The organism is Arenibacterium sp. CAU 1754, assembly GCF_054482635.1.
Window position 1 is genome coordinate 57672 of sequence record NZ_JBTLRG010000002.1, and the last position, 56570, is coordinate 114241.

The 56570-nt window shown below is 60.9% G+C and carries 56 protein-coding genes and 1 tRNA gene (2 of these 57 cut by a window edge); 37 read left to right on the forward strand and 20 right to left on the reverse strand.

The features are described 5' to 3' along the window. The 14 genes from ACXYMO_RS06905 to ACXYMO_RS06970 form a co-directional block, all read left to right on the forward strand. A protein-coding gene (locus ACXYMO_RS06905; RefSeq protein WP_458877958.1) for a fumarylacetoacetate hydrolase family protein crosses the window boundary here: on the forward strand, positions 1–506 show its 3' portion. The gene continues 193 nt to the left of window position 1, outside the view; 506 of the gene's 699 nt are visible here — the last part of the coding sequence; its start codon lies off the left edge, out of view; it ends in the stop codon at positions 504–506. Between the two features lie 5 nt (positions 507–511). Further along, positions 512–1729: a 3-hydroxybenzoate 6-monooxygenase gene (locus ACXYMO_RS06910; RefSeq protein WP_458877959.1), complete on the forward strand. Its 1218-nt coding sequence runs from the start codon at positions 512–514 to the stop codon at positions 1727–1729. Between the two features lie 133 nt (positions 1730–1862). Next, on the forward strand, positions 1863–2909 hold the full coding sequence (locus ACXYMO_RS06915) for a TRAP transporter substrate-binding protein (RefSeq protein WP_458877960.1): 1047 nt from the start codon (positions 1863–1865) through the stop codon (positions 2907–2909). A 76-nt stretch (positions 2910–2985) separates the two neighbouring features. Then, positions 2986–3570 (forward strand): TRAP transporter small permease, encoded by a 585-nt coding sequence (locus ACXYMO_RS06920; RefSeq protein WP_458877961.1) that lies wholly within the window; start codon positions 2986–2988, stop codon positions 3568–3570. Continuing rightward, positions 3567–4883, forward strand: coding sequence for a TRAP transporter large permease (locus ACXYMO_RS06925; RefSeq protein ID WP_458877962.1), 1317 nt, complete (start codon positions 3567–3569; stop codon positions 4881–4883). The genes ACXYMO_RS06920 and ACXYMO_RS06925 overlap by 4 nt, the downstream gene beginning before the upstream one ends. A 329-nt stretch (positions 4884–5212) precedes the next feature. Next, a complete protein-coding gene (locus tag ACXYMO_RS06930) occupies positions 5213–6751 on the forward strand; it encodes a benzoate-CoA ligase family protein (protein WP_458877963.1) in 1539 nt (512 codons plus the stop codon). After that, entirely contained in the window at positions 6751–7578 is an 828-nt protein-coding gene (locus tag ACXYMO_RS06935; RefSeq protein ID WP_458877964.1) for an alpha/beta fold hydrolase, read from the forward strand. Before ACXYMO_RS06930 ends, ACXYMO_RS06935 begins: the two co-directional genes overlap by 1 nt. Next, positions 7565–8029, forward strand: a complete 465-nt coding sequence (locus tag ACXYMO_RS06940; protein WP_458877965.1) for a DUF309 domain-containing protein — start codon at positions 7565–7567, stop codon at positions 8027–8029. The genes ACXYMO_RS06935 and ACXYMO_RS06940 overlap by 14 nt, the downstream gene beginning before the upstream one ends. Positions 8030–8189: 160 nt before the next feature. Next, the gene (gene boxC, locus ACXYMO_RS06945) at positions 8190–9851 is read left to right on the forward strand and encodes a 2,3-epoxybenzoyl-CoA dihydrolase (RefSeq protein ID WP_458877966.1); all 1662 of its coding nucleotides are present in this window, start codon (positions 8190–8192) and stop codon (positions 9849–9851) included. Positions 9852–9875: 24 nt separating this feature from the next. Then, the gene (boxB, locus tag ACXYMO_RS06950) at positions 9876–11327 is read left to right on the forward strand and encodes a benzoyl-CoA 2,3-epoxidase subunit BoxB (RefSeq protein ID WP_458877967.1); all 1452 of its coding nucleotides are present in this window, start codon (positions 9876–9878) and stop codon (positions 11325–11327) included. A gap of 368 nt (positions 11328–11695) precedes the next feature. After that, positions 11696–12892 (forward strand): benzoyl-CoA 2,3-epoxidase subunit BoxA, encoded by a 1197-nt coding sequence (boxA, locus tag ACXYMO_RS06955; RefSeq protein WP_458877968.1) that lies wholly within the window; start codon positions 11696–11698, stop codon positions 12890–12892. Then, positions 12893–13318: an acyl-CoA thioesterase gene (locus ACXYMO_RS06960; RefSeq protein WP_458877969.1), complete on the forward strand. Its 426-nt coding sequence runs from the start codon at positions 12893–12895 to the stop codon at positions 13316–13318. A gap of 89 nt (positions 13319–13407) precedes the next feature. Then, entirely contained in the window at positions 13408–14325 is a 918-nt protein-coding gene (locus ACXYMO_RS06965; protein WP_458877970.1) for a helix-turn-helix transcriptional regulator, read from the forward strand. Positions 14326–14405: 80 nt separating this feature from the next. Next, a complete protein-coding gene (locus tag ACXYMO_RS06970) occupies positions 14406–15377 on the forward strand; it encodes a 3-hydroxyacyl-CoA dehydrogenase family protein (protein ID WP_458877971.1) in 972 nt (323 codons plus the stop codon). Here the strand turns inward: ACXYMO_RS06970 and ACXYMO_RS06975 are convergent. Together ACXYMO_RS06975 and ACXYMO_RS06980 are read right to left on the reverse strand one after the other, a co-directional pair. Next, positions 15374–16588, reverse strand: a complete 1215-nt coding sequence (locus ACXYMO_RS06975; protein WP_458877972.1) for a winged helix-turn-helix domain-containing protein — start codon at positions 16586–16588, stop codon at positions 15374–15376. The two genes, ACXYMO_RS06970 and ACXYMO_RS06975, sit on opposite strands and share 4 nt — an antisense overlap. 4 nt (positions 16589–16592) lie before the next feature. After that, positions 16593–17618, reverse strand: a complete 1026-nt coding sequence (locus ACXYMO_RS06980) for a LacI family DNA-binding transcriptional regulator (RefSeq protein ID WP_458877973.1) — start codon at positions 17616–17618, stop codon at positions 16593–16595. A gap of 116 nt (positions 17619–17734) precedes the next feature. On the opposite strand from ACXYMO_RS06980, the gene ACXYMO_RS06985 reads away from it, so the two are divergent. Next, positions 17735–17811: transfer RNA gene (locus ACXYMO_RS06985), tRNA-Arg, on the forward strand. A gap of 11 nt (positions 17812–17822) precedes the next feature. Here the strand turns inward: ACXYMO_RS06985 and ACXYMO_RS06990 are convergent. After that, complete coding sequence (locus ACXYMO_RS06990; protein WP_458877974.1) at positions 17823–18479, reverse strand: GntR family transcriptional regulator; 657 nt, start codon at positions 18477–18479, stop codon at positions 17823–17825. Positions 18480–18612: 133 nt separating this feature from the next. Between ACXYMO_RS06990 and dctP the strand changes: the two genes are divergently transcribed. The 5 genes from dctP to ACXYMO_RS07015 all read left to right on the forward strand — a co-directional run bounded on the left by dctP (position 18613) and on the right by ACXYMO_RS07015 (position 24314). Further along, a complete protein-coding gene (dctP, locus tag ACXYMO_RS06995; RefSeq protein WP_458879055.1) occupies positions 18613–19599 on the forward strand; it encodes a TRAP transporter substrate-binding protein DctP in 987 nt (328 codons plus the stop codon). A gap of 70 nt (positions 19600–19669) precedes the next feature. Further along, positions 19670–20218 carry a TRAP transporter small permease gene (locus ACXYMO_RS07000; protein WP_458877975.1) on the forward strand — a complete coding sequence of 183 codons (549 nt, stop codon included), beginning with the start codon at positions 19670–19672 and terminating at the stop codon, positions 20216–20218. Beyond that, positions 20218–21534 (forward strand): TRAP transporter large permease, encoded by a 1317-nt coding sequence (locus ACXYMO_RS07005; protein ID WP_458877976.1) that lies wholly within the window; start codon positions 20218–20220, stop codon positions 21532–21534. Before ACXYMO_RS07000 ends, ACXYMO_RS07005 begins: the two co-directional genes overlap by 1 nt. Further along, positions 21531–22784 carry a malonyl-CoA decarboxylase gene (locus ACXYMO_RS07010; RefSeq protein WP_458877977.1) on the forward strand — a complete coding sequence of 418 codons (1254 nt, stop codon included), beginning with the start codon at positions 21531–21533 and terminating at the stop codon, positions 22782–22784. The genes ACXYMO_RS07005 and ACXYMO_RS07010 overlap by 4 nt, the downstream gene beginning before the upstream one ends. 6 nt (positions 22785–22790) lie before the next feature. Continuing rightward, entirely contained in the window at positions 22791–24314 is a 1524-nt protein-coding gene (locus ACXYMO_RS07015) for a malonate--CoA ligase (protein WP_458877978.1), read from the forward strand. A gap of 11 nt (positions 24315–24325) precedes the next feature. Here ACXYMO_RS07015 and ACXYMO_RS07020 read toward each other — a convergent pair whose 3' ends face one another. Next, a complete protein-coding gene (locus tag ACXYMO_RS07020; protein ID WP_458877979.1) occupies positions 24326–25030 on the reverse strand; it encodes a winged helix-turn-helix domain-containing protein in 705 nt (234 codons plus the stop codon). Further along, positions 25002–25292 (reverse strand): hypothetical protein, encoded by a 291-nt coding sequence (locus ACXYMO_RS07025; protein ID WP_458877980.1) that lies wholly within the window; start codon positions 25290–25292, stop codon positions 25002–25004. The genes ACXYMO_RS07020 and ACXYMO_RS07025 overlap by 29 nt, the downstream gene beginning before the upstream one ends. Before the next feature lie 174 nt (positions 25293–25466). Between ACXYMO_RS07025 and ACXYMO_RS07030 the strand changes: the two genes are divergently transcribed. From ACXYMO_RS07030 to ACXYMO_RS07050, 5 genes are all read left to right on the forward strand, one after another. Next, entirely contained in the window at positions 25467–25973 is a 507-nt protein-coding gene (locus ACXYMO_RS07030) for a hypothetical protein (protein ID WP_458877981.1), read from the forward strand. A 134-nt stretch (positions 25974–26107) separates the two neighbouring features. Further along, positions 26108–26476 (forward strand): hypothetical protein, encoded by a 369-nt coding sequence (locus tag ACXYMO_RS07035; RefSeq protein WP_458877982.1) that lies wholly within the window; start codon positions 26108–26110, stop codon positions 26474–26476. Between the two features lie 48 nt (positions 26477–26524). Further along, positions 26525–27157: a ribonuclease HII gene (locus tag ACXYMO_RS07040; protein WP_458877983.1), complete on the forward strand. Its 633-nt coding sequence runs from the start codon at positions 26525–26527 to the stop codon at positions 27155–27157. Between the two features lie 89 nt (positions 27158–27246). Further along, positions 27247–28356, forward strand: a complete 1110-nt coding sequence (locus tag ACXYMO_RS07045) for a DNA methyltransferase (protein ID WP_458877984.1) — start codon at positions 27247–27249, stop codon at positions 28354–28356. A gap of 155 nt (positions 28357–28511) precedes the next feature. Then, positions 28512–29903, forward strand: a complete 1392-nt coding sequence (locus ACXYMO_RS07050; RefSeq protein WP_458877985.1) for an adenylate/guanylate cyclase domain-containing protein — start codon at positions 28512–28514, stop codon at positions 29901–29903. Between the two features lie 3 nt (positions 29904–29906). Here the strand turns inward: ACXYMO_RS07050 and ACXYMO_RS07055 are convergent, their stop codons facing one another. Then, a complete protein-coding gene (locus ACXYMO_RS07055; RefSeq protein ID WP_458877986.1) occupies positions 29907–31040 on the reverse strand; it encodes an alkane 1-monooxygenase in 1134 nt (377 codons plus the stop codon). Between the two features lie 73 nt (positions 31041–31113). After that, positions 31114–32178, reverse strand: coding sequence for an A/G-specific adenine glycosylase (locus ACXYMO_RS07060; protein WP_458877987.1), 1065 nt, complete (start codon positions 32176–32178; stop codon positions 31114–31116). Positions 32179–32261: 83 nt separating this feature from the next. Between ACXYMO_RS07060 and ACXYMO_RS07065 the strand changes: the two genes are divergently transcribed. The 3 genes from ACXYMO_RS07065 to ACXYMO_RS07075 all read left to right on the forward strand — a co-directional run bounded on the left by ACXYMO_RS07065 (position 32262) and on the right by ACXYMO_RS07075 (position 34580). Continuing rightward, complete coding sequence (locus ACXYMO_RS07065) at positions 32262–32768, forward strand: DUF721 domain-containing protein (protein ID WP_458877988.1); 507 nt, start codon at positions 32262–32264, stop codon at positions 32766–32768. A 73-nt stretch (positions 32769–32841) separates the two neighbouring features. Beyond that, positions 32842–33462 (forward strand): DsbA family protein, encoded by a 621-nt coding sequence (locus ACXYMO_RS07070; protein WP_458879056.1) that lies wholly within the window; start codon positions 32842–32844, stop codon positions 33460–33462. After that, positions 33462–34580 (forward strand): CaiB/BaiF CoA transferase family protein, encoded by a 1119-nt coding sequence (locus ACXYMO_RS07075; protein WP_458877989.1) that lies wholly within the window; start codon positions 33462–33464, stop codon positions 34578–34580. Before ACXYMO_RS07070 ends, ACXYMO_RS07075 begins: the two co-directional genes overlap by 1 nt. Here the strand turns inward: ACXYMO_RS07075 and lpxK are convergent. From lpxK to ACXYMO_RS07105, 6 genes are all read right to left on the reverse strand, one after another. Continuing rightward, complete coding sequence (lpxK, locus tag ACXYMO_RS07080; protein WP_458877990.1) at positions 34577–35581, reverse strand: tetraacyldisaccharide 4'-kinase; 1005 nt, start codon at positions 35579–35581, stop codon at positions 34577–34579. The two genes, ACXYMO_RS07075 and lpxK, sit on opposite strands and share 4 nt — an antisense overlap. After that, positions 35568–36815, reverse strand: a complete 1248-nt coding sequence (locus tag ACXYMO_RS07085; protein ID WP_458877991.1) for a 3-deoxy-D-manno-octulosonic acid transferase — start codon at positions 36813–36815, stop codon at positions 35568–35570. The genes lpxK and ACXYMO_RS07085 overlap by 14 nt, the downstream gene beginning before the upstream one ends. Positions 36816–36820: 5 nt before the next feature. Beyond that, complete coding sequence (locus tag ACXYMO_RS07090; protein ID WP_458877992.1) at positions 36821–37063, reverse strand: DUF4170 domain-containing protein; 243 nt, start codon at positions 37061–37063, stop codon at positions 36821–36823. Positions 37064–37139: 76 nt separating this feature from the next. Continuing rightward, the gene (locus ACXYMO_RS07095; protein WP_458877993.1) at positions 37140–37922 is read right to left on the reverse strand and encodes a 3'(2'),5'-bisphosphate nucleotidase CysQ; all 783 of its coding nucleotides are present in this window, start codon (positions 37920–37922) and stop codon (positions 37140–37142) included. Further along, positions 37909–39255, reverse strand: a complete 1347-nt coding sequence (locus ACXYMO_RS07100) for a TldD/PmbA family protein (protein ID WP_458877994.1) — start codon at positions 39253–39255, stop codon at positions 37909–37911. Before ACXYMO_RS07100 ends, ACXYMO_RS07095 begins: the two co-directional genes overlap by 14 nt. A gap of 124 nt (positions 39256–39379) precedes the next feature. Further along, a complete protein-coding gene (locus ACXYMO_RS07105) occupies positions 39380–40906 on the reverse strand; it encodes a DUF2125 domain-containing protein (protein ID WP_458877995.1) in 1527 nt (508 codons plus the stop codon). A gap of 189 nt (positions 40907–41095) precedes the next feature. Between ACXYMO_RS07105 and ACXYMO_RS07110 the strand changes: the two genes are divergently transcribed. The 4 genes from ACXYMO_RS07110 to ACXYMO_RS07125 all read left to right on the forward strand — a co-directional run bounded on the left by ACXYMO_RS07110 (position 41096) and on the right by ACXYMO_RS07125 (position 45077). Next, positions 41096–41845, forward strand: a complete 750-nt coding sequence (locus tag ACXYMO_RS07110; RefSeq protein WP_458877996.1) for an SDR family oxidoreductase — start codon at positions 41096–41098, stop codon at positions 41843–41845. Continuing rightward, complete coding sequence (locus ACXYMO_RS07115) at positions 41842–42459, forward strand: enoyl-CoA hydratase/isomerase family protein (protein WP_458877997.1); 618 nt, start codon at positions 41842–41844, stop codon at positions 42457–42459. Before ACXYMO_RS07110 ends, ACXYMO_RS07115 begins: the two co-directional genes overlap by 4 nt. Positions 42460–42546: 87 nt before the next feature. Then, positions 42547–43881 carry a mechanosensitive ion channel family protein gene (locus ACXYMO_RS07120; protein ID WP_458877998.1) on the forward strand — a complete coding sequence of 445 codons (1335 nt, stop codon included), beginning with the start codon at positions 42547–42549 and terminating at the stop codon, positions 43879–43881. Further along, positions 43878–45077 carry a TIGR03862 family flavoprotein gene (locus tag ACXYMO_RS07125; RefSeq protein WP_458877999.1) on the forward strand — a complete coding sequence of 400 codons (1200 nt, stop codon included), beginning with the start codon at positions 43878–43880 and terminating at the stop codon, positions 45075–45077. The genes ACXYMO_RS07120 and ACXYMO_RS07125 overlap by 4 nt, the downstream gene beginning before the upstream one ends. Here ACXYMO_RS07125 and ACXYMO_RS07130 read toward each other — a convergent pair. The 5 genes from ACXYMO_RS07130 to ACXYMO_RS07150 all read right to left on the reverse strand — a co-directional run bounded on the left by ACXYMO_RS07130 (position 45074) and on the right by ACXYMO_RS07150 (position 50362). After that, positions 45074–45664, reverse strand: a complete 591-nt coding sequence (locus tag ACXYMO_RS07130; protein ID WP_458878000.1) for a glutathione S-transferase family protein — start codon at positions 45662–45664, stop codon at positions 45074–45076. The genes ACXYMO_RS07125 and ACXYMO_RS07130 overlap by 4 nt on opposite strands. A 65-nt stretch (positions 45665–45729) precedes the next feature. Further along, the gene (gene holA, locus ACXYMO_RS07135; RefSeq protein ID WP_458878001.1) at positions 45730–46758 is read right to left on the reverse strand and encodes a DNA polymerase III subunit delta; all 1029 of its coding nucleotides are present in this window, start codon (positions 46756–46758) and stop codon (positions 45730–45732) included. Then, complete coding sequence (lptE, locus tag ACXYMO_RS07140) at positions 46755–47237, reverse strand: LPS assembly lipoprotein LptE (protein ID WP_458878002.1); 483 nt, start codon at positions 47235–47237, stop codon at positions 46755–46757. The genes holA and lptE overlap by 4 nt, the downstream gene beginning before the upstream one ends. Beyond that, positions 47224–49770 carry a leucine--tRNA ligase gene (gene leuS / locus ACXYMO_RS07145; protein WP_458878003.1) on the reverse strand — a complete coding sequence of 849 codons (2547 nt, stop codon included), beginning with the start codon at positions 49768–49770 and terminating at the stop codon, positions 47224–47226. Before leuS ends, lptE begins: the two co-directional genes overlap by 14 nt. Before the next feature lie 85 nt (positions 49771–49855). After that, positions 49856–50362, reverse strand: coding sequence for a DUF3576 domain-containing protein (locus ACXYMO_RS07150; RefSeq protein ID WP_458879057.1), 507 nt, complete (start codon positions 50360–50362; stop codon positions 49856–49858). Between the two features lie 322 nt (positions 50363–50684). Between ACXYMO_RS07150 and ACXYMO_RS07155 the strand changes: the two genes are divergently transcribed. Together ACXYMO_RS07155 and ACXYMO_RS07160 are read left to right on the forward strand one after the other, a co-directional pair. After that, positions 50685–51710, forward strand: a complete 1026-nt coding sequence (locus tag ACXYMO_RS07155; RefSeq protein ID WP_458878004.1) for a porin — start codon at positions 50685–50687, stop codon at positions 51708–51710. A 111-nt stretch (positions 51711–51821) separates the two neighbouring features. Next, entirely contained in the window at positions 51822–52478 is a 657-nt protein-coding gene (locus tag ACXYMO_RS07160) for a YggS family pyridoxal phosphate-dependent enzyme (RefSeq protein ID WP_458878005.1), read from the forward strand. Here ACXYMO_RS07160 and ACXYMO_RS07165 read toward each other — a convergent pair whose 3' ends face one another. Both ACXYMO_RS07165 and ribA read right to left on the reverse strand, forming a co-directional pair. Further along, the gene (locus ACXYMO_RS07165; RefSeq protein ID WP_458878006.1) at positions 52479–52973 is read right to left on the reverse strand and encodes a L,D-transpeptidase family protein; all 495 of its coding nucleotides are present in this window, start codon (positions 52971–52973) and stop codon (positions 52479–52481) included. It lies immediately after the preceding gene. Continuing rightward, positions 52970–54061, reverse strand: coding sequence for a GTP cyclohydrolase II (ribA, locus tag ACXYMO_RS07170; protein WP_458878008.1), 1092 nt, complete (start codon positions 54059–54061; stop codon positions 52970–52972). The genes ACXYMO_RS07165 and ribA overlap by 4 nt, the downstream gene beginning before the upstream one ends. 159 nt (positions 54062–54220) lie before the next feature. Between ribA and ACXYMO_RS07175 the strand changes: the two genes are divergently transcribed. From ACXYMO_RS07175 to ACXYMO_RS07185, 3 genes are all read left to right on the forward strand, one after another. Then, complete coding sequence (locus ACXYMO_RS07175) at positions 54221–54907, forward strand: response regulator transcription factor (RefSeq protein WP_458878009.1); 687 nt, start codon at positions 54221–54223, stop codon at positions 54905–54907. Positions 54908–55180: 273 nt separating this feature from the next. Next, positions 55181–56044 (forward strand): EamA family transporter, encoded by an 864-nt coding sequence (locus tag ACXYMO_RS07180; protein WP_458878010.1) that lies wholly within the window; start codon positions 55181–55183, stop codon positions 56042–56044. Positions 56045–56109: 65 nt separating this feature from the next. Continuing rightward, positions 56110–56570, forward strand: partial view of an exodeoxyribonuclease III gene (locus tag ACXYMO_RS07185; RefSeq protein WP_458878011.1) — the 5' portion only. Its footprint extends 328 nt past the window's final position; 461 of the gene's 789 nt are visible here — the first part of the coding sequence; it begins with the start codon at positions 56110–56112; its stop codon lies off the right edge, out of view.

Genomic DNA, 56570 nt, shown 5'->3' on the forward strand with positions numbered 1-56570 from the left:
GTGCCACGGTTCCCTATCCTCCGGGCACGGCGAATTTTCATTACGAGATGGAACTGGTCATGGCCATCGGCAAGCCTGTGTTCCGGGCCACGTCCGAACAGGCGCGCGAGGCGATGTATGCCTTCGGCTGCGGGCTCGACATGACACGGCGCGACCTGCAAATCGCATCGCGTGAAAAACAGCGTCCCTGGGATCTGGGCAAGGACGTCGAAAACTCTGCCGTACTGGCGCCGCTGACCAAGGCGGCTGGCATGGATGAGATCGGCAATCAGCGCATTCACCTCGAGGTGAATGGCGAGGTGCGCCAGGACGCAACCCTGGACGAATTGATCTGGAAGCTGGATGAAATCATCGTCGATCTGTCCAAGTTCTATCACCTGCGCCCCGGGGATCTGATTATGACCGGCACGCCTGCCGGGGTCGGACCGGTTGTCGCCGGCGACAAGATCACGGGCGGCATCGACGGTCTGGACCCGATCGCCCTGACCCTTTCGGACCCGGAGTAACGGTGATGTCCCAAGCTCCGATCCTTATCGCGGGCGGTGGTATCGGCGGGTTGGCCGCCGCCATCGGCCTTGCCCAGAAAGGCCTGCCGGTTCTGGTTCTGGAAAAGGCGGCCGAGCTGGGTGAAATCGGTGCCGGTATTCAGCTGGGGCCAAACGCCTTTCACGCGTTCGATTATCTTGGGGTCGGCGATGCGGCGCGCGACATGGCCGTATACATCGACAACCTGCGCCTGATGGATGCGATCAGCGGCGATGAGATTACCCGCATCCCGCTGGATGACGCATTCCGTGCGCGGATGGGCAACCCCTATGCGGTTGTGCATCGCGGCGATCTGCATGGCGTGTTCCTCAAGGCCTGTCGGGATCACCCGTTGGTGGATCTGCGGACCAACAGTGGGGTCGAGTCCTATGACCAGGATGGCAGCAGCGTCACTGCGATCCTGTCAGATGGAACTCGTGTGACGGGCCGGGCGCTGATCGGGGCAGATGGGCTTTGGTCCAATGTGCGCAAGCAGATGCTGAACGACGGTGCGCCGCGCGTGTCGGGGCATACTACCTATCGCTCGGTGATCCCGACCGAGGATATGCCCGAGGACCTGCGCTGGAACGCGGCGACCCTGTGGGCGGGACCAAAATGCCATATTGTGCATTACCCGCTGAAGGGCTGGAAAATGTTCAATCTGGTTGTGACCTATCACAACGACGCGCCCGAACCAGTGGCCGGAAAACCGGTGAGCCATGATGAGGTGCGCAAGGGGTTCGAACACGTCAGCCCGGTTGCCAAGCAGATCATCGACAAGGGCAAGGACTGGAAACTGTGGGTCCTGTGCGACCGCGATCCGGTTCTGAACTGGACGGACGGGCGTGTGGCCCTGCTGGGCGATGCGGCGCATCCGATGCTTCAGTATTTCGCGCAGGGCGCCTGCATGGCGATGGAGGATGCCGTGTGCCTGTCATCCCTGATGGCCGAGGCGGGTGAGGATATCGACTCCACGCTGACGACCTATCAGGACAATCGCCGCCTGCGGACCGCGCGGGTCCAGTTGCAATCGCGCGAAATCGGCCAGCACGTGTATCATCCGGCTGGCGCCCATGCGGAACTGCGCAACGCAGTGATGAGCGCGCGGTCGCCCGAGGACTGGTACAGCCAGATCGATTGGCTGTATGGCAGCACGGGTCTGGAAGGAGCGGTTTCCGCCGAGACGCGGGTACGCACAAAATAGTTACAAACTATAACCATCTTGCAGAATCAATGGATCGCGTGTCACGTGTCGCGTTAGCAACACGTCGAAATGAGGTTGCAATATAAACCACATGTGGCAATATAATGCCAAATTGGTATAATGGGAGGATAATATGACCAATCGGAGAACGCTTCTGGGCTTTGTTGGGGGGGTGGCCATGGCCGCGCTGGCCACAGGGTTCACTGCGACATCGGCAATGGCGCAGGAAGTTACGCTGAAGCTGCATCAATTCCTGCCGGCACAGGCCAACGTGCCTAAGCTGGTTCTGGATGTCTGGGCCGACAACGTAGAAAAAGATTCTGGCGGACGCATCAAGGTTGAGCGTTACCCGTCGATGCAACTGGGCGGCAAGCCGCCAGAGCTGATGGACCAGGCCATTGACGGCGTTGCCGACGTTGTCTGGACCGTGGTCGGGTACACACCGGGCCGTTTCCCGAGCACCGAAGTGTTCGAACTGCCCTTCATGATGACCAATGCCCGCGCGGCCAGCCGCGCCTATTGGGAAATGTTCGAAAAGCACATGAAGGACACCGAGTTCAAGGATGTGCACATCCTGGGCACATGGGTTCACGGCCCTGGTCTGATCCATACGAACAAGCCGGTTTCCACACCCGAAGACATGCAGGGCCTGAAAATCCGCGGCGGTTCGCGCTCGGTCAACTCGCTGCTGACCAAGCTGGGTGCAACGCCGGTTGGCATGCCGGTCCCGGCCGTGTCGGAAGGCCTGTCCAAAGGTGTGATCGACGGTACCACCATCCCGTGGGAAGTGACAGCCGCGCTGAAGGTTCCGGAACTGGTCAAGAACCACACCGAATTCACCGGTAACGCGCTTTATGTTCTGACCTTCGTTCTGGCGATGAACAAGGACAAGTACGAAAGCCTGCCCGACGACCTGAAAAAGGTCATCGACGACAACTCGGGCCTGGAATTCTCGGTCTTTGCCGGTGGTACACAGGAAGATTCCGACGGTCCCGCGCGTCAGAAGGCTGTTGATCTGGGTAACAACATCATCACGCTGGATGCCGAGCAGACAGCCGTCTGGAAGGCCGCATCGCAGCCGATCTATGACGAATGGGTTGCTGACATGAACGCCAAGGGTATCGATGGTCAGGCTCTGATCGACGAAGCCCGGATGCTGATTGAAAAATACAGCAAATAAACCGATAAAAACCTGAACGGGCCGCAACGGAACCAACGTTGCGGCCCTTGTTTTATCGAGACGGGCGGGGACCAGAATGAAAAACTTTATGATGGGACTGTCGCGTTTCATGGCGGTCCTGGGCGGAATTGTCCTGACAGCGTTGATCGTCTTGACCTGCATCTCGATCGCGGGTCGCCTTTTGAACGGGCTGTTCCACGGCGCATTCATGCAAAGCGTCGCGCCCGGATTTGCCGATTGGGCAATCGGCATCGGCATCGGGCCCGTCACGGGTGATTTCGAACTGGTCGAAGCCGGGGTCGCCTTTGCCATCTTCGCCTTTATCCCGCTGTGCCAGATCACGGCAGGTCATGCGTCGGTCGATATTTTTGCAAACATGATGCCGCGCGGTGTGAACAGGTTTCTGCGCATGGTGATTGAAATCGTGTTTGCCGCCGTTCTGATCCTGATTGCATGGCGCCTGTTCGATGGCATGCAAAGCAAGATGCGGTACGGCGAAACCAGTTTTCTTTTGCAATTCCAGATATGGTGGGCCTATGCGGCCAGCCTGTTTGGCGCGGTCATCTCGGCGGTGGTCGGTGTCTATGTCGCGGCCGTGCGGGTCTATGAATTCCTGACCGGCCGCATCATCATTTGGGACGGGGTGGAGCAGGGCCAATGAGCGCGCTTGAAATTGGTATTGCGTCATTCCCGGCGCTGATGGTTCTTATCTTTCTGCGGGTCCCGATCGGACTGGCCATGTTCCTTGTCGGTCTCGTGGGGCTGGTTATTGTCACCGACGGCACTAACGTCGCGTTTTCGCGGCTCAAGAATGAAACCTACACGACGTTTTCCAGCTATTCGCTGACCATCGTTCCGATGTTCCTGCTGATGGGGCATTTCGCAACGCTTGGCGGGATGAGCACGGCGCTGTTCAAGGCCGCCGAGGGGTTCCTGGGGCACCGCAAGGGCGGTGTCGCGATGGCCGCTATCGGGGCCTGTGCCGGGTTCGGTGCCATTTGCGGCAGTTCACTTGCAACAGCCGCCACCATGGGCCGCGTGGCCCTGCCCGAGCTGAAGCGCTATGGCTATGAAGGTGGGTTCTCGACCGCGACACTTGCGGCAGGTGGCACATTGGGCATCCTGATCCCACCCTCGGTGGTTCTGGTGATCTATGCCATCCTGACCGAACAGAACATTGCCAAGCTGTTTCTGGCGGCCTTCATTCCCGGTGTTCTGGCTGCGCTGGGCTATGTCATCGCGATTTCGGTCTATGTGCGCCTTTATCCCGAATCCGCCGGGACGCGTCCTCCGGTGCCGATGTCCGAACGGTTTGCAGCCCTTGTGCGGGTCTGGCCGGTTCTTCTGGTCTTTGGTCTTGTCGTCGGTGGTATCTATCGCGGCTGGTTCACACCGACCGAAGGGGCGGCTGTCGGGGCGGCGGGTACCGGGCTGATTGCGTTTCTGAACCGCGGGTTGAATTGGTCCACGCTGATGGAAAGCTTCATGGTCACGGCGCGCTCGACCGCGATGATCTTTTTCATTGTTCTGGGGGCCGGGTTCTATAACGGGTTCCTGGCGCTGACGCAGGTGCCGCAGGAATTGTCGAACTTTGTGGTCAGCCAGGGCTTCAGCCCGTTGATGGTTCTCTCGCTCATTCTGGTGTTCTACCTGATCTTCGGTTGCCTGATGGACAGCCTGTCGATGATCCTGCTGACGATACCGATCTTTTTCCCGGTGATCAGCGTGCTGGATTTCGGGATGAGCCCCGAACAGGTGGCGATCTGGTTCGGCATCCTGGTCCTGATCGTGGTCGAGGTCGGATTGATCACGCCACCGGTGGGGATGAACCTGTTCATCATCAACGCGATGGATCGCACGACCCCGATGATCGAGACCTACAAGGCCGTGATGTTCTTTGTGGGCACCGATATTTTGCGGGTCATCCTGCTTGTGGCCTTTCCGGCGATCACGTTGTTCCTGATCCCTGGGTGATCGCGCAATCGCGCGGTCATCTTCGGGCTGTGCCTGTCTGGTGTCTGTCTCGGCGGACATCAGGGCCGATTTGCATCGACCTGATTGACCGCCCCGACGGCAGTGCGAGGGACAGGCCCATCCGGCAAAATATTGCGCGGTCGGGCTCCTTGATTTGGAATCGTCCCGAATTGGCTTTCTGATCGCCGGAAATCGAATGAGCAATATGTTGCATAAAAATGCAAAAGATGCATTATACCGCCAAGGCGAGTCATATTGCCACGTGCGGCGTTGTTTTCCGTGCGTCGGGACTTGATGATGTGACGGCGCCGGGTAGGGAGGAATTATCAATGGCAGAGTCGGGAAACGCGGCTGTCTATTTCGTGGATCGCCACGTTCAGGAGGGACGGGGCGATCATGTGGCCTTTCGCGAAGCGGCGGGCGGCAAGCGCGCCATGTCCTACGGCGAACTGGCGACAGAATCGGGCCGGGTGGCCGATGCGCTGGGCCGGGCCGGGATCAACCGCGAAGAGCGTGCCGCGATGCTGGTTCTGGATCAGCTGGAATTCCCGCCGATCTTCTGGGGGTGTCTCAAAGCAGGGGTCGTGCCGATCCCGCTGAACACCTTGCTGGCCGCACCTGTATACGAGGTCATTCTGAACGACAGCCGTGCGACCTGCCTGTTTGTGTCGGCTGAACTGTGGGACACGATCGAGCCGGCGGTGCACTCCGCGCGCCATCTGCGCCAGATCGTGGTGATTGGCGGCGAGGGGCCCGACGGCACACGCACATTCGACGATTTCATGGCCGACAGCACCCCGATTGAGGCGATCGAAACCTCACCCGACGAAACAGCGTTCTGGCTCTATTCCTCGGGTTCGACCGGGCAGCCCAAGGGCGTGCGCCATGTGCATGCCAGCCTGAAGGCGACCTCGGACACCTATGGTGCGCAGGTTTTGCAGATCGAACCGTCGGATGTGGTCTACTCTGCGGCCAAGCTGTTCTTTGCCTATGGGTTGGGCAATGGCATGACCTTTCCGATGTCGGTCGGGGCAACGGCGGTCCTGTTTAACGGCCGTCCGACACCGGATGTGGCTGTGGATATCATTGGAAACGAACAGCCCAGCATTTTCTGCGGTGTGCCAACGCTTTACGCGGCAACAGTGGCACATCTGGAAAAGGTGGGCAAACCGGACGCATCCCTGCGCAGATGTATTTCCGCAGGTGAGGCGTTGCCTGAAGAGATTGGCCGCAAATGGCGTGAGATCTGGGACGTGGACATTCTGGACGGAGTCGGGTCGACCGAAATGCTGCATATTTTCCTGTCCAATACGCCGGGTGACGTCGTGTATGGCACGTCCGGTACCGCCGTGCCCGGATATCAGGTGCGGCTGGTCGATGAGGACGGCAATGATGTCGGACCCGGTGGGATTGGCGAGTTGCTGGTCCGGGGCGCGTCCGCCGCGGACGGGTATTGGAACCAGCGCGACAAGAGCCGCACGACGTTTGAGGGGGAGTGGACCCGAACAGGCGACAAATACGAAAAGACCGAAGACGGGCGGTTCGTCTATTGCGGGCGCACCGATGACATGTTCAAGGTCTCGGGTATCTGGGTGTCACCCTTCGAGGTGGAACAGGCCCTGATCAGCCATCCCGCCGTTCTTGAGGCGGCCGTGGTGGCCGTCCGGGATGAGGAAGGTCTGGAAAAGCCAAAGGCTTATATCGTCCTGAAAGATCAGAACATGGGCGACCTGTCCGCCGATCTCAAGGATTTCGTCAAGGACCGGGTCGGCAAATGGAAATACCCCCGCTGGATCGAATTCGTGCCGGACCTGCCGAAAACGGCTACCGGCAAGATCCAGCGGTTCAAATTGCGGAGTGAGTCCTAATGGCACATCTTGAATGGTCGGAAACCCCCAGCACACCTTTGATGGTGGACGGGGCGAGGTTGGAATATGTCTGCTACGGGCCTGCGCCCGATCAGGCCCCGACAATCGTGATGCTGCACGAAGGTTTGGGCTGTACCGCATTGTGGCGCGATTTCCCCAATCGCGTGGCCGAGGCGACGGGAATGGGCGTGTTTGTCTATTCGCGTCTCGGCTATGGTCAGTCCGACCCGGCGGATTTGCCCAAACCGCTGGACTTCATGACCCGCGAGGCGATGGATGTCCTGCCGAAAATTCTGGATCAGATGGGGTTCCGGCACGGTATCCTTCTCGGGCACAGCGACGGCGCGACGATTTCCGCGATCTATGCCGGCAGCGTTCTTGATCACCGCGTGCGCGGCCTGATCCTGATGGCGCCGCATTTCTTCACCGAACCGGGCGGGTTGGCTGCGATTGCCGAGGCGCGCGAGGCATATGAAAACGGTGATCTGAAAGACCGGATGGCAAAGTATCACCGGAACCCCGACAATGCCTTTCGCGGCTGGAACGGCGTCTGGCTGGACCCCGCGTTCGAGAATTGGAACGTGTCGGACGTGATCGATTATCTGCGTATTCCGGTTCTGGCGATCCAGGGGCGGGACGACCAATACGGAACGCTGGCGCAGGTGGACGAAATCGAAACACGCTCCTATGCGCCGGTCGATATGTTGGTTCTGGACGACTGCAAGCACGCCCCGCACCTTGAGCAGCCGGAGCAGGTTCTTGAGGCGATCGCCGAATTTACCGCCCGTCTTGAGCGGATCGAGGCCGCCAAGGTTGAAATCGCCTGATGACTTCAGCTTTCCGGCGCATGCCTATGTGCCGGGACTGACCGCGCGCCATCCCGAGGGGGCCTTTGCCGCGCTGCATGACAGTGTTGAGCCCGGTATGGATGTCGCGGCGCTGGCACGGACACGTGCGTGGCGCGCCGGATGCGCCCTGCTGCAAAACGGGTATTTCTGGGAGGCGCACGAAGCCCTTGAACCAGTCTGGATGCAGGCGCCGCCGAATTCGGTAGAGCGCCAGTTTGTGCAAGGGGTCATTCAGACGGCCAATGCCGCGTTGAAATCCAAGATGGGGCGGCCGCGCGCCGTTCTGCGCCTGTGTGACATGGCCGAGCAGCACCTGGACTCCTGCGGGGCGGTCGATCAGGTGATGGGGCTGGCCTTGTGCGATGTTCGGGATATGCTGGAAAATCTGCGCAGGTTTGCGAATCTCGACGGGCCAGAAACAGGTGAATAGGCATTATAATGCAAAACGTGTACCGCCTGTTTGCGCCTATTTATTCTAAAACACTGATTTATAACCATTAAAAATTGGCATTATTATGCACACCGGGGTTTACCTGTGCGACCTCAGGCATTAAAGTGCAATTCGAATACATCCTTTCTGGAGTCATCACATGTCCAAGGTCATCGATTTTCAAACGGACCCTTCGAAATACCGTCACTGGCGCGTAGAATATGACGGCGAGGTCGCCAACCTGTTCATGGACGTTGATGAGACGGCCGGATTGTTTGACGGCTACGAGTTGAAGTTGAACTCCTACGATCTGGGGGTCGATATCGAACTGGCCGACGTCATTCAGCGGATGCGGTTCGAGCACCCCGAGGTCAAGGTCGTTGTCATGCAGTCAGGTAAGGACAAGGTGTTCTGCGCCGGGGCCAACATCCGGATGCTGGGCGGGGCAAGCCACGCGCACAAGGTGAACTTCTGTAAGTTCACCAATGAAACCCGCAACACGTTCGAGGCGGCCGAGGAAGACTCGGGCCAGAAATACATTTGCGCGGTCAAAGGGGCCTGCGCAGGTGGCGGGTATGAACTCGCCCTAGCATGCAATTATATCATGCTGACCAACGACAGCACGTCGTCGGTCGCCCTGCCCGAGGTTCCGCTGCTGGCGGTTCTGCCTGGCACGGGCGGTCTGACCCGCGTCACCGACAAGCGCAAGGTGCGCCGCGACCGGGCCGACGTGTTCTGTTCGATCGAAGAGGGCGTCAAAGGCCAGCGCGCCAAGGACTGGCGCCTCGTTGACGAGGTTGTTCCGAATTCCAGATTTGACGAAGTTGTCGTTGAACGTGCCCGCGAATTCGCGGCCGCGTCGCCCAAGGCATCGGGCCTGACGGGCATCGAGCTGAAGCCGCTGGATCGCAAATTCTCGGATGACGGGTCGGTCACCTATTCGCTGGTCGAGGTCGCACTGGATCGCGAGGCCGGCAAGGCGACCATCACGCTGAAAGGCCCCGATGGCGACGCCCCGGCCAGCATGGACGAGATGCAGGCGCAAGGGTCGGATGCCTATATGCTACGCCTTGCGCGTGAGTTGGACGATGCCATCCTGCATTTGCGCCTGAACGAGCGTAAACTGGGCCTCGTCGTGTTTTCAACCCAAGGCGATCCGGAACTGGTGCAGGCACACGAAGACCTGTTGCTGAAAAATGCCGATCACTGGCTGGCCAACGAGGTTCTGAAATACTGGAAACGCGTTCTCAAGCGGGTCGATATGACCTCGCGCAGCCTTGTGGCGCTGGTTGAACACGGGTCCTGCTATACCGGTTTCCTGGCCGAGTTGCTGTGGGCCGTTGACCGGTCTTATATGATGCTGGATGAATTCGATGGCGACAACCGCCCGATGGCAACGATCACCCTGTCCGAGTCGAACTTTGGCAACTACCAGATGGGCAATGATCTGACCCGTCTGCAGACCCGTTTCCTGGGCGAGCCCGAACAGGTCGATGTGCTGAAGTCCAAAATTGGCGAATCGCTTGAGGCGGATGCTGCAGACGAACTGGGTCTGGTGACCTACATTCTGGATGACATCGATTGGGAAGACGAAGTGCGAATCTTCATGGAAGAGCGCGCCAGCTTCTCGCCCGATGCGATGACCGGCATGGAGGCGAACCTGCGGTTTGCCGGACCGGAAACGATGGAGACCCGGATTTTCGGGCGTCTGACCGCTTGGCAGAACTGGATTTTTCAGCGCCCCAATGCGGTTGGCGAAAACGGTGCGCTGCAGCGCTATGGCAGCGGCCACCGCGGTGAATACAATATGGAACGTGTGTAACCCCACACATAAGGGAGACCTCAAATGCTCGATCTGATCAACGTCAGTTATGACACGCAAATCCCCAATAACGTGGGGCTGTCCGAAGACAAGAAAGTTCTGAAAGCGCTGGAAAAATGGCACCCCGGTTACATCAACTGGTGGAACGACCTGATCCCGCAGAACTTTCAGGAAAGCATGGTTTACCTGCGCACCGCCGTATCGGTTGACCCCAAGGGCTGGGCAAAGTTCGATTATGTGAAGATGCCGGAATACCGCTGGGGCGTCTTGTTGGCGCCGCAGGTCGAGGACCGGATCATTCCCTGTGGCGAACATATGGGCGAACCCGCCTGGCAGGAAGTGCCCGGTGAATACCGCAACCTGCTGAAGCGCCTGATCGTCATTCAGGGCGATACCGAGCCGGGATCGGTTGAACAGCAGCGTTTCCTGGGCCTGACCGCGCCGTCGCTTTACGACATGCGCAACCTGTTCCAGGTCAACGTAGAAGAGGGCCGTCACCTGTGGGCGATGGTCTACCTGCTGCAAAAATATTTCGGCCGCGATGGCCGGGAAGAGGCGAACGATCTGCTGATCCGCTCTTCGGGTTCGGAAGAGGCACCGCGGATGCTGGGCGCGTTCAACGAAGAAACGCCCGATTGGCTGTCCTTCTTCATGTTCACCTATTTCACCGACCGCGATGGCAAGATGCAGCTGGAATCGCTGGCGCAATCGGGTTTTGATCCGCTGTCGCGCACCTGCCGGTTCATGCTGACCGAAGAAGCGCATCACATGTTCGTCGGTGAAACCGGCGTGGGCCGGACGATCCAGGCCACGGTTGAGGCGATGAACAAGGCGGGGATTTCGGACCCGTTTGATACGAACAAGATCCGCGACCTGGGTGTGATCGACCTGCAGACCATCCAGAAAAAGCTGAACCTGCACTATACGCTGTCGCTCGACCTGTTCGGACAGGAGGTTTCGACCAACGCGGCCAACGCGTTCAATGCGGGCATCAAGGGCCGCTATATGGAGACCCGCATCAAGGACGACCACAAGCTGCAAAACGACACCTATAAGGTGCTCGACATCGAGAACGGCGTGCTGATCGAGCGCGACGTGCCGGCGCTGACGGCGATCAACATGCGCCTGCGCGATGATTATGTCCGCGATGCAGCGGGCGGTGTCGGCCGCTGGAACAAGATAATCGAAAAAGCCGGGATCGAGTTCGAACTGAAGCTGCCGCACCAGGCGTTCAACCGTAAGATCGGTGTGTTCTCGGGCAAGAATTTCGACCCTGACGGCAACCTCGTGTTGGGTGATGAGTATGACCGCGGCCTGCCGACCTGGCTGCCGACCCATGCGGACGGCGATTTCATCCAGTCACTGATGAAACCCTGTTTCGAGCCCGGCAAATACGCCAGCTGGATCGCGGCGCCGAAAGTCGGCATCGACAACAAGCCCGGCGATTTCGAATACGTCAAACTCCACATGGCATAACGGACTGCCAAAACCCTAAACAATGACATGGGGGGGGCTCATTGGCCCCTTTTCGCAAACAATTATCCATCCGGCGGCGTCAAGTTTTGCGTGAATCGGTTTGGGTGTGGTATCGTGGTCTGGGACACATTCATGTCTCGCGACTCATTTTATCGAATTGTTTGTACCCAAGTCATTTGTACCGGAGCTTAAACCATGAACATCAATCGCACCCATCCCGACGTTAGCAACACCAACGGACTTGCCATGCAACTTTCGGATCTGCACGGTCCTTGCGTTGGATGCAAAGGATGCAACGGGCTGTGTACGGCCCTGATTGATGCCTTGCTGGTTCCGGACCTGGTATTGTCCAGAAAACGCGAGACTCAATGAACAAACCGCTGAAACAGCACCTTATCGATCCTGAAATCTGCATCCGCTGCTACACTTGCGAAATGACCTGTCCGCTGGAGGCCATCGAGCATGACGACAACAATGTCGTCGTGGACGCTTCCAAGTGTAATTTCTGCATGGATTGCATTCCTGTTTGTCCCACCGGGTCCATCGATGAATGGCGCGTCGTGAACGAGCCGTATTCGCTGGACGCACAATACGAGTGGATGGAACTGCCCGAGCAGGAAGAACTGGAAAGCGCCGCAGGCGGGGATGACACCAGCCTGGAGGCGTTGGACGATGCCATGGCCGCCCTTCTGGCCGAGGCGCATAAAGGCGCCGGTGGCAAGGCCAAGGCCCCGGCCTCTGCGTCCAGGCCGACGATCAACATGTACAACCTTGGCAAACCTGCCGAGGCCACCGTTCAGGGCAATTATCGCCTGACGGACGAAGCCAGCGACAGCGACGTACGCCACATCATTCTGGACCTTGGCGGGCTTCCGTTCCCGGTTCTCGAAGGGCAGAGCGTCGGGATCATTCCGCCCGGAACCGATGACGAGGGCAAACCGCACCTGCCGCGGCTCTATTCCGTGTCCAGCCCCCGCGATGGCGAGCGGCCCAATTTCAACAACCTGTCGCTGACCGTGAAACGTGAGGATCAGGGCCTGTGTTCGAATTATGTCTGCGACCTCAAGTCCGGGGACAAGGTGAAACTGACCGGCCCGTTCGGCGCGACCTTCCTGTTGCCGTCCGATCCGAATGCACATCTGCTGATGATCTGTACCGGCACCGGCTCGGCCCCGTTCCGCGGCTTCACCATGCGCCGCCAGCGCGAAAACGCGTCTGCCAAGGAAAGCATGACATTAGTCTTTGGTGCGCGCCGCCCGGGTGAGTTGCCCTATTTCGGACCGCTGAAGAAGGTGCCGGAACATTTCCTCAAAAAGGTGTTCGCCTTTTCCCGCGAGGAAAACGCGCCCAAGCAATATGTGCAGGACAAGTTGCGCGAAGAATCCGCCCAGGTGGCGGAACTGCTGAAAGATCCGGCCGGGTACATCTATATCTGCGGGCTGAAAGCGATGGAAAAGGGTGTCGAAGAGGCGCTTTCCGATATCGCGCGCAGCGCCGGGTTGAACTGGACCGACGTGCGCGATGCCATGCGCGAGGACGGCCGCTACCACGTGGAAACCTATTGAATGAACCGGCCTGTGCCGTTCGAACATGAAATCCGCGTGACCTGGGGGGATTGCGACCCGGCGCGAATTGCCTATACCGGGCGGCTGCCGGAATTTGCATTGCAGGCGATCAATGCCTGGTGGGAACATCACCTGGATGGCGACGGCTGGTATCAGATGGAACTCGATCGCGGGTTCGGCACGCCGTTTGTTCACCTGTCACTGGATTTCCGGTCACCCGTGACCCCGCGCCACCGACTGATGTGCGAAGTCGCGCCCGTACGGCTGGGCGAAAAATCGATCGAATTCAGAGTGCTGGGCCGACAGGACGGCATTTTGTGTTTCGAGGGGCGGTTCGTTTGCGTGTTCGTGGTTGCTGGCACTGTCAACAGCCAGCCCGCACCGCCCGACATTCGTGAAATTGTCGAGCCTTTGTTGCAATCCTGATACGGAACCGGGCGGCGTCGCCGTGAAAGCGTTTGATCGCGCCGGGCTGTCGTTCTAGGTTGTGCAATATATTACACAATGGCGCAGGCATGACCGAAATCACCAATTTCCGCGGAGAGACACGAGCGGACCCGGCCAACGGGTCGCCCGACGCATCGGTCGCCGCCCTGATCGCGCGCGTGGGCGAACGTGTCCGCAAGGCGCGTGAGATGAAGGGCATACCGCGTCGCGTGCTGTCTGAAATTTCGGGCGTGTCGCCGCGCTACCTGGCCCAGCTTGAGGCGGGCGAGGGCAATATTTCGATCGGGTTGCTGCAGCGGGTCGCGATTGCCCTTGATCATCGTATCGAGTGGTTGTTGGGCGAAGTTGATCCATGGTCCTCCGACGCCCGTCGCGTCAGCGATCTGTTTCGCGCGGCCAGCCCCGATGTGCAGCAGGCCGTACTGCGCACCCTCAGTCCCGAGACACTGGAATCCAAGCGCGCGCATCGCATCTGCCTCGTCGGCCTGCGCGGGGCGGGTAAATCAACCTTGGGCACACTGGCGGGCAAGGCGCTTGGGATTCCGTTCGTCGAACTGAACCGCGAGATCGAAGAACACAGTGGCATGCCGGTGGACGAGGTTCTGGCCCTGTATGGCCAGGAAGGCTATCGCCAGCTTGAGGCCGAAGCGATCAACCGGGTCATCTGTACCTATGACACGATGATTCTGGCTGTCGCCGGGGGCATTGTTGGCGAACCGGACACCTACAACACCCTGCTCAACCATTTTCATACCATCTGGATCAAGACGACCCCGGATGAACACATGGCCCGTGTGCGCGCGCAGGGGGATGAACGCCCGATGGCGGGCAACCCCGAAGCGATGGAGCAGTTGAAGTCGATCTTGACGACACGCGAATCCCTCTATGCGCGCGCGATGGCGCAGTTGAACACGTCCGGAAAGTCGGTGGACGCGTCCCTGAAGCAATTGCTTGAACTGATTGACAGCCGGGGGTTTCTGGTCTGAGCCTGGCACGCGCAAGAGCGGTCATTCTGGGCACAGGGCCCGGCGCGCTGGACTGCGCGGTCGCCCTGGTTCAGGCGGGTTTGCGCATCACGCTGATCGAGGATGATGCCCACGCGGCCGAACGCGCGGGGTTTTTCCTGTCGCGCGCAGCGGCGCAGCGGCTGTTGCCCAGCATCAGCACCGATCTGACGGATGTCGCCGGGGCGGATGCCGTGATCGAGGCGTTGGACGCGCCGCCCGAACAGCGCATGACCCGGATGGCCCAGGTGCTGGACCAGGTTGCGCCGGGAACCGCCCTGCTGACCCTGACGGGATGCGGGGTGGCGGCTGAACAGGGCAGCACCGCACTGCAACAGCGGTTGGTTCATTTGCATCTGTTCGCACCCGTGCACCTGCGGTCACTGGTTGAAATTGCCCCCTGTTCGCTTGCTGCGGAAGAAGCGCTGCCAGCGGCGTTCGATCTGGTTACCTTGATGGGCAAAACGCCGGTCCGTGCCCCGTTGGATCGCCCCTCGATCGGCGTGCGTCTTGAGCGGCGGATGATCCGAACCTGCGAAGACTTGCTGATGCAGGGCGCCATTCCACACGAGGTGGACGAGGCAATGGTCGCCTTCGGGTTCGATCTGGGCCCGTTCCAGGCGCAGGATCTGATCGGGCTGGACCGGGCCTATGCCGACCGCAAGGCCAGTGGCGCACCGGTCAGCCTGATCTTTGACCGCATGGTGGAAGAGGGGCGTCTGGGCCAGAAGGTCGGCGTTGGATTCTACAGGTACCCCGGCGGAGGCGGCGCGGTGATCGATCCGCTGGTCGAGGATCTGATCCGCGAAGAGGCCCGGTTTGCAGGGGTCGAACCGCGTGAATTTACCGCAGATGAGGTTCAGACCCGGCTGATCCTGGCAATGGCGCAGGAAGTGGCCGACATGCTGGCCGATGGCACCGCGGCCAAGGTTGCCGATATCAACACCGTGGCGCGCCTGGGGTTCGGGTTCCCTGCCGACATGGGCGGGCCGGCGGACTGGGCCGATGCGCACCGTCCCGGGTGGCGCGGCTAGACCGGGTCACGCATCCAGTCGGCGGCGAAATCTACCTGCGATACGCTCGCCAGTCGGGCGATGCGGGTCAGTTCCGATTCAAGCCGTGAAATGCGCGCAGGGGACCAGCGTACCCCGCGTTCGGGCCAAAGGGCGGTCACAGCCAGACGATCCTGATCGCGGTGCGCCTTCATGTCGATGCGCCCGACCAGCCGGTCGCCTTCAAGCAGCGGAAAGACGTAATAGCCGAACTTGCGCTTTGCGGCGGGCACGAAAACCTCGATCCGGTAATGAAAGCCAAACAGGCGCTCGGCCCGTGCCCGGTCGCGCAAGGCGGGGTCAAAGGGGCTGAGAACGCGCATCCGCCCCGTCGGCGGGGCCAGGGTGGCCGCCTCCTCGGCAATATCGGGACGTCCAAAAACCGATCGGGTGGCACCGCCGACACAGTCTATTTCGACCGGGATGATCCGCCCCCGCGCCACCTGATCGGCGCACCACGTCTTGGCCTCGGCCGGGGTGACGGTGTCCCAGAACGCGGCCAGTTCGCCAGAGGTTGCAAACCCAAGCCGATCCAGCGCCGCATTGCACAGCCAGTCAACACTATATTCGGGATCAGGGCGCGCCTGGTCGTGCAACAGGGCCTTGTCGATCACGCGCTCGGTCAGATCATAGCGTTTCTGGAAACCGTCGCGCCCGGTGACCGTCAACGCGCCGCTGCGCCACAGATATTCCAGCGCGGTTTTCGATGGGTGCCAATCCCACCAGCCGCCGCTGGTTTTCTTTTCATCCGTTCCCAGGTCCGAGGAACAAACCGGCCCGTGGTCGCGGATATGCTGCAAAACCGTTTCAAACCGTTGCTCAAACCCATCGCGACGCCAGTTGCGCCACCGGGATTTCAACGTGTCAGCGTCGCGTTGGAACCGCAGATGCCAGTGGGGGTAGAAATCCATCGGGATGACGGCGGCGTCATGGGTCCAGTGTTCAAACAGCGCCCGGTCGGTTTCATACAGCCGCTTGAGATGTTTGGAGCGATAGGCCGGGCGGCGCGCAAACAGGATCAGGTCATGGGCGCGCGCAACCGTGTTGATGCTATCCAGCTGAACGAACCCCAGCTGCTGGATCAACTGGGCAAGATCAGTCCCTTTCGCGGGTCCGCTGGGCGTTTCGGCCAAGGCATGCCGGTCCAGAAACAGGCGCCGTGCGCTGCGGTTGTCTAGCCGGGTGACCGCCATGGCATCAGCGCCGTTTCAGCGTGTCGCCATAGGCAATGGTCGGCACCAAGGTGACTTGTGTTTCGGTTTCTTCCGGCGGTTCGGCGAGACGCGCAACGATGATCTCGGCCGCCTTGCGCCCGATTTCCAGACGGCAGGCGTCCATCGTGGCCAGCTGGCGGGGAAGACCCTGCAACAACTCAACCCCGTTAAACCCGGCAAGACCGATTTGCCCGGGCACATCAATGCCCTGTTCCAGCAGGTAAAGCAGGCCACCGGCCCCGATCATGTCGTTCGAGTAATAGAGGAAATCCAGATCGGGCGAGCGTTCCAGCATGGCCTGTGTCATTTCGCGGCCCTTGGCCAACGCCGACCCGCCGGAATAAAAATCGCGATCTTCGATTTCAACACCGTTTTTGGCCAGCACCTCGGTAAAGCCTTCGAACCGTTTGCGCGCGCGATGGTCGAGCGGCATTTTCGTGCCCATGAAGCCGATGTGGCGATACCCGGCTTTCAGGATCGCACTGGCCATTTCGCGCCCCGCGCGGCGGTGGGAAATCCCCACCATCGCGTCGATCGGTTTGCCATCCGTGTCCATAATTTCCACCACCGGGATTCCGGCCGCTTCAAGCATGGCGCGCGACGCCTCGGAGTGTTCCAGCCCCGCAATGATCACACCCGACGGGCGCCAGGACAGCATTTCATACAGTACCCGTTCCTCTTTCTCGGGCAGGTAATCCGTGACGCCAACGACGGGCTGCAATTCGGTGTCTTCCAGCACCTGATTGATGCCGGTCAGAACCTCGGGAAACACCATGTTGGACAGGGACGGGATGATCACCGCCACAAGGTTCACCCGGCTCGACGCCAGCGCCCCTGCGATCTTGTTGGGGACATAGCCCAGTTCCTTGGCCGCCGCGAGAACCTTGGCGCGGGTCGCGTCTGACACGTCGCCGCGGTTGCGCAGCACACGGCTGACAGTCATTTCTGAGACACCCGACGCTTCGGACACATCGCGAAGGGTGAGCGGTCGTTTGGATTCTGACGACAAATGCGGAACTTTCTGAATTGGGTTGTCCGGACGTTACCGCAAACACAGGAACCTTATCAACTGCGCAGCTAAGGCGATGACATCGCCGGTTTTTGCGGGTATGAGCGGTCTCGGACGGCCCCGTGGCTCAACTGGATAGAGCAGCCCCCTCCTAAGGGGCAGGTTGCAGGTTCGAATCCTGCCGGGGTCGCCATTCAATCAGGCTTATTCGGCCGCCGGTTTCAGGCTGGCCATCAGGTGGTGGAATTTTTCACCCTGTACGGCGACGTGCTGACGCAATGCGCTGGCGGCGGTGTTGGCGTTGGCGTCGGTCAGGGCCTGAACGATCGCCTCGTGTTCGGCCATGGATTGGTTCAGACGTCCGCGCAGGCGCAGTTGCTGGCGGCGGAACGGTTTCAGGCGGCGGTGCAGGCGCAGGGCCTCTTGTTCCAGAAACCGGTTGCCCGACTGGTTATAGATGATGCGGTGGAACCGTTCGTTTTCGCGGTAATAGGAATCATGATCTCCGGCTTCGACCGCTTGCTGGCATTTGCGGTTGGCGTCGCGCAATTCACCCAGCGCGGCATCGGTGATGCGGATCGCGGCAAGGCGTCCGCAGGCGGCTTCAAGTTCGGCCATGACCTCGAACATCTCCATCAGTTCGACCGGGCCGGGCTGGCGCACGAACACGCCGCGGCGCGGGATCTGTTCGACGAGGCCGGAGAGGGCAAGCCGTTGAAATGCCTCGCGGACAGGGGTGCGCGAGACGCCGAAATGATCGGCCAGTCTGATTTCATCCAACCGGTCGCCATCGCAATAGGTGCCGCTGAAGATCAGCTCCTCCAGTTCCTCGGCAATCCCATCTGCACGTCGTTTCTCCATATTTCGCTGGTACCATTCAGATCGAAAAATTCAAAGATGAAATTCTTGTATACAAAAAAGTTGACAGAAAAAACATGATACCCATAGTGGGGCAATGACCCGCAAATTCGGGCATTCCAAACGGGAGGATTCCATGAACACCAAGCTGAAAGCCGCAGTTGCGGCTGTCGCGTTGTTTGCTGCGGCGGGAACCGCGCAGGCCACCGAACTGCGTTTGTCGCATCAGTGGTCGAACAAGGACGTGCGCCATAAGGTCGCCGAAATTGTCGCCAACGAAGTCGCCGCCGCCGATGTCGATCTGGAAATCAAGATCTTCGGCTCAAAGTCGCTGTTCAAGCCGCGCGAGCAGTATAAACCGCTCAGCCGGGGACAGCTGGACATGACGGTTCTGCCGCTCAGCTATGCGGGCGGTCAGCAACCGGCCTATAACCTGACGCTGATGCCCGGTCTGGTGAAAAACCACGATCACGCCGCACGTCTGAGCAATTCGCCCTTCATGGAGGCGCTTGAGGCCAAGATGGCCGAAGATGACGTCATGGTTCTGGTCCACGGTTATCTGGCTGGTGGTTTTGCCGGCAAGGACAAGTGCATCACAAAGCCCGAGGATGTGGCCGGTTTGCAGACCCGCGCAGCAGGCAAGGCATTTGAACAGATGCTTGCCGGGGCCGGGGCATCGATTGCGTCGATGGCGTCGTCCGAAATCTATAACGCGATGCAGACCGGCGTTCTGAACGCGGCGAACACATCGTCGTCGTCCTTCGTGTCCTATCGCATCTATGAGCAGGTGAAATGCTACACTCCCGCGGGCGATGTGGCGTTGTGGTTCATGTATCAGCCGCTTTTGATGAACAAGTCGACCTTTGAAGGTCTGACCGAAGCACAGCAACAGGCCCTGCTGGCCGGTGCGGCCAAGGCCGAAGCCTATTACCTGGAAGAGGCCAAGAAACAGGATGCAGCCTCGGTCGAGGTGTTCAAGCAGGCCGGTGTCGAGATTGCCGAGATGACCCAGGAAGATTTCAACGCCTGGCGCGCGATTGCGCAGGACACATCCTATAAGGCCTTTGTCGAAGAAGTGCCCGATGGTCAGCAATTGCTGGATATGGCGCTGGCGGTCGAGTGATCGTTTCAGGGGCGGCGCAAGGCGCGCTGCCCCGACCCAAATACAAATACTCACGTTATGGGAGATCGGTATGGCGGGCCAAAGCTCGGCAGCGATAGCGCATGTCGGAAATAACCCCTTTTTGCGCGCGGTGGCCGCGATTTCCACGATTGCGGGATGGGTCTCGGCCGCCATGATCGTGGCGGCGGTTGCGATCACCTGCCAGATGATTTTCATCCGGTTTGTTCTGAACGGGTCCACCGTTTGGCAGACCGAGGCGGTGATCTACCTGGTCGTCGCCGCAACCCTGATCGGGTTGCCCTATGTCCAGCGTCTGCGCGGGCATGTGAACGTCGATCTGATCCCGATTTCCCTACCGGTTCGGGCGCGGTTCTGGATGGCCATCCTGACCCTGACCATGTCGATTGCCATTATCGCGGTCATGCTGTGGTACGGCTATGACTACTGGCACTTTGCTTATGCGCGCGGCTGGAAATCCGACACTGTCTGGGGCGTGCGCCTGTGGATTCCCTACCTGTCCATTCCCATCGGGTTCGGCCTGTTGTTGTTGCAACTGACCGCCGATCTGGTTGCCGTCGTTCTTGGCATTGATAAACCTTTCGGACTGGAGGACCACTGATGGATCCGCTGTTGTTGGGCGCACTGGTCGCGATTGCCACCATTCTGGTTCTGTTTTCCGGGGTTTCTGTTGCCATCGGTCTTTTGATCGTGTCGGCGGGGTTCCTGATGGCGTTCGATGGCATGCGCTCGCTTGAATTGATGCCGGAAATCCTGTTCGGGAAACTGGACAACTTTGCGCTGCTTTCGATCCCGATGTTCATCATCATGGGGTCGTCCATCGCCTCGACCCGGGCGGGGGCCGACCTTTATGAGGCATTGGAGCGTTGGCTGACACGCGTGCCGGGCGGATTGGTCATTTCCAACCTTGGGGCCTGTGCCCTGTTCGCGGCGATGTCCGGATCGTCGCCGGCCACCTGCGCCGCGATTGGCAAGATGGGCATCCCGGAAATGCGCAAACGGGGATATCCCGACGGGGTGGCCGCCGGGTCGATTGCCGCGGGTGGAACGCTGGGTATTCTGATCCCGCCCTCCGTCACGATGATCGTCTATGGCATCGCCACCGAAACCTCGATCGGGCGGCTGTTTCTGGCGGGCGTCATTCCGGGCCTGCTGCTGGTTGGGTTGTTCATGGCCTGGTCGCTCTATTCCACGTGGAAGTCGGGCAATGCCGCCACGCTTGGCCGAGGCAGCTATAGCTGGAAGGAGCGGTTCGAGATCCTGCCGCGGGTCCTGCCATTTCTGGCGATCATTCTGGGTGTTCTCTATGCGATGTATGGCGGCATCGCGACGCCCTCGGAAACGGCCGCCGTGGGTGCGTTGTTGTGCCTGTTGATCGCGGTGATCATCTATAAACTATGGAACCCGCGCGATTTGTGGGTGGTGCTGCGTGACAGCACCAAGGAATCCGTGATGATCCTGTTCATCATCGCGGCGGCGGGTGTGTTTTCCTACATGCTGTCATCGCTGTTCATCACCCAGTCGATTGCCGAATGGATCGGAACGCTGGATGTCAGCCGCTGGGTTCTAATGGGCGCGATCAACGTCTTTTTGCTGATTGCGGGGTTCTTCCTGCCGCCGGTGGCGGTGATCCTGATGGCTGCGCCGATCCTGTTGCCAATCATCACCACCGCCGGGTTCGACCCGATCTGGTTTGCGGTCGTTCTGACCATCAACATGGAGATCGGCCTGATTTCGCCGCCTGTGGGTCTGAACCTTTATGTCATCAACGGCATCGCGCCGGATATTTCGCTGAAAACCATTCTGACAGGGTCACTGCCGTTTGTGGCCTGCATGATCCTGGCGATTATCCTGTTGTGCGTGTTTCCAGGTCTGGCAACATGGTTGCCGAACTATGTGATGGGGGCCGGGCTGTGACTTTGCTTGCCGATCTTCTGTCCACGGTTTTCGAGCGGCGCTATCGCGCCACGCTGGCGACGAACTGGGACAATCGCCCGCTGGAAGAACTGGCCACGGCGCTGGTCAGTTCGACGGGGGAAACATCCGGGCTGGCCCTTGCCGGGCAGTTCCTTGCGCGGTTTGAAACGCTTGAGGACGCGGCCAAGCTGACCGTGTTCCGCCACCTGGCCAGCGCCATGAACATTGACCCGCAAGCGGTGCGCACAACGCTGGATGCGTATGAGGCCGAACCGTCAAAGGACACCTACCGAGCCTATATGACGGCCGCGGAACCGCCGCGGCAGGAATTGATCCGCCGACTGAACCAGGTGCCCGGCGCCACCGGGCAGTTGGTGCGTATGCGGGCCGACCTGCTGCGCCTGGGCGGGGACGAACCCGAATTGCAGGCGCTGGATCAGGATTTCCGCCATCTCTTTGCATCCTGGTTCAACCGGGGTTTTCTGGTGTTGCGCCCGATCAGCTGGGCCAGTCCGGCGCATATCCTCGAAAAGATAATCGCCTATGAGGCCGTGCACGCCATCGACAGCTGGGACGACCTGCGCCGCCGTCTGGAACCGGCGGACCGGCGGTGTTTTGCGTTCTTCCACCCCTCGATGCCGGATGAGCCGTTGATATTTGTCGAGGTGGCCCTGACCAAGGGTGTTCCCGGCTCCATTCAGGAATTGCTGGCCGATGATCGTGTCAGCATGTCGCCGGATCAGGCCGATACGGCGGTGTTCTATTCCATCTCGAACTGTCAGGTCGGGCTGGCCAGCATTTCGTTTGGCAATTCGCTGATCAAACAGGTGGCGGCGGATCTGTCGGTGGATCAGCGGGGGTTAAAAACCTTTGTTACCCTGTCGCCCATTCCCGGATTCATGCGCTGGGTCGAACGCGAAAACATTGCCCTGGACGCGGACACCCCCGAGACGGTGCGCGCGCTGGCGGCGCATTACCTGCTGACGGCCAAAGGGCGCGGTAATGCCCCGCTGGACCCGGTCGCGCGGTTCCATCTGGGCAACGGCGCGATTGTGCATGCGGTTCACGGGAACGCCGATATTTCAGACAAGGGGCGCGCGCAATCGGCGGGTGCGATGGTGAACTATCTTTACGATCTGAAAAAAGTGGCCCAGAACCACGAAAAATTCGCCGCGACACAAGAGGTCACCGCCTCGGGCGAGGTCAAAACGCTGAGCAATGCCGCAGCGAAATTGTTGGCACAAGGATAAGACGAGATGGCAAACCCCCTATATGATCGACTGTTCGGAGCGCATGCGACCAAGGACACGCCATTCCTGATCCTGCCGGATGGCAGCGAAATCACCCATCGCGCGTTTGTCGCGCTGGTCGCGCAAATCGCCCATGCGCTAACCGAGGCCGGGTTGAAACCGGGTGATCGCGTTGCCGCGCAGATCGAAAAATCGCCCCAGGCGCTGGCGCTTTACGGGGCCTGCGTTCAGGCGGGGCTGATCTTTTTGCCGCTGAACACGGCCTATACCGTGGATGAGCTGACCTATTTCATCGAAAACAGCGGCGCCGCGCTGGTTGTGTGTGATGGCTCCGCGCGCGAGGGGCTGACCCCGGTGGCGGCCGGTCTGGGCGCGCAGATCGAAACGCTGAACGCGGACGGATCAGGGTCGCTGACCACGCGAGCGCAGTCCATGCCCGAGCATTTTGAGACCGTGGCGCGCGATGCCGATGATCTGGCCGCGTTCCTTTACACCTCGGGCACCACGGGGCGGTCCAAGGGGGCGATGCTGACACAGGCGAACCTGCTGTCCAACTCCGAAACGCTGGCGGACCTGTGGCGGTTCACGGAAACGGATGTCCTGTTGCATGCCTTGCCGATCTTTCACACGCATGGCCTGTTCGTGGCGACGAACATCACGCTTATCGCGGGGGGCAGCATGATCTTCCTGCCCAAGTTCGATCAGGACGCCATTATCCGGCTTTTGCCCAGGGCAACAACGATGATGGGCGTGCCGACCTTCTACACCCGGCTTCTGGATGATGAGCGGTTCACCAGGGACCTGAGCGCGCATATGCGCCTGTTCATTTCGGGCAGTGCGCCGTTGTTGGCTGAAACCCATGTCCGGTTCGAGGAGCGCACAGGCCACCGAATCCTGGAACGCTATGGGATGACGGAAACCAACATGAACACCTCGAACCCCTATGACGGGGACCGGCGCGCCGGCACGGTTGGCTTTCCCTTGCCGGGGGTCGAGCTCAAGATCACGGATCCGGCCACGGGCGACACGCTGCCCACCGGCGAAGTCGGCCAGATCGAGGTGCGCGGCCAGAACGTGTTCAAGGGATATTGGCAGATGCCCGAGAAAACGGCGGCCGAGTTGCGCGCCGACGGGTTCTTTATCACCGGCGATCTGGGTACGGTCGATGCCGATGGCTACATCCATATCGTGGGGCGCAACAAGGACCTGATCATTTCCGGCGGCTACAATATCTATCCCAAAGAAATCGAACTGGTGCTGGACGAACAGCCCGGCGTTCTGGAAAGCGCCGTGATCGGCGTGCCGCATCCCGATTTCGGGGAAACGGTCGTGGGCGTGATCGTGCCCGAACCGGGCCAGACCCCAGACGAAGTTCAGATCATGGAGACGGTGAAACAGTCGCTGGCGCGGTTCAAACATCCCCGCAAACTCATCCTGTTGGACGCGCTGCCGCGCAACACGATGGGCAAGGTGCAAAAGAACATCTTGCGCGAAGAATACGCAGGACTGTTCCAACCCACCCAGGGTTGACCCCGCCGGAGTCAGACCATCTGTATAACGTCTTTTTCGATGGCGAGCATATAGCCACGCCGCGCGATATTCTTGACCAGCAATTCGCTAACCATCTGGTTGCCCAGCGTATCGCGCAGGCGTTTGATGCGGGTTGCACCTGCGGCCTCGTCACAATCGGCGGCATCCCGGCCTGACACCATCGCCTCGATCTCGGCGCCGGACAGAACGTCATCATCCATCCGCGCCTCGGCCAGAACCGACAGGGTTTCCATTGCCGCCGCAGTCAGCTTGAAGTCGAGGTTATTGAGATAGACGGTGTTTTCCTCGCGGCTGATCAGCAGGGAATTGACCTGGATGCCGTTTCTTTCGATCTGGGCCATGCGCCGGTTCAGCGTGACCAGCATCACCAGAAACACCAATGCCGCGATCATCATCGCGGTGGCAAAGATCAGCAGGATGAAAATGACCATGCGGTAGCTGGTCAAGGTGTCGGAAAAGGCAGTGCCGGACTGGGCCAGAATTTCCAGCAGCTTGATTTCGGCCTGCGTGGTCAGGTTGTCGTTTTCCACGAACAACCGTTCGACCCGCGCATTAAAGGCATTCGCGTCCGGAAGGGTGAAAAACAGGACCGCCCCCGCCGTGGCGAGAATGGCAACGATGGCCGCGATCCCCAGGCTGACGATCCGGTTGCCGGACCGGCGGGCCTCAGAAGCGGAGATAGTAGCCTCCTGCATTGGCCCTCCTTTCCTCAAGGCCCTCGGGGCCGAATACGGACAGAATATTCAACAGGGTCCAGCCCTGATCGGCCAGACGGGCCGACACCTCGGCCCGGGCCGCGCCGCGTTTGCAGGCCCCCTGCAATTGCACGACGCCGTAATGCAGGCGCAGCGGATTGTCCTGCTTGGCCTTGTAATCGGCGTAACACTCGGCCGCATAGGCGGGGTGCGCCGCAGCCAGACCCAGTGTCAGGGCAAGAATTGAGAATGCGTGTTTCATGCGTGCACACTGCGCGCGCCCGCGCCGATATTCAATAACCATGGGGGTTTGCGGCGCTGATATTGGATAACACCGGGGCGATATTGCCTGACTTTCGACGGTTGGCCGAGGGTGATCCCATCGCCCGGTCATCGTGATCGGATTGCCCGAGACACCAACAGAAGGATCAATATCATGCACCGCAAATTCATCACCCTTATCGTGGCGTCCGCCGTGGCCGTTGTCGGCCTGACCGCCCCGGCGCGGGCCGGGTCGGATGACCTCGCGAAATTCCTGGCCGGGTTTACCGCATTGGTCATCATCGGTTCCGCGATCGAAGATGCCCGCAAGCGCGATGACGTCAACGTCACGCGCAACCCGTACCCGCACAATACCTATGGCAATACGTACGGGAATACCCGGGGCAACACCTATGGCCACACCCGCCATCAGCCGGTCCACCCCAAGCCGCTGCCGCCGCGCGTCGCGCGATTTGATCTGCCCGGAGAATGCATGCGCACCTACAAGATCAACCGCAAGAACGTGAACCTTCTGGGGCGGGGCTGTCTGAAAGAGCGGTATCGCCACACCCAGTCGCTGCCTTATGCCTGCCAGTTCCAGTTCCGCACCCGCGAAGGCACCCGCACCGGGTATGAGCCCGTATGCCTGCGCGAACGCGGTTACCGTATCTCCCGCCGCTAAGCGCGGGAAACCCGGCGCAACGTCCCGCGCCGAACCTGGGGGGAGGTGTGCCCGATCTTCCCCCCTTTTTTCGTGCACACCAATTGGTAACGCTTTGCCTCTATCCCTGTGCAGGCCATTTAAAGGAGCGTGCGATGCCCACAATTGCCCCACCTTCGGTTACACAAATCCCTTCGCCCCCCGTCGCGGTGCGCCCCGGGAAAAGCGCGCAGTCGATCGGGCATCAGGCTAAACAGGCCGTTGCCGCCGCGCGTGAGGCAGGGGTTGAAGCGCCCAGAAACGCTCAGGGCGCTGCCGCATCGCAGATTGCGCAAGGGGCCGATCCGGCCAGTGTCTTTGCCGCGCGCATTGCCGAATTGCCGCCTGCACCAACGGATGCGATGCCGTCCGGGTCGGATGCGCCCAGCGATCTGACCGCAGGGTATCAATTCAATGCACCGGCGATCACGACATCGGTTCTGGAGCCGGCCAGTGCGGGACATGAGACCCTGACCGGGCAATAACACCGGTTTTGACTTGCAGTTGGCAAGGCCCTGCGCCAGCAAGGGGGTATGGCCGAACCGAATACATCATTGGAACAAGAGGCGCGGGCGCAAGGCTATCTGCGCATCGCCGGTGTTGACGAGGTTGGGCGCGGCCCGCTGGCCGGGCCGGTGACGGCGGCCGCGGTGGTTCTGGACCTGTCTTCTTTCCCCGAAGGGCTGAACGATTCCAAGAAACTGACCGCCAAGGCGCGCGAGGCCCTGACGAAGGCAATCCATGAACAGGCCGAAGTATCCATCGCCCACGCCAGCGTCGAAGAGATCGACGAGATCAACATCCTGCGCGCCAGCCATCTGGCGATGGAACGGGCGGTTGCAGGGCTGAACCCGCCGCCGGACTTTCTGCTGATCGACGGAAATCTGATCCCCCGGGGGCTGACCATTTCGGCACGGGCCGTGGTCAAGGGCGATGCGCGTTCAGTGTCGATTTCCGCGGCGTCGATTGTCGCCAAAACCTGCCGGGATCTGATCATGGTGGATTTGGCGCAACAGCATCCCGGCTATGGCTGGGAGACGAACGCCGGGTATCCATCAAAAAGTCACAGGTTGGCGCTTCAAAATCTTGGTGTAACCCCACATCATAGACGTTCGTTTAAACCGGTCCACAATATCTTGTATCAAGAAGAAAACTTAAGTGATTGATTCAAAAAAGAATTTGACGGCGAATCGCCTTTGAATCATCCTGACCTCAACCACGAGAGCGTAAAAAGCGCCCGGGACAGAGGCAGACAATGACAAAGACAAAGACCAAAACACAGGGCGCAACTGCGCTCCCGCTGAACACGATTCTGGATGGCGACTGCATCGAAATGATGAACAGTTTACCCGCTGAATCCATCGATCTGATCTTTGCTGATCCTCCCTATAACCTGCAGCTCAAGGGCGATCTGCATCGCCCGGATAATTCGCAGGTGGACGCGGTCGACGACCACTGGGATCAGTTTTCCTCATTCGCCGTGTATGACAAGTTTACCCAAGACTGGTTGAAAGCGGCGCGCCGGTTGCTCAAACCCAACGGGGCGATTTGGGTGATCGGTTCCTATCACAACATCTTCCGGGTCGGCGCTGTGTTGCAGAACGAAGGCTTCTGGATCCTGAACGATGTCGTCTGGCGCAAATCCAACCCGATGCCGAATTTCCGTGGCAAACGGTTCACCAATGCGCATGAAACGATGATCTGGGCCAGCAAGGAAGAGGGTGGAAAATACACCTTCAACTATGAGGCGCTGAAGGCGCTGAACGAAGGCATCCAGATGCGCAGCGATTGGGTTCTGCCCATCTGCACCGGGCATGAACGCCTGAAGGATGAAAACGGCGACAAGGCCCATCCGACACAAAAACCCGAAAGCCTGCTGCACCGCGTTCTGGTCGGCAGCACGAACCCCGGCGACGTCATTCTGGACCCGTTCTTTGGCACCGGCACGACCGGCGCCGTGGCCAAGATGCTGGGCCGTGATTTCATCGGGATCGAGCGTGAGGCCGCTTATCGCAAAGTGGCCGAGGCGCGCATCGCCAAGGTGCGCAAATTCGACCGCGAGGCATTGCAGGTCAGCGCCTCGAAACGGGCCGAACCGCGTGTTCCCTTTGGCCAGCTGGTCGAACGCGGAATGCTGCGTCCGGGCGAACAACTGGTTTCGATGAACAACCGCCACAAGGCCAAGGTGCGTGCCGATGGCACCCTGATCGGGGATGACATCAAGGGGTCGATCCATCAGGTCGGCGCCCATCTGGAAGGCGCGCCCAGCTGCAATGGCTGGACCTACTGGTGTTTCAAGCGCGATGGCAAAACCGTGCCCATCGACGTGCTGCGCCAGCAGATCCGTTCAGAAATGCAGAACTGAGTTCTCTCTCTATCTCTCAAGTTTGTTACGTTTACCGCCGGTGCCTGTGGCCTGTCACATGGCACTCAACTTGCCCCGCCAGATTTGGCGGGGCTTTTTCTTGTTCGCAATGACCCGCTATGCTGTGCAAGGTCACTCAGGCGAAAGGCCGGATCATGTCGCAAGCCACAACAAACCTGCCCAAATTCACGCAGGCGGACCTGCCGGACCGGGTAACACACTCGGATATCGAAGCGAACCGTCACACCGAGGCGGCGCTGGAACGTCACAAACGGGAAGGTCTGGACCTTGCGGTCCGGGCGCGTTGGGTGGCCCTGGCCGTGATCGCCGTCATGTTACCGTTTCTGAACCGGCACTGGGATGTGATCTATTACGAGGTGTTGTTGCTGGGGCTGGCCCTGGTGGGATGGGCGCAACAACGTCACGGGCGGGTGGGGCGATCAGATATTGAGCTGTTTTTGCTGTTCATCGATCTTGCACTCACTTCTTTCATCCTTTTGTTTCCAAATCCTTTTTCTGCTGCCGGCTGGCCGACGGCCATGGTGTTCCGCTATGAAAACTTCATCTATTTCTTCGTGTTGCTGGCCGCAGGAACACTGTCTTATTCGTGGCGTACGATCATCGCGATGGGCAACTGGACCGGCGTTTTGTGGATCATTGGAACGGCCGCGATCTGGTGGTTCGGCCGGACCGATCCTGACCTGACCGCTGCCACCGATGCGGCATTCGGGCAATACCCGGAAATGGCGCGCGTGCTGGATCCCAATGCGCTGAACCTGGAACGGCGGGCGCAAGAGATCGTGGTCTTTCTGATCGTGGCGGCAACGCTGGCGCTGACGGTGCGGCGGTTCAATCGGTTGCTTCTGGGCAACGCGGAACTGGAGCGGGAGCGTGAAAACCTGTCGCGCTATTTCTCTCCCAACGTGGTCGAGGAGCTGTCGCATAACGACGAGCCGTTGAAACAGACCCGCACCCATGATGTGGCGGTGATGTTCGTGGATCTCGTGGGGTTTACCGAATTCGCCTCAAAACGCCCGCCCGAGCAGGTGATCGAAACGTTGCGCGGGTTTCATGCGCTGATGGAAACCGAGGTGTTTCGCCATGGCGGCACGCTCGACAAATATTTGGGCGACGGGCTGATGGCGACCTTCGGCACACCCCTGCCCAGCGAGCGCGATGCGATCAATGCGCTGCGCTGTACACGGGCGATGATGGCGGAACTGGACGCATGGAACGCGGCGCGGGATGCGGCCGGCGAGCCGCGCATTCTCGGCAGTTTCGGGTTGCATTACGGACCCGTCGTTCTGGGCGACATTGGCGCCAACCGGCTTGAGTTCGCGGTGCTGGGCAACACGGTCAACGTCTCGAGCCGTCTCGAGGCGATGTCCCGCGGTCTGAAGGCAAAGGTGGTGATCAGCGATCAGATGCGTGATCGCGCCATTGCGCAGGGTGGGGCCGAAAACCCGGCATTGGCCGGGTTGGACCGTCAGAACCCGCAGGACATCCGGGGCCTTGATCAGCCGATGGCGGTCTGGACTCTGGCATGACGCTTAGCGCGGGAGCGGGTTGGCCGCCTTGTTATACGGCCTCCAATCGGTGATTTCGGGGTAATACATGCCGCGCCAGCGCCGCACGGCGGGGTTCATGATGCGCCGCCATAGCGGCGGGAACATCGCCGCCGTCGTCATCACCGGATATCCATAGGGCAACTGCGGTGCATCGGTCCGGGTATAGTTCTGCAGCAGCGGAAACCGGCGGTCGGGTTTGTAATGGTGGTCCGAATGGCGCTGCAGGTTGATCAGCAACCAGTTGGATGCCTTTTGCGCCGCATTCCAGGAATGCTGGGGCAGGACGTGTTCGTATTTGCCGTCGCCCAGATGTTTGCGGGTCAGGCCGTAGTGTTCGACATAGTTGACCAGTTCCAGTTGCCAGATTGCGGTGCCTGCCTGGATCAGGAACAGGCCCAACCCCAACCACCCGCCCAGAAGAAAGGCGAGGATCAGCATGGCGCCTTCAAGGGCCCAATAGCAGAAAAACGGATTGCTGGGGTCGCTCCACGGCAGGTCCTTGCGCGCAAGCATTGCCTGTTCGGCGCGGAAAGACGACACTAGGCTTTGCCACAGAACGCGGGGATAAAAGTGGTAGAAGCTTTCGTTATATCGGGCGGTTACCGGATCTTTGGGGGTGCCGACATAGCGGTGATGCACCAACAGGTGCTCAGAGCGGAAATGCGAATAGAGCACCATACCCAGCAGGATTTCCGACAGGGCGCGTTCAAACCGGGGCTTCTGGTGCATCAGCTCGTGACTGTAGTTGATGCCGATGGTTCCCGTGATCACCCCGACGCCAAAAAACAGGCCGATCAGTTCGATCCCGGAAAGATGGTCGGCGCGCGTGGCGTACCAGATCAGGGCAAAAACCGTGATGAATTGCATCGGGACCCAGACCCAAGTGAGCAATTTGTATAATTTCAGGTCGTCGTCCGGTGTTTCGGGGTCGGCGTTTTCAAGGTTCAGCCCGACAAACCCGTCCAGCGCGGAAAACAGGTACCACGTCGCCACCGGCGCCAGCAGGACGGCCCAGCCGCCGTGCAAGGCGCTGTACCAGATCAGCGGGACCAGCAGGAATGACACCGCGAAGGGTGCAGCACTTTGCCAGCGGGAAATCTGTTCGGGCGAGGTCATGTGAGTCTCCGCATGAAAACCGGGGCCTGATGAAATTCTATCAACCTTGCAGGGGATGCCCAAGGCCCCGCGTTCAAAGGCCGCGCCACAGATCGAACGCCTTGCGCATCACGGTCGGCAGATCGCTGGGGCGAAAGTCGTGTTTGCCGATGAACTGACCACTGTCCGGGGTGTGATCCTGGGGCAGGTCGGCGTGCTTTACGGTCAGGATCAGGTGGAAATGGGAGAACGTGTGGCGCACCTCGCCCGGAAGGGTGGACCAATCCACGGGCGCTGGCGGGCTGTCGGGCGGGGCCGTTTCAACCCAATCCGTGCCAGGCCAGCCGAGCATGCCACCCAAAAGCCCGCTGTCGGGGCGACGCTCTAACAGCCAAGCGCCATCTACGCGCCGGCCCAGATAGATCGTACCAAGGCGCGTTGGTTTGGGTTTCTTCGGGGTCTTTTTGGGCAGGTCCGGCGCCGTGCCCGCAATGCGGGCCATGCAGGGCGTGCGCACCGGGCAAATGCCGCAGGCTGGTGATTTCGGGGTGCAGAGGGTTGCGCCCAGATCCATCACCGCCTGGGCATAATCGCCGGGCCTTTCAGCCGGTGTCTGGGCTGTCGCAAGGGCGGTCAGTTCAAGCTTGGCGGCGGGCAGGGGGGTGTGGATGTCATGAAGGCGCGCGATCACCCGTTCGACGTTGCCATCGACCACGGTTTCGGGCCGGTCAAAGGCAATCGCGGAAATGGCGGCGGCAGTGTAAGGGCCGATTCCCGGCAGGCGCAGCAATTCGGCATGGGTGTCCGGGAAAACGCCATCGTATTCACCAGCAACAACCCGTGCGCATTTCAACAGATTTCGCGCCCGGGCGTAGTACCCCAATCCGGCCCATTCGCCCATCACGTCACCATCCTCGGCGGCGGCAAGGTCGCCCACGTTGGGCCAGCGGGCGGTGAAGCGGTGAAAATAGTCGGTGACGGCGGCCACGGTTGTTTGTTGCAGCATCACCTCGGACAGCCAGACGCGGTAGGGGTCGGGGCGCGCGCCTGCCGCCCGGTCAGCCGGGGTCACACGCCAGGGCATAATGCGCGCGTGGACATCGTACCACTCCAGAAGCGCGGGCGCGATTGGCGCAAGGTCCGTGTTCGTGTCACGCAATATTTATACCCCTTTTGTTGCGGTTTTGCTGGCGCCTGCCCACATGCCCCTTACAATAGGTGGAAACGCCACGGAAACCACTGATGACGCCAAGGCAAACATCGACACGCGGGTTCAAACGCACCGCCAACGTCCTGAACGACCAGATCAGGCGCGTCGGCGAAAGCCGTGGCTTTGCCGTGTCGCGTGTTTTGACCCACTGGGCCGAGATCGCCGGGACCGATATTGCCGCCATCGCCCGGCCCGTGAACATCAGCTATGGGCGCGGCGGGTTTGGCGCAACGCTGACCGTTCTGACGACGGGCGCGCAGGCGCCGATGCTTGAGATGCAGAAGGAAAAGCTGCGGGAACGGGTGAATTCGGCCTATGGGTATAACGCGATTTCCCGCATTCGCATCACCCAGACCGCCCCGACCGGATTTGCCGAAGGGCAGGCGCAATTCGCCCCGTCCCCGAAAAAGGCCATGGCCGAGCCGCCCGCCAAGGTGGTCGAGGAGGTCAAGCAGACGGTGACACAAGTCGAAAACGATGAATTGCGTGCGGCACTTGAACGTTTGGGGCGCAACGTATTATCCAATTCCAAATCCTGAGAAAGAGGTAGGTATGAAACGTGTAATTGCACTGATCGGTGCGGTGGCTGTTCTGGCGGTCGGCGGGTTCCTGATGATGGACCGCGCACAACCGGGCGCCACGGCCGTGGACGCGCTGGTTTCGTCGGCCAATGCGCAGGAAACCGACGCCGCCGAAGTCGATACCTCTTCGATTGTCGACATGGCGATCGGGGATGAAAACGCGCCGGTGACGATCATCGAATATGCGTCCTATACCTGTCCGCATTGCGCCACCTTTCACCAGGGTCCGTTCAAGAAGCTGAAGGCTGATTACATCGATACCGGCAAGGTGCGCTTCATCTATCGCGAGGTGTATTTCGACCGGTATGGCCTGTGGGCGTCGATGATCGCCCGTTGTGGGGGCCCGGAAAAGTTCTTTGGCATCACCGATCTGATTTTTGCCGGTCAGTCCACATGGGCCCGCGCCGGTGGCGCCCCCGAGATCGTGGGTGAATTGCGCAAGATCGGGCGTTTGGCCGGAATCGAAAAAGACGCGCTTGAGGCCTGCTTGCAGGACAGCGAAAATGCCCAGACTCTGGTGGCCTGGTATCAGGCCAATGCCGAGGCGGATGGTGTCACGGCAACACCCAGTTTCGTGATGAACGGGCGCAAGGTCGAAAACCAGAACTACGAAGACTTTGCCAAGCTGATCGAAGAAGAGCTGGGTAACTGATGTCGGCACCCCTTGCCGGATTGAAAGTGGTCGAAATGGCCCGGATTCTGGCTGGCCCCTGGGCTGGCCAGACCCTTTCGGATCTGGGCGCCGAGGTGACCAAGATCGAAGCGCCCAGTGGCGACGACACGCGCGCGTGGGGGCCGCCCTTTGTGACGCGGGACGATGATGTCTCGGCGGCCTATTTCCATTCGACCAATCGCGGCAAGGCCTCGGTGATTGTTGATTTCGCCACACCCGAGGGGCAGGCGCAGGTCCGCGAAATGGTCGCGGATGCGGATATCTTCATTGAAAATTTCAAGGTGGGTGGTCTTGCCAAATACGGGCTGGATTATGACAGCCTGTCCAAGGTGAACCCGCGGCTGATTTACTGTTCGATCACCGGGTTCGGGCAAACCGGCCCCTATGCGCATCGGGCAGGGTATGATTTCATCATCCAGGGCATGTCCGGGTTGATGTCGATCACTGGCGCGAAAGAGGGCCAGCCGCAGAAATCGGGCGTGGCGATCACGGATATATTCACCGGGGTCTATTCGGTGTCGGCCATTCTGGCGGCGCTGCACCAGCGGCAGAGCACGGGCCGGGGGCAGCATATCGACATGGCGCTGTTGGATGTGGCCGTCGCTGTCACTGCCAATCAGGCGCTGAACTATCTGACGACCGGCGTGGCACCGGGGCGGATGGGCAATGCCCATATGAACCTGACCCCGTATGAGGTGTTTGATTGCTCGGACGGGTTCATCATCATCGCCACGGGCAATGATGGGCAATATCAGCGGCTGTGCCGACTGCTGGGGCTGGACGATATGGCCGAGGCGCCCGAGTTCCTGCACAACAAGGACCGGATCGCCAACCGCCGGGTCATGATCGCGCGGCTGAACGGCGCGACTGTCGGGTGGAGCAAGGACGATCTGCTGGCTGCCTGCGAGGCGCAGGGCGTTCCCGCCGGTCCGATCAATTCTCTGGACGAGGTGATGGTCGATCCGCAGGTGGTGGCGCGGGGCATGCAGATTGAACTGGATGGTGTGCCGGGCGTTCGTGCGCCGTTCCGGTTTTCCGATGCCGAACTGGCCTTGCACCGACCGGCGCCGAAACTAGGCGAAGACACGCCCGACTAGGGCGGCGGCGGGGCCACCCGGCGCAGCGTTTCGATCAACTGATCGGACTGAGCGATGGTCAGCCGGACAGGCAGGGTGATGACCTTGCTGCGGAACGCCGCAGGCAGGCGCACGGCATCTTTCTCCGTTGTTACCATCTGGGCATCCAGCAGCTTGGCCTCGGTTTCCAGCCGCCCCATCAGAGCAGGGGTCAGGGGCTGGTGATCGTCCAGCGCCTCGGCCCTCAGCAGGGTCGCGCCCAGGCTGTGCAGCGTGTCAAAGAATTTCCGGGGCCGCCCAATGCCGGCAAAGGCGAGAACGCGGGCGGATGCCCAATCCATTCCGGTCTGCAACGGGGCCAGAACGCCGGTGTAGTGCGGAATGTCGATGACCTTGCCCCACCGTTCGCCAAATTCCTTTTGGGCAGCGTCCTCGCCGAGGGACAGGACCAGATCGGCCCGCGCAAGGCCCACGTCGACAGTTTCGCGCAGCGGCCCGGCGGGCAGGCAGCGGCCATTGCCGAACCCGGTCGCCGCATCCACCACGACGATGGACAGGTCCTTTTTGACCGACGGGTTTTGAAACCCGTCGTCCAGAATGATCACGGTTGCCCCGGCCTTGGCGGCGGCCTGCGCCCCTGCGGCGCGGTCGCGCGATACCCAAACCTCGCCGAAGGCGGCCAGAAGCAGGGGTTCATCGCCCGTCTGTGCCGCCTTGTGGATTGCCGGGTTCACCTGCACCGGGCCGGACAGCGATCCGCCATACCCACGTGTGACAACATGCGGCTCGTGACCCATGTTGCGCAGGGCCTCCAGCAGCCAGATGGCGGTGGGGGTCTTGCCCGTACCCCCTGCGTTCAGATTTCCGACACAGATCACCGGCACACCCGTCACAACCCCGGGTCCGCCCTTGGCCAGCCGCCGCGCGGTGGCGCGGGCATAAAGCCGCCCCAGCGGCGCCAGCACCCGGGCGCGCCAATCCGGGCGATCCGGCGGCGTGTTCCAGAACTCAGGGGCGCGCATGGGCGGTCTCGCTTTGGTCCAGCATGTCCTGAATACGGTCGATCAGCTGATCAATCACTTCGGCGCCCTCGGTGGCGACTTCCCATCCGGCGAGGGCCATGGCGGCGGCGCGATCCGGCGCAACCAGCTGTACCAGTGCGGCGCTCAGGCTTTCTTCGTCGCTGACCGAGCGGGCCGCACCGGCGGCAGCCAGCCGCGAATAGGTGTCGATGTGGGTGCCGACATTGGGTCCGTAAAGGATTGCCGAACCAAGGGCCGCGGCGTCCAGCGGGCTGCATCCCGTGGCCTTGGGGCTGATCGAATTGGCCATCAGGGTCAGGGGCGCCACGCGGTACCACAGGCCCAGCTCATCGGGCGCACCCTCTGAAATCAGGACTTGCGTATTGTCCTCGATCGGGTCGCCGCTGTTCCAGTCGGCAAAGCGCAACCGGGCCGCGGTCAATTGGTGTTTCAGGTCTTCGCAACTGTCTGGATCAGCGAGGGACAGGATCAGCAACAGCCTGTGCGACAGGCGCAAGGCCGAGCGATGGGCGGACAGGATCGCGGCAAATTCGTCCGCCCGTGCCTGCGCCGCCAGCCAGACGGGCCGTCCGGCCAGAACATTCAGAACCGCTCCCAGTTCCTCGTCCGAGCAGGCTGGCGGCATCGCGCCGCCGCGCAAGCGAGGGGTGACCAGTATCTTGGTCCGCGAAATGCCAAGACGTCGGATGGTGCGCGCGGCAGCATCGCTGTTGGTCATGATGACATGAAAGAAATCCAGGCTGGTGCGGGTCAGATCGGGAAACCATTTGTGCCGCCTGCTGGTGAAATCGACGTTTCCAACATCGGCGAGAATCATGGGCCTACCCGATTCAGCGGCAGCGCTGGCCAGATTGACCATCAGCTTTCCGCCCGTCCACAAACAGATGTCCGGCGTCCAGTGGTTCAGAAAATCACGCGCCGCCGAGGGGTGGTCCGAGGTCAGCGCAACCACGGGGCCGGTGTCTTCGCCGTCGTCCTGAAACCCGTCGGGAAATGCCTCGGCTTCATAGGTGATCAGCACATTGGTGCCCGGCCGCACGGCCCTGAGACGGCTGGCCAGATCCCGAATGGCGGTAAAGCGCATCTGGCTGGACACATGCGCCCACAGCAATTCCCCATCGGGACGCGTGATTTGGGTCTGTTCGGGCCCGGGCGCGTTGGACTTGCGCCGCGACAGGGCGCGATAAGCCGCAAGGCTGAGCGAGCGGCCCATGTGTGTCAGCCCAGTTCTTCGGTCGAGGACGCTTCGGTTTCCTCGTCGCGCAGTCGGTGCAGATGGGCAATGAAATACCGCATATGCGCGTTGTCCACAGTGCGCTGCGCTTCGTTTTTCCAGGCGTCATAGGCGCTTTGGTAATCGGGGTACATGCCGACAATATGGATGTCGTTCACATCCTTGAACGCGGTCTTGGACGGATCGATCAATTCGCCCCCGAACACAAGGTGAAGTCGTTGAACCATGTCGGCATCCTTTGCATAGGGTTGTTGCTCACAACCGGACCCTACTACGCGTCTGGTATCCTGCGTCAAGGCAGGGTCAGGCGGCACGCAGGGATGTTCTGATCCGGTCATGCATGGCCACGCCGCCGGCGATGACACCGTTCAGTTGCGGGTGCGGGTTGTTGAATTTCAGGGCATGGCCCGATTTGTCGGTGCACATCGCCCCCGCCTCGCGCAGGATCAGGTCCCCGGCGGCGATGTCCCATTCCCAGCAGGCGCGCAGGGTCAGCATGGCGTCAAACCGCCCCTGCGCCACCAGCGCCATGCGATAGGCCAGCGATGGGCGGTGAGACCGGTGAAAGCCGGGCACATGCCCGCCGCGCCAGTTTTTCGGGTCCATGTTGGGACGGGTGGCCAGAACCTGAGCGGCGTCCAGATCGCTGCTGTCTGACGGGGTGATCGGCGTGTCGTTCAGAAACGCGCCCTGGCCCCGTGCGGCGCTGTACATCAGCCCGCGTTTGGGCAGATAGACGACACCGGCGGTTACGATGCCCTTTTCCACCACGGCCAGCGCATGGGCCCAGGTGTCAGACCCTTCCGAAAAGCTGCGGGTGCCGTCGATGGGATCGACGATAAAGACCCGGTCGCGCGACAGGCGGTCTGGGTTGTCCTCGGACTCCTCGGACAACCAACCATAGTCCGGGCGGGCGGATTGCAGCTTTTGTTCCAGCAGGTCGTTGACGGCCATGTCCGCCTCGGTCACGGGACCGGCGTTTTCGGGCTTGTACCACAGCTTGGCCTCTTTGCCGCTATAGCTGGTGGCAATCTCTCCGGCGGCTTGCGCCGCCTCGATCAGAAGGGTCAGATCAGTTGCCGGCAAGGGCCATTCCTTCGATCAGAAGCGAGGGCACAACGCGCGACAGGTAGGTGCGCGCGTCATTGGCGGGGATGATCCGGGCCAGCATGTCACGCAGGTTTCCGGCGATGGTGCATTCATTCACCGGATAGGCGATTTCGCCGTTTTCCACCCAGAACCCCGCCGCGCCGCGGGAATAATCGCCGGTGTTGGGGTTGATCGTGCTGCCGATCATCGAGGTGACCAGAAAACCGGTCCCCATGTCGCGGATCAGGTCGTCGCGCGACTGGTCGCCCTGGGTCAGCGCGATGTTCCAATTTGTGGGCGACGGCGGGGCCGAGGCGCTGCGCGCCGCGTTACCGGTCGACTCCATGCCCAGTTTGCGCGCACTGGCCAGATCAAGGGTCCAGCCGGTGAGAACCCCGTTTTCCACGATGGCGCGGCGGTGCGTTGGCAGGCCTTCACCGTCAAACGGGCGCGATCCAAAGGCACGCGGGCGATGCGGATCCTCGATGACCGACAGATGCACGGGCAGAACGGTTTCCCCGATCGCGTCCTTGAGCCACGAGGACCCCCGCGCGACCGTGGCGCCATTGACGGCGCCCAGAAGGTGCCCGATCAGCGAGGCCGAGATACGTTCGTCAAACAGGACCGGATAGGTTCCGGTGGCCGGTTTGCGCGCACCGTGGCGTTCGACGGCACGCTGTCCGGCCTTTGTGCCGATCTCCTCGGGGCTGCGCAGATCGGACTGAAAGGTGCGGGAATCCCCGTCATAGTCGCGTTCCATCCCGTTCCCGGTTCCGGCGATGGCCACACAGGATGTGGACCGCGTGGTGCGCCGGTAGCCGCCGGAAAACCCGTTGGTGGCCGCCATGTGGACCTGTTGCGCGCCATAGGCGGCGCCGGTCGATTGCACCTGCGTGACGCCCTTTATCGCCTGTGCGGCGGCTTCGGCTGCGCGGGTATCCTGTTCCAGCGCGGCAGGGTCCGGTTCGGGGGACGGGTCGGCCAGTTCAAGGGCCTCGACGTTCCAGTCGGTGGCCAGTTGATCCGGGCGGGCCAGACCGGCAAACGGGTCTTCCGGGGCCTCGCGCGCCATGGCGACGGCGCGCTGGGCCATTTCAATCATGGTGTTGGCACTGGTGTCCGAGGACGACACGACGGCCTGTTGTTGGCCCAGGAACACGCGCAGCCCGATATCGACGCCCTCGGCGCGTTCCGCATGTTCAAGCGTTCCGTCGCGCACGTCGATGGACACGGACGTGCCGCGGACGGCCACGACGTCAGCGGCCTCGGCCCCGGCGGTCCGGGCGGCCGAAAGCAACGCCTGGCTGATGTCTTCTAGTGTCTGGGTCATGCCTGTTCCGTCTTTTTCCCTGACCAATCAGGTAATCCCCACACGGCGGGGCCGCAAGGGCTGCAAAAAGCGGGGGCCGCGGTCAGCGCCCCCCTTGGTCCTATTCAGATCACGTCGTTTCACGTCACTGGATGCGCTGACCATTGGCCAGAACGTGGCCCTGTTCGTTGATTTCCAGCTTTGAGTTCAGCGTATCGGGTTCCGAACCGGGTACGCCGAACATGCCCATCATCATGCGCGCGCCCATTGCCTCCTGATCACCGACAATGCCCATGGCGATCAGCCTGTCGATCAGGCCGTTGGCACCAACCAGTTTCAGATCCATTGCGCCTGTGGGTTTTGGCATGCCGTCAAAGGTTTCGGTGTCGGAATTATCAAAGGTGAAGTCTCCGGTGCCCGACAGGCGCGCACCGACCAGAGACACAAGGAATCCGTGGATGGTCAGCGCGTTCAATTCCCCCGGCATCACATCGGACATCGCAACGATGTCAGCGTCTTTGGGGTCAAACAGGCTGGCCTTCATCCTGGCCTTGCCGGTCAGGTCCAATTGAACGGTGGCCGGGTCGCGGGGCAGTTGGCCGGTCGGGTCGAACATGCCCCAGATCATGTCTGACATGGTGAATTCGCCCAGCGTCAGACCAAAGGCGAAATCCTGCGGGTCGTCGGATTTCATGGTTGGCACTGCAACTTTCAAGGCAGATCTGGCCATGTTCAATGAAACCGGAAAAGGCAGGGCTTCGGTGGTCAGCGTGATCGAAGTGTCACGCCCGCTCAGATCATAACCGCCTTCTGTTTTGTCCATGGCAAAACTGAACTCACCACCCTGAGAGGATGAGGTCATGGAAAAGGCCTGGCCATCGCCGGTGCCTTCAATGGTGCCGTTGCCCGCAGTATAGGTGAGCGTGCCTTTCGCGGTCAGGCCGTTTTCAAGCGACGCGCTCAGGTCATTGGGGTCCATCTGGAGCGGTATCATGCTCATGCCACGCATCTTGATGCCCTGCAGCGCACCCTTGAACGTGCCCTGATCATCCGTCGCCGGATCGTTGTATGCGATGTCATAGGTCAGGGAGCCGGCGGTCATGTCCTGATCAATGGCGCGCAGGTCCCCCCGTTTCATGACAGTGGATCCTGCAACATCGGTCATGGAAACATTCATGTCGAAGTCTTCGGGAGAAACCGGCTGTCCATCCCGGGTAAGTGCACCGACAGTGGCGCTCATCCGGTCGGCCGTTTGAGTATAGATCATGTTGGTGGGATCGCCGGTCACCCGCAGTGCCAGGTTTTCATGAGACAGCAGGATCTCGGCGGAATTGATCGACTCCTGGACAGTCGCAAAGGCAAGCTGCATCGGGATCCGGTTTGGAAATACGACATCGACACTGCCATCGTCGTTCTGAACCAGCGAGAATGTCGGTATGTCGATCGACAGGCCGCCGTTTTCGTCGGCAAGGATCATTTCCATGACCATGTCATTGATCGTCAGCGTATCGCCCGACATCTGTTCATTGGCCGAAACGTCATAGCCGGACGCGCCAAGATACGCCTTCCAGTCGGCCCAGACATCGCGGGCCGACAGGTCGGCAAGCGCGGTTTGGGCGGAGAAAACACACAAAAGCGCGGCAGCACCGGTGCGCGCAAGACGGAAAGCCATTGGAAATTCCTTGTCACGTTTGATCGACGCGCATCGTCGGCCCTCCGGGCTGGGGCGTCAAGGGTTGCAGGAGGAGGATGACGGCACAGTGATTGAAACATGCCGCGCCACGGTGGAGGCCGCTTGCGGGGCTGGACCCGCAGGAATGGGCGCAGTACCACAGGGACGACAGATCAGGGGGGATCGAACATGAACATGGCCGGAAAAACCGTTGTCATCACTGGGGCAAGCCGCGGAATCGGGGCTGAGGCGGCTCGGATTTTTGCTGATGCAGGGGCCAACGTGGTGCTGCTGGCGCGCAGTCAGGACGCGGTGACGGAATTGGCCGGGGAAATCGGCGACACAGCTATGGCACTGGCGTGTGATGTATCCAAACATGATCAGGTCAAGGCGGCGATTGCGTCGGCGTCGGACCGGTTTGGCGGGGTCGATATTTTGATCAACAACGCCGGTGTGATCGAACCGATTTCGCATCTGGCCAAGGCCGACCCCGAAGGGTGGGGGCAGGCCATCGATATCAACCTCAAGGGTGTGTTTTACGGCATGCACGCGGTGTTGCCAGTGATGCAAAAGGCCGGTGGCGGCACGATCCTGACCATCAGTTCCGGCGCGGCGCATCACCCGATCGAGGCCTGGAGCCATTATTGCAGTTCCAAGGCCGGGGCCGCGATGCTGACCGAATGCCTGGACAAGGAAGAGCGCGCCAACGGCATCCGCGCCATGGGCCTGTCGCCAGGAACCGTGGCGACCCAGATGCAGCGCGAGATCAAAGCCTCGGGCGTGAACCCGGTGAGCCAGTTGGACTGGTCGGATCACATCCCGCCCGATTGGCCCGCCAAGGCGTTGCTGTGGATGTGTTCGACGGATGCGGATGAATTTGTCGGCACCGAAATTTCTCTGCGCGATGAGGCCATCCGCAAACGGGTCGGCCTGATATGATCGACCTGAGCAAGGATGACGGGTTGTGGACAGTTACGCTGAACCGGCCGGAAAAGGCCAATTCGGTGACCGAGGCCATGTTGGCCGAGTTGGTCCAGATCATGCAGGACGCCCAGACCGCCAAGGCGGTGATCCTGACAGGCACGGGCAAGGTGTTCAGCGCCGGTGCCGATCTGGACGAGGTCAAGGCATCTGGTCTGGCCCTGTCCCCTCTGTGGGAGCAGCTTTCAGGCGCGATAGCCGCCTTGCCGTGCCTGACCATCGCCGCGTTGAACGGGACGCTGGCGGGGGGATCGATGGGGATGGTTCTGGCCAGTGATCTGCGGATTGCTGCTGAGGGGGCAAATTTCTTTTACCCGGTGATGAAGCGCGGGGTTCTGCCGCAACCGTCCGACCCGGTGCGCATGTCCGCACTGATCGGCCCTGCGCGGACCAAGCTGATCTTGATAGCCGGGCAAAAGGTGTCCGCCGACGAGGCATATCAATTTGGTCTGGTCGATCGGGTGGTTGGTAAAGACGACCTGATCGAGGTCGCGCAATCCCTTGCGGCAGATGCCCGGGCGGCGGATCCGGCCATTGCCGAGGGCATCGCCAATCTGTGCGCCGGGCTTTAGGGCGGGTGATATGGCGCTTGATCGTGAGCGGTTGCCCGGTCAAATGTGAAAGTCGCGAAACCTTTTCGTCATTCAGGTGTGTGAGTTATGGAATTTGATCTGAGCAGTCAGCCGGAAATCGTTCAGCAGGCGGCTGGCTATGTCCTTCAGGCGTGGGAGCTGGCCAAGGGCTGGCTGCTGAGCCCGGCGGCGTGGATGCAGTTTGGCCTGTTGATCCTTGCCTATATTCTGGCGGTGGTGGCGACGCGCAAACTTCGCCCGCTGATCGAACGGGTTTTGACGCCCGCCGAAGACAGCACAAACATCATCGCGACGTCGCGCAGGTTCGTGCTGCTGTTCACGCCGCTCATCTTGCCGCTTCTGGCCTATGCGTTCACGGCCGTCGGCGAAAGCGTCGTGCGTTCGATCTTTGACAGCGGCGCGGTGATCGCGTTCGGCAAACGCGTGTTCCTGTTCCTGGCGGCGCGCATCCTGGTGCGCGAGATCATCAGCGATCCTTTCCTGAAGATGCTGGGCAAATACATGCTGATCCCGATTGCCGCGCTTTATGCGCTGGGCATTCTGGATCTGGTCATCGAAAAGCTGAGCGCGATGACTGTGCAGATGGGCAACATCAGCTTTTCGCTGATGGCGCTGATTCGGGGTCTGATCGCAGGGAGCCTGTTGTTCTGGCTGGGTCGCTGGTCGAACGATCAATCGACCGCGCTGATTTCCAAGAATGAGGAAATGCGCCCGGCGACGCGCGAACTGGCGACCAAGGCGGTCGAAATCGTGATTTTCGGCACGGCGTTCCTGCTGCTGATGAACATCATGGGGATTTCACTGACCTCGCTGGCGGTTCTGGGCGGTGCGATCGGCGTGGGTCTGGGATTCGGTCTGCAAAAGATCGCGGCGAATTTCATCTCGGGCGTGATCCTGCTGCTGGAAGGGCAGGCAACGGTCGGTGATTTTGTCGAACTGGACGGGGGCGAGGCCGGTACCATCGTCAAGATGACCGCACGGGCCGCTATTCTGGAAACCTTCGACGGGCGCTGGATCGTCGTTCCGAACGAGGATTTCATCACCACGCGGGTGGTCAATTATTCCGACAGCGGATCGGCAAACCGGTACGAGGCGGATTTCTCGGTCAGCTATGACACCGATATCAACATCGTGCCCGACATCATCAACAAGGCTGTGGCCAAGCATCCCGAAGTGCTGGACAAGCCGTTTCCACCGGATTGCGAATTGAAAGGGTTCGGCGACAGCGGCATCGATTTTGTGGTCGAATTCTGGGTCAACGGGATCGATGACGGGAAAAACAAATACACCTCGGATGTTCTGTTCCTTGTCTGGAACGCGCTGAAGGATAACGGCATTCAAATCCCCTATCCGCATCGCGTGGTCGAATTCAAAAACGGCCTACCGCCGGGCACCACATGACAGGCGCAACGGCGCTTGTAATTGGTGGGGGGCCTGCCGGGCTCATGGCGGCCGAGCGGTTGGCGCAGGCCGGTGTTGCCGTCATGGTTATCGAGGCCAAACCATCGGTCGGGCGCAAGTTTCTGATGGCGGGGAAGTCGGGGCTCAACCTGACCAGGGACGAACCGCTGTCTGATTTCCAGGTCGCCTATGGCGAAGGCGGCGATTGGCTGCGCCCGATGATCGCTGCCTTTGGCCCGGCCCAGGTGATGGACTGGGCAAGTGGTCTGGGGCAGGCACTGTTTACCGGCACGACCCGGAGGGTATTTCCCAGCGCGATGAAAGCCTCGCCCCTGTTGCGGGCGTGGCTGGCGCGGCTCGAGGGGCTTGGGGTGCAGGTGCGGACGCGCTGGCGCTGGCAGGGCTGGGATGGCGATGCGCTGCGGTTTGAGACACCGGACGGTGTGCAGCGAATTCAGCCCGACGTGACCGTTCTGGCGCTGGGCGGGGCAAGCTGGCGCCGTCTGGGGTCGGATGGGGAATGGGCCGGCCTTCTGGCGGACAAGGGCGTTTCCCTGACCCCGTTCCAGCCATCAAACGCGGGACTGTGCGTGGCGTGGTCCGACCCTATGGCCCGCGTCTTGGGCCAGCCGCTGAAAGGCGTGGCCTTTCATGCCGGCGATCTGGTGTCGCGCGGCGAGGCCGTGATTTCGCACCGGGGGCTTGAAGGCGGGGGGATTTACACGCTCAGCCCGGCCTTGCGCGCGGGTGCGGCGCTCAGCATCGATCTGACGCCAGATGTTACACTGGACAAGGTGATTGCGCGCCTGTCGCGTCCGCGCGGCAAGGCCAGCCTGTCCAACCATCTGCGCAAGGCGCTGAACCTGTCGCCGGTGCAGATTGCGCTTTTGCGTGAATTTGCGATGCCGTTGCCACAGGAGCCGGCCACTCTGGGTGCTTTGATCAAAAGCCTGCCGGTGCGCCACGAGGGGCTGCGCCCGCTGGACGAGGCGATTTCGACCGTCGGCGGCATCAGCCGGGACGCTGTCGATGATAACCTGATGCTGCGCGTCCTTCCGGGCGTGTTCTGCGCGGGGGAAATGCTCGACTGGGACGCGCCCACGGGGGGGTATCTGCTGACCGCCTGTCTGGCGACGGGGCGCTGGGCCGGTCAGGCCGCCGCAAGCTTTGCCACGGCGGCTGCACCCGGTTCCTAGGAGCCGGCCTGTTGCGCCCGGCGATATGCCGCTCGGGCGCGCATGACCTTGCCGAAGGATTTCATTTTCTCGTTCTCCACCGGGAATTCCGCGGCAAAGGCCCAGTTCAGGCAGTGCACCAGAAGAATATCGGCAATCGTCATCTGTTCGCCTTGCAGGAACGGGCCGACAAACCGATCGGCCATCCGCTCGAGGTTGCGCGCGAATTCCCATTTCAGGCTCGGCGCGATTTCGGGCACGCGATGTTCTTCGGGAAGCAGGGCGCCATAGCGGGCCGCTGTCCACAACAGGGCATCGAATTCGTCCACGAGCGTGTGCAGCAGCGCATCCTGATGCGCACGCGCAATTGTGCCAGCGGGATAGGTGAACTTGCCGTGTTTGTCCGCCAGATAGGACATGATCGCGACCGAGTCGGTCAGGATTTCGCCGCCAACCTCAAGGGCGGGCACCTTTCCGGCGGGGTTCTTGGCCCGGATGACGTCGCTTTGCGGGCGCGCGATGATCAATTCATAAGGTTCGCCCAGCTCCTCAAGCAGCCATAGGACCCGAAACGCCCGTGTCGGTACCGCGCCATAAACCTTGTACATGATCCATTCCCTTTCGTGATGCTGGCGCCACCATTTGCATCATGCTGCCCGCGGTCAAGAGTGGATCAGCGCGCCGCCGCCAGCATCGCCAATCGGATCAGCGCGCGTTCGACCAGCGCCATGGCCGGGGCCGTCTGCCCGGCCGAGCGCAGTTGCAGGTCGGTGTCGGTCAGAACCGTCAGCGCGGTTTCCAGTTTGCTCGGTCCCCAGGCCTGGGCCTGACGCACGATCCGGTCGCGGCGCGGGCCGAACACCGGGGGGCGCAGCCGCCCGACGCCTGCCGCCGCGCCGCCGGGGTCAGAGGCAGCGGTATAAAGCGTTCTGAAATGGCGCGTTGCGCCGATGCACAGGCTGACGGGGTTGGTGCCTTGTGATTCCAGCCGGCGCAGCAAGGGCCCGATTTCGCCGCTGCGGGCCTCGGCCACGACGTTCAGGACATCATCCAGCGCCGCCTCGGTCGAGCGGGGCGCGCAGGCCTCGATATCGTCAAGGGACAGGGGCGTGTCATCGCCGCGTTTGTAAAGGGCCAGCTTTTCAATGGTTTGGGCAAAGTCACCCGGCCCCAGTTCGCCCGCCAGATCGGCAAGGGCAGTCATGCCATCGGCCGGGATGTTGCGCAGCCCGCCATCGCTCAGCATCCGCTCGATCTCGGCCCGGCTGGGCGGTTCGTCATAGATGCCGACGGCATAGGCGTTGCTGTGCCCTTCGAACATCTTGCGCAGTTTCGAGGTGGGTTTCAGCGTGCCGGCGGTGACGATGATCTGGGCGTCGCCCGGTTGCCAGTCATCCAGCGCGGCCTGAACGGCGGGGGCCGCGGTGTCGTTGGCATCCTCGACAACAGCCGCGCGTGCGCCGGGGAAGAACCCGACCGCCTTGACCGCATCAAGCAATGCGGCCGGATCCTTGCGCAAATCGGCGCCGGGCATACGGGTCAGGCGCATTTCCTCGTCGGCGTTGGCGCCGAGAAGCGCGGCCAGAAGTTGCTGCCGTTTAAGGGCAATGCGCATGGAATCCGCGCCATAGATCAGCAGCCCGGTCTTGCCCGGATCGGGTTTTGCAAAATACCCGGTCGCGTCGCGCGTGCTGAGCTTCATCCCGGCAGGTCCAGCGTATAAAGCCGCGTCGTGATCTGATCGGCCAGAATGACCATCAGCCGTTCGCGCGCATCGCTTTCGGCGGCGAGTGTTTCAACGGTCGATCCGGTGGCGGAATAGCCGGTGAAATTATCGACCGCGCCCTTGGCAACAACCGTGTCGTCGGACATGCGGTGCAGGGTGAAATCGGCCTTGCCGACGATGGAAAACCGGGTGATTTCGCCCGCCGCAGTCACCGCCTGACCCTGTTGGGTCAGTGTTGGTTTAACAGCAAGACGATAGGCCGGGCTGGCGGAACGCCCCAGGCGTTCCTCGAGGTTGCGCACAAGAAGATAACTTGCCTGCGTATCGGGCGCGTCGATTGCGACGCGGCCCCGCAGAGCCGATGCGGTGCCGCCCGGCCCATAGACCGGGGTAAATCCGCAGGCGGCAAGCGCCAGCGGCATCATTAACAAGGTGCGGCGGTTAAACGACGACATTCACGATCCGGCCGGGGACAACGATGACCTTTTTCGGCGTGGCCCCATCCAACGCCTTTTGCACAGCGTCCACTGCCAGCGCGGATTTTTCAACCTCGTCCTTTGGCATATCCTTGGGCACGCTGATTTCCGCGCGGCGTTTGCCGTTGATCTGAATGGGCAGCGTGACGGTGGATTCCACTAGCATCGCGTCATCCGCCTGCGGCCACGGCGCGTGGATCACAAGGCCCTCGCCGCCCAGCATCTGCCAGATGTCTTCGGACAGGTGCGGCGTCATCGGTGACATCAACTGTGCCAGCGTGCAGGCGGCCTGTTTCCGGGCTGCGGCACCGGCCTTGGATTTGGCCAGCGTGTTGGTAAAGGCATAGAGTTTCGCGATCGCCGCGTTGAAGCCAAAGCTTTCGACGCCCAGTGTGACATCGCGAATGGCCTTGTGCATTTCGCGCAGCAGATCTTCGTCGCCCTGACCCTCGCCGGACATCTCGGCGATGTCGGCGGCCATGCGGTAGACGCGCGACAGGTGCTTGTGCGCCGCTTCGGCCCCCGATGCGGTCCATTCCACATCGCGTTCCGGCGGGCTGTCGGACAGGACGAACCAGCGCGCGGTATCGGCGCCGAACGCAGAGATGATGTTAACCGGGTCCACCACGTTTTTCTTTGATTTGGACATCTTGGCCGACGGGATCACCTCGACCGGCTGACCCGTTTCGCCCAGACGTGCGCCGCTTTCATGCCATTCGATATGTTCGGGCAGGTGATAGACCGGGCGGTCGTTTTCATCACGGGTGACATAGATTTCGTGGGTCACCATGCCTTGGGTGAACAGCGCGTCGAACGGTTCGACCGCCTTTTTCGGCAGGTGGCCGCAGATGTGCATCGCGCGGGCGAAAAAGCGCGAATAGAGCAGGTGCAGAATCGCGTGTTCGATGCCGCCGATGTACTGGTCGACATTCATCCAGTAGTCGGCGTCTTCCATCACCGTAGGCGTTTCGGCGCGCGGCGCGGTGAAACGGGCGAAATACCAGGACGAATCCACAAAGGTGTCCATCGTGTCGGTTTCGCGTTTTGCCGGTTTGCCACAGGACGGGCAGGCACAATCGCGCCATGTCGGGTGACGGTCCAGCGGGTTGCCGGGTTTGTCAAAAGTCACATCGTCAGGCAGGCGGACGGGCAGGTTTTCCTTTTTCTCGGGCACCACGCCGCAGTCATCGCAATGGACAACCGGAATCGGGCAGCCCCAATAACGTTGCCGTGACAGGCCCCAGTCACGCAGGCGGTATTTGGTAACGCCCTGGCCCCAGCCTTGTTTCTCCGCAAAATCGATGGTGGCGTCGATCGCCTCCTGACCGGTGGCCACGTCCAGACCGGCGAAATGGTCGATCCATTTCACTTTTTCGGTCTTGGGCGGCACGAAGGCTTCGGTCTCGACCGGTTTTGGATCGTCCAGCGCAAGGAACGTGTCGATCACCGGCAAATCGTATTTGTGGCAGAAATCCAGGTCGCGCTGGTCATGCGCAGGGCAGCCAAAGATCGCGCCGGTGCCATAGTCCATCAGGATGAAATTGGCGATCCAGACCGGCAGTTCCCAATCCGGGTTCAACGGGTGGCGCACCTTGATCCCGGTATCGAACCCCAGTTTGGGCGCGGTTTCGATGGCTTCTTCTGTGGTGCCGCCCTTGCGTGCCTCGACCAGGAACTCCGCCAGTTGGGGGTTGTCCTGTTCCATCGTCTTGGAAATCGGGTGATCGGGCGAGATGCCTACAAAGGACGCGCCATTCAGCGTGTCGGGGCGGGTCGTGTAAACGGTAATCGGGTCACCGCCGTCGGTCCGGTCAAAGCTGAACTGGAGGCCGCGTGATTTGCCGATCCAGTTTTCCTGCATGAGGCGGACCTTGGCGGGCCAGTTGTCCAGCGTATCGAGCGCGCTCAGCAATTCTTCGGAGAAATCCGAGATCTTGAAGAACCATTGGGTCAGTTCGCGCCGTTCCACGATGGCGCCAGACCGCCAGCCGCGCCCGGCCTCGACCTGTTCATTGGCCAGAACGGTCATGTCGACCGGGTCCCAGTTGACCACGGCGTTCTTGCGGTAAACCAGTCCCTCATCAAGGAAGTCGAGGAACAGCGCCTGCTGCTGGCCATAGTATTCGGGGTCGCAGGTGGCGAATTCGCGGGACCAGTCGATGGACAGGCCCAGCGGCTTCATCTGGCTGCGCATGTCGGCAATGTTGTCATAGGTCCAGGTCTTGGGGTGGCCACCAATGGCCATGGCAGCGTTTTCCGCTGGCATGCCGAACGCGTCCCATCCCATGGGGTGCAGAACATTGTGGCCCGTGGACATCTTGTAGCGCGCGATCACGTCGCCCATCGTGTAGTTGCGCACATGGCCCATGTGGATGCGGCCCGACGGATAGGGAAACATCTCAAGCACATAATATTTCGGCTTTTGCGCATCGCGTGTCGCCGTGAAAACGCCGGCCTTGTCCCAGGCCTCTTGCCATTTTGCTTCGATTTCCGCGGCCGAGTATCGCGACATGTGTCCGGTCCCTTAACTGAAAACGCCGGGCCAAAGCCCGGCGCCGTGATAGAATGTATTCCGGCGTCTGGCCAGACCCGGTTGATCAGAGTTTTTTGTCCCGAATGCGCAGCTGGCGGGCGCGCGACAGGATCGCATCCTCGACCGCGCGGGTCGTCGCCGCGCTGACGGCGCCGTTGCGACTTTGCAGCGAAACGTTCAGCGACCGGGCGTCGAGCGCTGGGTCACGGACATGAACAGTGGCGCGATAGGCCCGACCGCCACCCGGCGGCGTCCCGTATCCGGTCACGATCACGCCGGTGAACGGGTCGACCGACTGCACCGGCAGAAAGTTCAGAACATCCAGCGACGCCGCCCAGATATACCGGTTCACATTGACGGTCTGGTCGCCCTTGTTGGGGCCGAACACATCCCAGATGGATGATTTCGAATAGGTCTGAGCATTGCCTTCGGCGCCCAGATTCGAACCGCCATCCGGAAATGCGGTGTCCGCGCGCGGCGCTCCACCGCCCGAACGGCGCGCTCCACACGCGGCCAATCCGGCGCAGAGCGCGAGAATCAGGGTAACTTTCAGGGGCCGGTAGAACATGATCAATCAATCCTGGCACAGTCTTCGAACTTTGTCCTAAACAAGCCGACAACAGGGGGCAAGACCCTTGTGCCTGCCGCACTCTGGGGTGACAGCACTCTAAGGCAGGGGCAAATGTCCAATAAATTCGGCCTTATCATGCCCTTTGCCCGGTGCGACGTGTTCCCGGGCAACGACTGTGGCAAAGCTGCACCATCCGCCACGACTTTGCCATATTGATCGCTGGAAGCCTTGCCAAAACCGGCCCGAAAGAGCGAAACCCCTGTCCATACCCACGCCAGATTCTCTGGTTTGGGCGTATGAATTGAAAACCGAGGGAAAAACTATGAAAAAGGTTCTCTTCGCAACGACTGCGCTGATCGCAACCGCGAGCATGGCAGCAGCCGATGTTAAGATCGGCGGCTACGGCCGTTTTGGTCTGGACTACAACGACAGCAACGACCGCGCAGTAAACGGCGTTAGCTCGACCAACATCACCAGCCGTCTGCGTCTGCAGTTCGACATGTCGACCGAAACCGACGGTGGCGTGACTCTGGGTGCTCGCTTCCGTGCACAGGCTGAAAGCCGTGACAACGCACCGGGCGGCGCAGTGTTCAACGGCGCTCGCTTCTACGCAAGCACCGGTGGCTTCACTCTGGGTGTCGGTAACATCATCGGCGCGATCGAAGGCATGTCCGGCCTGTACCTGGAAACACGTACAGCTGGCATCGGCATCGACGGCGCAGGCTTCCACAGCCTGGTGACCAACGTTAACGCAACCGACGTCGACGCATCCGCGACACCGGGCGAAGGCTTCTTCGACTGGGACGCGTATTCGTCGGGCGGCGCTGGCGCGAACGGCATCGAAGTTCTGTACAAAGCTGGCGCATTCGGTGCCCACCTGTCGTACTCGACCGACAACGGCGCGACTGCAGTTGACCGCATCGCGGCCAACGTTTCCTACACCTTCGGCGACTGGACTGCCGCTCTGGGTGTCCAGGACTCCGACATCATCGGTCAGGACAAAGTCGCTGTTACCCTCGCGGGTAACCTGGGTCAGTTCGGCGTTCGTCTGGCATATGCCGACAACGACGGCATCGACAAGTTCGGCCTGTACGGCAACATGGACATCGGTTCGGCTTCGAACATCCTGCTGTTCGTGACCAGCGAAGACGCGGCTGACGCCGGTGCCATCGCTCAGGGCCGTGACAACCGTGACGTTACCGCTGGTAACGACACCGGTGGTGAAGGTGAAACCTTCGGCATCCACTACTCCTACGATCTGGGTGGCGGTGCATCGTTCGAAGCAGGCGCCGTGCGCACTTCGACCGACAACACCACTGTTCAGGCTGGTGTGTACTTCAGCTTCTAAGCTGAAACACCACGCTTGTCGTGAATTTGGGCGGGTCTTCGGACCCGCCCTTTTCTTTTGCCCTGCTGTTGTGTTTTGTGCGTCTGACACATCGGGCAAGGGGGCAAAGACATGTCACTGGAAGAAATCAAAACCCGCATCGCCGCTGCCGAGGTCAAGGCCGGGCGCGCGCCGGGGTCGACCTGTCTGATTGCCGTCTCCAAGGTGCAGCCGAACGAACGGGTGCAGGCCGTTCTGGAGCAGGGACATCGCATTTTTGGCGAAAACCGTGTGCAGGAGGCCGCCGGAAAATGGCCCGCCTTTCGTGAACAGTATGACGGCATCCAGCTGCACCTGATCGGGCCGCTGCAAACCAACAAGGCGCGCCAGGCGATGGACCTGTGCAATGCGATCCACACGCTGGACCGCCCCAAGCTGGCCAAGACCCTGGCCCGGCTGGCGCAGGAACGGGGCGCCTGCCCCGATCTGTTCATTCAGGTTAACACCGGGGAAGAGCCGCAAAAGGCAGGGGTTTTACCGTCCGATGCCGATACGTTTATTTCCGATTGTCTGGCGCTGGATTTGCCGGTGAAGGGTCTGATGTGCATTCCGCCGGTCGAGGAAGAACCCAGCCTGCACTTTGCCCTGCTGGCCAAGATCGCAGGCCGCAATGGGTTGGCCGGTTTGTCGATGGGGATGAGCGGCGATTTTGAAACGGCCATTGCGCTGGGCGCGACGCATGTCCGCGTTGGATCAGCGATTTTCGGGGAGCGTGTGGCGCAAGGCTGATCAGCGCACGATCAGCCGTGTTTCAACGCTCAGGTGCCGTGCGATCCAATGAAGGTTGTCGCGGCGCAGTGCGATGCACCCTTCGGTCGGGAAACAGGGGCGCCGCCATTGGTGGATGAATATGGCCGAGCCGCGCCCCGGCACCGCATGCGGCCAGTTCCAGTCCGTCAAAACGACCAGATCGTACAAAGGATCGGCCCGGCGCAACTGTTCGTGGCTGAAGCCATGCGGCGCGCGCACCATCATGTTGTAGTCCGGGTCGTCCATACCGTCCGACCACAGATCGCCGGGGCGGATTGGGACAGCCCACGGGGTCGGGCGTGCGATCCGGTCGGGCCGAAAAAGCATGCCGACTATGCGGTGCGTCCCGCGCGGCGTCGCGCCGTCGCCTTCGCGCTTGTCACTGCTCAGTCCGCCCTTGCCGATGGTGCAGGGAAACAGGCGGCCCCGGAACCGCAGCCCCCGGGGCGACAGAACCAAGTCCTGCGGTGTCACAGCAAATGCCCGGATTTTTCCGCCTTGGTCGCAAGGTAGCCGACGTTATGCGCGGTTTCCCCAACCTTGAGAGGCACCCGTTCGGCCACCTTGATTCCGGTTTTTTCCATCATCGCGATCTTGGCCGGGTTGTTCGTCAACAACCGGACCGAGGAAAACCCTAGCGATTTCAGGACGTCGGCCCCAAGGCGGAAATCACGTTCGTCATCCTCGAACCCGAGGCGATGATTGGCCTCGACCGTGTCGAAACCCTGATCCTGAAGGGAATAGGCGCGCATCTTGTTGGCCAGCCCGATGCCGCGCCCCTCCTGGTTGAGGTAGAGCAGGATACCCGCACCTTCGGCCCCCATCTGGGCCAGTGCGCCGCGCAGCTGCGGGCCGCAATCGCATTTAAGGCTGCCCAGCAGGTCACCGGTGAAGCACGCGGAATGCAGGCGCGCCAGAACCGGTTGTGACCGATCCGGGCGGCCGATTTCAACGGCGTAATGTTCCTCGCCCCCGTCTTCGGGACGGAACACGTGCAGGCGACCGGCTTCGGATACTTCAAGCGGCAAGCGGGCACTGACCACCTCTTGCAGGGGGCTGCGTTCGCCCAGATGTTCGGCGGCGGCACTCAGGTCAATGCGGGTCAGACCGTGGGTCTGGGCGAAATCGCTGTCCGGGGCGATCCCGGCAATGACGCAGGCCGGCAAAAGGCGGGCCGACTTGGCCAGCGCAATTGCCATGCGATGCAGATCGGCGGTCCCATCACGGCAGGATTTCAGCGGCCCTTTCATCGGAGCGTTCAGGTCGTCACGCGGGTCGGCAATGGACCGGATCCAATCCAGCGCCTCGGACTTGGGCAGGATCACGCGGGCAAGATCGCCGTCATAGGCACGCGCCTTGAGCGTTTCGGCCCGGCGTGCGGTGATGGCAATGACGGGCGCAGGATCCAGCGCGCGGATGTCCGCCAGACGCTCGGCGCTCAGGGTTTCGGCGGCGATGGCCACAACGCTCTGGTCTGCGTCTGCCAGCACGACGGGCAGCCCCATGCGCAAATCGGCGCGGGCCCGGGCCAAAAGCTCGGTAATGTCAGGGGCAAGGCTCATGGGTTACTTCCCGTCAGAATTTGTGCATTACCTAAGGTGTCTTTGTCGGAATGTGAAATATTTACCCCGTACGGGACACGTCACCGTGAAAAGATTGCAGTATTTCTTGCCGAAATCGTGTGTTGGGCACATCTGATTATCAGGACTGGAGGACGCATTATGGCGCAACTGAAGAAATTGCTTTTGGTGGATGACGACGATGACCTGCGCGACGCGCTGAGCGAGCAGTTGGTCATGACCGAAGATTTCGACGTTTTCGAAGCCTCGGACGGGCACAGCGCGATGGAGCGGTCCAAAGAGGCATTGTATGACCTGATCATTCTGGACGTGGGCCTGCCCGATACGGATGGCCGCGAATTGTGCAAGCTGATGCGCAAACAGGGCGTAAAGGCCCCGATCCTGATGCTGACCGGGCATGACAGCGACTCGGACACCATTCTGGGTCTCGATGCCGGCGCCAATGATTACGTGACCAAGCCGTTCAAGTTTCCGGTGCTTCTGGCGCGTATCCGCGCACAACTGCGCCAGCACGAACAATCCGAGGATGCGGTTTTCACCCTTGGGCCATACACGTTCAAACCCGCGATGAAGTTGCTCATCACCGAGGATGATCGCAAAATCCGCCTGACCGAGAAAGAAACCAACATTCTCAAGTTTCTATACCGCTCGTCCGAGGGCGTGGTGGCGCGCGATGTGTTGCTGCACGAGGTCTGGGGATACAATGCCGGGGTCACGACCCACACGCTGGAAACCCATATCTACCGTCTGCGCCAGAAGATCGAGCCGGACCCTTCGAACGCGCGCTTGCTGGTCACCGAGTCTGGTGGCTATCGCCTTGTTGCATAACACGTATAGGTTGAGTAATGTGATCTGTATCAACGACGGGATCACAGGCCGTCACCTAGAGTGATTCTCAACCCGTGCATGTCCGGGTAATGACATGTACCTCCCTGTTGGACTTGGCCGGGCCTCGTGCCCGGTCTTTTTTTGCGCCCTGATCCCGTAGCGGTGCCACGACGCGGAGCTTCCGTCCGGGTGAAATGGCATCCAAGGGGGAGTGACCCCGGCATATTCCCGACCTATCGTCGCGCCAGTACAGTTGCCCCCTGGATATTGCATTTGGACCTTGGTGTTTTCTTGTTTTCCGCGCTCTCGGCCTGTTTGATCGCGCTGGGCATTGTGCTGACGCAATTCGGTCTCAGGCATTTGTCTGCCCTTGCGGGGGCTGCGGTCAGCATCCCGACCAGCGCAACCATGTTTTTGGTGATGTCCTTTGCCATGTCGGAATGGAGCGGTTGGCAACATGACAGCGCGATAACCTTCGCCATTGCCGGACTTTTCTATCCGGCGGCGGTGACACTGCTGAATTTCACCTCGAACCGCAGATTGGGGCCGAACATGACCGCGGCCATGGGCAACCTGACGCCGCTGTTCGCGGTTGCGCTGGCGGTGCTTGCGCTGGGCGAGGTTCCGACAACAGGTCAGGTGATCGGCATTTTCGTGATCTTGTCGGGTCTGTTCCTTTTGGCGTCCGACCGCCGCCGCGCCTTTCCGGCGGCAAGTCTATGGCTGATCCTTATCCCGCTGTCGGGGGCGGTCCTGCGCGGCAGCGCACAGCCCCTTGTCAAATTCGGGTTGCAGGGCTGGCCCAGCGCACTGGCAGCGGCCACGATCGGCTATGTGGTTTCGGCGGGCGTCATCTGGACCGCGTGCCTGTTTATCCGCAGCCAGCGGGGCGGGTATTCGCGGCGTTCGTTTGCGTGGTTCGTGGCCATCGGCATTTGCAACGGTCTGGCCCTACTGACGCTCTACGCCGCGCTGGAAAGAGGATCGGTCACGGCTGTGGCCCCGGTGGTTGCGACCTATCCGTTGATAACCTTCGGGATGAGCCGCCTGATCCATCGCGATGCGACTGTCTCCTTGCACAGTCTGGCGGGCATCGCCATGTCAGTGCTGGGCGTGATCCTGCTTGTCAGCTTGTGACAGGAACCGGGTTTCGCCCATCTGTCGCATCCACTAGGATCGCCGCGCATATCCGGAGAATACACATGCCCTTTACCCTGGCCACATGGAACATCAATTCGGTCCGCCTGCGCGAACCGATCGTTCTGAAACTTCTGCAAGAAGAACGCCCCGATGTTCTGTGCCTGCAGGAATGCAAATCGCCGGTCGACAAGATCCCGACCGAAGGGTTTCGCGCGCTGGGTTATGAACACATGATTGCGCGCGGCCAAAAGGGGTACAACGGCGTTGCGATCCTGTCGAAACTGCCGATCAAGGAGGTGGGGTCCGAGGATTTCGCCAGCCTTGGCCATGCGCGCCATATCGCGGGGCAACTGGAAAACGGGGTCACGATCCACAACTTTTACGTGCCGGCAGGGGGCGACAAGCCCGACCGCGACGTGAACGAGAAATTCGGCCAGAAACTCGATTACCTGACCGAGATGCGGGATTGGTTTTTTGCGCAGAAACCGCAGAAATCGATCCTTGTGGGCGATCTGAACATCGC

Excerpts from the sequence above, each read along its gene's own strand:
- ACXYMO_RS06910 (WP_458877959.1), top strand. The coding sequence starts at position 512 with ATGTCCCAAGCTCCGATCCTTATCGCGGGCGGTGGTATCGGCGGGTTG.
- ACXYMO_RS06915 (WP_458877960.1), top strand. The coding sequence starts at position 1,863 with ATGACCAATCGGAGAACGCTTCTGGGCTTTGTTGGGGGGGTGGCCATG.
- ACXYMO_RS06920 (WP_458877961.1), top strand. The coding sequence starts at position 2,986 with ATGAAAAACTTTATGATGGGACTGTCGCGTTTCATGGCGGTCCTGGGC.
- ACXYMO_RS06925 (WP_458877962.1), top strand. The coding sequence starts at position 3,567 with ATGAGCGCGCTTGAAATTGGTATTGCGTCATTCCCGGCGCTGATGGTT.
- ACXYMO_RS06930 (WP_458877963.1), top strand. The coding sequence starts at position 5,213 with ATGGCAGAGTCGGGAAACGCGGCTGTCTATTTCGTGGATCGCCACGTT.
- ACXYMO_RS06935 (WP_458877964.1), top strand. The coding sequence starts at position 6,751 with ATGGCACATCTTGAATGGTCGGAAACCCCCAGCACACCTTTGATGGTG.
- boxC (WP_458877966.1), top strand. The coding sequence starts at position 8,190 with ATGTCCAAGGTCATCGATTTTCAAACGGACCCTTCGAAATACCGTCAC.
- boxB (WP_458877967.1), top strand. The coding sequence starts at position 9,876 with ATGCTCGATCTGATCAACGTCAGTTATGACACGCAAATCCCCAATAAC.
- boxA (WP_458877968.1), top strand. The coding sequence starts at position 11,696 with ATGAACAAACCGCTGAAACAGCACCTTATCGATCCTGAAATCTGCATC.
- ACXYMO_RS06960 (WP_458877969.1), top strand. The coding sequence starts at position 12,893 with ATGAACCGGCCTGTGCCGTTCGAACATGAAATCCGCGTGACCTGGGGG.
- ACXYMO_RS06965 (WP_458877970.1), top strand. The coding sequence starts at position 13,408 with ATGACCGAAATCACCAATTTCCGCGGAGAGACACGAGCGGACCCGGCC.
- ACXYMO_RS06975 (WP_458877972.1), bottom strand. The coding sequence starts at position 16,588 with ATGGCGGTCACCCGGCTAGACAACCGCAGCGCACGGCGCCTGTTTCTG.
- ACXYMO_RS06990 (WP_458877974.1), bottom strand. The coding sequence starts at position 18,479 with ATGGAGAAACGACGTGCAGATGGGATTGCCGAGGAACTGGAGGAGCTG.
- dctP (WP_458879055.1), top strand. The coding sequence starts at position 18,613 with ATGAACACCAAGCTGAAAGCCGCAGTTGCGGCTGTCGCGTTGTTTGCT.
- ACXYMO_RS07000 (WP_458877975.1), top strand. The coding sequence starts at position 19,670 with ATGGCGGGCCAAAGCTCGGCAGCGATAGCGCATGTCGGAAATAACCCC.
- ACXYMO_RS07005 (WP_458877976.1), top strand. The coding sequence starts at position 20,218 with ATGGATCCGCTGTTGTTGGGCGCACTGGTCGCGATTGCCACCATTCTG.
- ACXYMO_RS07015 (WP_458877978.1), top strand. The coding sequence starts at position 22,791 with ATGGCAAACCCCCTATATGATCGACTGTTCGGAGCGCATGCGACCAAG.
- ACXYMO_RS07020 (WP_458877979.1), bottom strand. The coding sequence starts at position 25,030 with ATGCAGGAGGCTACTATCTCCGCTTCTGAGGCCCGCCGGTCCGGCAAC.
- ACXYMO_RS07025 (WP_458877980.1), bottom strand. The coding sequence starts at position 25,292 with ATGAAACACGCATTCTCAATTCTTGCCCTGACACTGGGTCTGGCTGCG.
- ACXYMO_RS07030 (WP_458877981.1), top strand. The coding sequence starts at position 25,467 with ATGCACCGCAAATTCATCACCCTTATCGTGGCGTCCGCCGTGGCCGTT.
- ACXYMO_RS07035 (WP_458877982.1), top strand. The coding sequence starts at position 26,108 with ATGCCCACAATTGCCCCACCTTCGGTTACACAAATCCCTTCGCCCCCC.
- ACXYMO_RS07040 (WP_458877983.1), top strand. The coding sequence starts at position 26,525 with ATGGCCGAACCGAATACATCATTGGAACAAGAGGCGCGGGCGCAAGGC.
- ACXYMO_RS07045 (WP_458877984.1), top strand. The coding sequence starts at position 27,247 with ATGACAAAGACAAAGACCAAAACACAGGGCGCAACTGCGCTCCCGCTG.
- ACXYMO_RS07050 (WP_458877985.1), top strand. The coding sequence starts at position 28,512 with ATGTCGCAAGCCACAACAAACCTGCCCAAATTCACGCAGGCGGACCTG.
- ACXYMO_RS07055 (WP_458877986.1), bottom strand. The coding sequence starts at position 31,040 with ATGACCTCGCCCGAACAGATTTCCCGCTGGCAAAGTGCTGCACCCTTC.
- ACXYMO_RS07065 (WP_458877988.1), top strand. The coding sequence starts at position 32,262 with ATGACGCCAAGGCAAACATCGACACGCGGGTTCAAACGCACCGCCAAC.
- ACXYMO_RS07070 (WP_458879056.1), top strand. The coding sequence starts at position 32,842 with ATGATGGACCGCGCACAACCGGGCGCCACGGCCGTGGACGCGCTGGTT.
- ACXYMO_RS07075 (WP_458877989.1), top strand. The coding sequence starts at position 33,462 with ATGTCGGCACCCCTTGCCGGATTGAAAGTGGTCGAAATGGCCCGGATT.
- lpxK (WP_458877990.1), bottom strand. The coding sequence starts at position 35,581 with ATGCGCGCCCCTGAGTTCTGGAACACGCCGCCGGATCGCCCGGATTGG.
- ACXYMO_RS07085 (WP_458877991.1), bottom strand. The coding sequence starts at position 36,815 with ATGGGCCGCTCGCTCAGCCTTGCGGCTTATCGCGCCCTGTCGCGGCGC.
- ACXYMO_RS07090 (WP_458877992.1), bottom strand. The coding sequence starts at position 37,063 with ATGGTTCAACGACTTCACCTTGTGTTCGGGGGCGAATTGATCGATCCG.
- ACXYMO_RS07100 (WP_458877994.1), bottom strand. The coding sequence starts at position 39,255 with ATGACCCAGACACTAGAAGACATCAGCCAGGCGTTGCTTTCGGCCGCC.
- ACXYMO_RS07105 (WP_458877995.1), bottom strand. The coding sequence starts at position 40,906 with ATGGCTTTCCGTCTTGCGCGCACCGGTGCTGCCGCGCTTTTGTGTGTT.
- ACXYMO_RS07110 (WP_458877996.1), top strand. The coding sequence starts at position 41,096 with ATGAACATGGCCGGAAAAACCGTTGTCATCACTGGGGCAAGCCGCGGA.
- ACXYMO_RS07115 (WP_458877997.1), top strand. The coding sequence starts at position 41,842 with ATGATCGACCTGAGCAAGGATGACGGGTTGTGGACAGTTACGCTGAAC.
- ACXYMO_RS07120 (WP_458877998.1), top strand. The coding sequence starts at position 42,547 with ATGGAATTTGATCTGAGCAGTCAGCCGGAAATCGTTCAGCAGGCGGCT.
- ACXYMO_RS07125 (WP_458877999.1), top strand. The coding sequence starts at position 43,878 with ATGACAGGCGCAACGGCGCTTGTAATTGGTGGGGGGCCTGCCGGGCTC.
- ACXYMO_RS07130 (WP_458878000.1), bottom strand. The coding sequence starts at position 45,664 with ATGTACAAGGTTTATGGCGCGGTACCGACACGGGCGTTTCGGGTCCTA.
- holA (WP_458878001.1), bottom strand. The coding sequence starts at position 46,758 with ATGAAGCTCAGCACGCGCGACGCGACCGGGTATTTTGCAAAACCCGAT.
- lptE (WP_458878002.1), bottom strand. The coding sequence starts at position 47,237 with ATGTCGTCGTTTAACCGCCGCACCTTGTTAATGATGCCGCTGGCGCTT.
- leuS (WP_458878003.1), bottom strand. The coding sequence starts at position 49,770 with ATGTCGCGATACTCGGCCGCGGAAATCGAAGCAAAATGGCAAGAGGCC.
- ACXYMO_RS07155 (WP_458878004.1), top strand. The coding sequence starts at position 50,685 with ATGAAAAAGGTTCTCTTCGCAACGACTGCGCTGATCGCAACCGCGAGC.
- ACXYMO_RS07160 (WP_458878005.1), top strand. The coding sequence starts at position 51,822 with ATGTCACTGGAAGAAATCAAAACCCGCATCGCCGCTGCCGAGGTCAAG.
- ribA (WP_458878008.1), bottom strand. The coding sequence starts at position 54,061 with ATGAGCCTTGCCCCTGACATTACCGAGCTTTTGGCCCGGGCCCGCGCC.
- ACXYMO_RS07175 (WP_458878009.1), top strand. The coding sequence starts at position 54,221 with ATGGCGCAACTGAAGAAATTGCTTTTGGTGGATGACGACGATGACCTG.